Below are 55,578 nucleotides of genomic sequence, written 5' to 3'. Positions count from 1 at the left end.
TACCTCACGGTAGAACCCGGTACTGACGGCTTTCCCTAGAAGGCTTGCCTAACTCGCAGATGAGTAGGGTGATCGCATGTGTCCTGCCGCGCGACTGCGCGACGTCGTGACCGGCATCACCGGCGCCGGCCCCCTCCATACGGCCGCCACCGCGCCGCCCGCCCCCGTCGCGATCGCGTTCGGCGCGTCGGTGCGCGGCGGCCGCCCGGGATCGTTCGTGGAGGGCCGTCTCGAGGCATCGTTGCAGCTCTACCGGTCGGGGCGGGTGCAACAGATCCTCGTGTCCGGCAACGCGGGCGGCACCTCGGGCGACGAGATCGCTGTCATGACGGGCTGGCTGCGCGCGCGGGGCGTGCCCGACGAGGCCGTGCTCACCGACGGAGCGGGCCTCGACACCTTCCTCGCGTGCCTGCACGCGCGCGACGACTTCGGGCTGCGGCGCGTGCTGCTCGTCTCGCAGTTCTTCCACGCCCGACGGGCCGCCGCGCTCGCCCGGCATCTCGGGCTCGACGCGGACGCGGTGCGCGCCGAGTGCGGCTGCACCCGCCGGGCGTGGGTGCGCAACCTGGCCCGGGAGTACGCGCTGTCCCGGCCCAAGGCCGCCCTGGACATCGCGCGCCGCCGCTGACGGCGCCGATCAGGCGCGCGGCTTTCAGGACCGGCGGGTGTCGACCCACTCCAGGTACGCGCTGCCGGCCACCTTGTCCAATCGGTAGGCACCGGCGTAGGTGTAGGCGCCGACGTAGCCGCGGCCGTGTCCGTAGCGCAGGGTGCTGTCGGCGTACCCCTCCAGCGCGAGCACGTCCTCGGCCCCGTCGCGCACCGTCCACCGGAAGTGGACGGGCACCGTCATGACGCGCCCCCGGTCGTCGGTCACTTCGCGGGACTCGAGGACGTCGAGCCGCACGTCGTCGTACACCTCGGCGGGCCGCCCGAGGGTCCGGACGTGGGCCAGGCGGCAGGCGATGCGGCCGCGGGCGCGGACGTCGGTGAGCAGGATCTGGGTGGATTCGTCGAGGTCGATGATCTGGTAGGTGAAGAAGTCGATCGGCAGCTTGAGCGGCCCGGGGACGGGTCGGCGGGTGAGCGCCTGATGAGTGCGCATCCGCGCGTACTCGAAGGTGCCCAGGCCCTCGACGGGGTGCCCGTCGACGGTGCCGGTGTAGGGAGCGGCCAGGCTCAGGTGGTCGTAGATCGGGGTCTTGACGAAGTAGGAGGCCTGGTCGGTGACCTCGAGTTCGAGGTCGACGTCGAACCCGGGGTAGCGGCCGCGCACCGTGACGCGGGGCAGGTCCACGCCGATCTCGAGCTCGTCGCCCCAGCGCAGGCTGGAGCCGTCCTCGGCGAAGTCGCAGTCGGCGGACAGGTCGTACGCGCGGTAGAAGTGCTGGTCGCCGTAGGCGGTGGAGGAGAGCACGGTGGTGGTGTCGCGCGCGTCCGCGGCGGCCAGGTGGTCCTGGTCGAACAGCTCGGCGCCGGGCGCCCCGATGAGGGTCATGGTGTTGACGTACCGATAGGGCGCGGGCAGATCGGGCACGAACACCCCGAAGTGCGTGGTGGACCAAGCGCGGGAGGTGGGGTGCGGCCGCAGGATGCCGGGCAGGTCGAAGGGCCGGCGGGACGCCTCGATCCGGCTGTCGATGAGGGGGAGTGCGCCGTCGACCACGGCGCGGGACAGCAGGGTGGAAACGATGGTGCTCAAGGGTTCTCCGTTTCGGTGGGGTCCTGCGGCGCCTGGACGGACCAGGCGGCGAGGACGCGGTCCGCTGCGGCCGAGACCTCGGCGGCGGACAGGTGGGGGTTGAGTCGCCAGAACTGCATGTTCGCGGAAACCATGGATTCCCAGACCAGCACGGCGACGGTGATGTCAGTGGGGGCGGTGAGGCCGGCGGCGCGCATCACGCCGGCGACCTCGGTAGCGGCCTGCTCGCGCAGCCTCCGGCGCTCGGCGCGGGCCACGTCGCGGCCGGCGCCCTCCGGGACGGACCGGTCGTAGAGCAGGGCCCAGTACCCGGTCCGCCCTTCCAGCGCGGTGAAGATGGAGGTGAGGACGGCGCTGGCGGCGCGGCTGAAGAGCGACATCCCCGGCCGCTCGGCCGGCGCGGTGTCGAAGGCGGCACGGACGGCGTCGAACACGATGGGGCCGGCCTGCTGCACGCACGCGACGTAGAGCTTGTCCTTGGAGCCGAAGTAGGCCAGCACCAGCGCTTTCGAGACATCCGCGCGAGCCGCGATGGCCGTGACCTGCGCGGCGGCGTAGCCCACGTCGCCGAACTCGGCGGCGGCGGCTTCGAGGATCGCGGCGGTCCGCACCTCGCGGGGTACGCCGCGCGTCCCGGACCGGGCCTGCCCCGTTCGCGGGGCCCGGTCCGCGGTCATCGTCGTCCCTCGTTCACGGGCTCCATCTTCGAGTGCGGTCACGGGGCGGTCAAACGGTTCCCGCGAGCCCGACGGTGCCGGACGGTGCCGGGAGCGGCGGTCGCACGTCGTAGTCGCGGGCGTCGAAGGTCGCGGTCCGGCGCCGGTACTCGCGTACCAGTCCGGGCCAGTTCGACACCACGCGACCGGCTTCGGTGCGGTACCAACTGTCGCAGCGGGACCATACGCCGCCCTCGAGCCGCGCCTGGAGGCCGTCGTCGTAGGCGGTCTCGACCTCGGGGCGCACGGTGGCGGCGGCACCGTCGGGCACGGCGTCGACCGCCTGGCGGATGTACCCGGCCTGGCATTCGAGCATCGCGACGATGGAGCCCGAGCCGAGGTTGGTGTTGGGCCCGTACATGAGGAACATGTTGGGGAAACGGGGAACGCTCATGCCCAGGTAGGCGCGCGGGCCGTCGGTCCACGCCTCACTGAGCACGGCGCCGCCCGTGCCCCGGACCTCGACGTGGTCCAGGAAACCGCCGGCGGCGAAGCCGGTGCCGTGGACGATGACGTCGGCGTGGCGACGCCGCCCGTCGTCGGTGGTGATGGCGGCGGTGTCGACGGCGGCGATCATTCCGGTGACCACGTGCACATCTGGCCGGCGCAGTGCGGGGATGTACGTGTTGGAGAACAGGACCCGCTTGCATCCGAGGTCGTGGTCCGGCTTGATCGTCGCGAAGAGGCCGGCGTCGCGCGCCTGCAGGCGCATGAACCCGAGGGAGAACCGCTCCACGGCCTCCCGGGCGCGGGGCGCGTCATGCAGCGCGGCGGTGAACCCCTCGGTGATGCCCTGCCAGAGTCGGCGCTGTGCCCGCAGCACGACGGGCGCGCGGCGGGCGAGGACGGCGTGGGCGCGGGTGAGCCGGAAGTCCGGTCGGGGCAGCAGGTGCGGTGCCGAGCGCTGGTAGACGGTGACGGAGGCGGCCCGGCCGGCGATCTTCGGCACGATCTGGATGCTGCTGGCGCCGGTGCCGATGACGGCGACGTGTTTGCCGGTGACGTCGACGGTGTGATCCCACTGCGCGGAGTGGAACTGTTCGCCCGCGAAGGACTCCCCGCCCGGGAGGTCGGCGAGCACCGGCGTCGAGAGTTGGCCGACTGCGGGCACGAGGAAGTCGGAGGTGACCGACGTTCCGTCGTCGAGGGTGGTGATCCACCGGTTGTCCGTCTCGTCGAACTCCGCGCGGCGGACGTCGGCGCCGAAGCGGATCCGGCGGTACACCCCGAACCGGTCCGCGTTGTCGCGCAGGTAGTCCAGGATCTCCGCCTGCCCGGCGTACACGCGGGACCAGTGCGGGCTCGGGGCGTAGGAGAAGGAGTAGTAGGCGGACGGGACGTCGCACGCGGCGCCGGGGTAGGTGTTCTCGCGCCAGACGCCGCCCACTTCGGGGCCGCGCTCGAGCACGGTGACGTCGTGGCCCGCGCGGATCAGTTCGATCGCCGCGGCGACGCCGGAGAACCCGGCGCCGATCACGATGACGGAGGACATGGAGGTCGCCTTTCCGTTGGGTTAAGTGACTCGAAGGTCATATTAGAGTCGGATTGACCGCTAGGTCAATTGGCTCCCACTTGCGGTCCGGGGGCAAGGTGGGTCGACTTGCGGGCTAACAGTGTTAGCCATATGGTATGGCTAACATTGTTAGCTAAGGAGGCGTCATGCGGCGGATCGTCGGAACGACTGTGGTGGCATTGCTGTTCGGCGTGGGCGTGGTGGCCTTGTACGGGGAGCGCATCGAGGAACGATCCATCGACATTGAGGCACCGCCCGGCGTGGTGTGGAGCGTGCTCGTCGACTTCGCCGCCTATCCCGAGTGGAATCCGTTCATCCGCTACGCAGTCGCCCCGTCGGGCCTTGCGGTGGGACAGCGGCTCGACGTGCGGATCGCGAACCACGGCAGCGAGACCGGCTTCCGACCCGAAGTGCTTGCCGCGACGCCGAAGCGTGAGTTGCGGTGGCTCGGACGCGTCGTGGCTCCCGGGATCCTTGACGGGGAGCACGCTTTCGAGGTGGAGGAGACTCGGGCCGGAACGAGAGTGACGCAGCGTGAACACTTCCGGGGCGTCCTCGTCCCGGTGGCCGGTTCCGCGCTCGACGTGGGTGACGCGTTCGACGCGATGAATCGTGCACTGCGTGAGCGCGTCCTCGCTACCATCGCTCGGTGACTGAGAGTCCCGACCCGCTACACCGACTCACGCCGCGTGCGCGAGAGATCATCGCCGCCGCCCGAGCCATGCTGGAGCGCGACGGCTGGGAGGCGATCACCATGCGGGCCCTTGCGGACGAAGTCGGTATGAGGGCACCGTCGCTCTACAAGCACTTCGCCGGCAAGGACGCGGTGAAGTCGGCGCTGGTCGCCGTCGCCCTCGCCGAATCCGGTGCGGCCCTGCGTCCGGTGACCACCGTGGCGGCGCTGCTCACCGCGTACCGGCACACGGCTCGCTCGAATCCCAACCTGTACCGGCTCGCCACGGGCGGGCCGCTGGACCGCAGTGCACTTCCGGAAGGACTCGAGGACTGGGCAGGAGCGCCGTTCTTCGAGGCAACCGGTGATGCGCACGCGGCGCAGGCGCTCTGGGCGGCGGCACACGGGATGGCGGTTCTGGAGATCGACGGCAGATTCCCCACGGGTGCGGCTCCGGAGGCGACGTGGGTCGACTTGGCGGCCCGCTGGGACTGAGCCTCCGAATCGCGGTCACTGACCCGCGGTATTCCGGGGGTCAGTGACCGGAAATCCGTTAGCGGGCGGGGGACTGCCGCGCGTAGAGTGTCCGACGTGAACCGAGGAGGAGTGTCCGGCGCCCTGCGCCACGGCAGATGACCACGCCCCGCAGCCGATCCGTCTGGACCGGCTGTGCAGCTCTGTCTTCACACACTCCGTACCCCGCCGCGAACGGCGGGTCCCGAATCAGGACGGTTCATCATGCATGCTTTGACTCAGAACGAGATCGTTTCCGCGTTCCGCGGGGCCACCAAGAGCGAGGTCAAGCGGGTCACGTTCCCGCAGGACTTCGCCGAGACGGACTTCGACAGGCTCGAGTTCTACGGGTGGCACGATCGCAAGATCCCGCACCGCGCCTATGTCGCCGTGCCGACCGACGACGGACTGGTGAGCATCCTGCTCTCCCGTGCTGAGACCAAGCCCAAGGCGAAGGCCATGTGCACCTGGTGTCGCGACGTCGACATCACCAGCCAGGCCGTGCTGTACACGGTGCGACGGGGCGGCTCGGCCGGGCGCAAGGGGGACACGATCGGTGTCCTGGTGTGCGAGGACTTCCGCTGTTCCGCGAACGCGCGGAAGCTGCCGCCGGCCTTCCACAAGGGCACCGACGTGGACGCCATCCGCGAGCAGAACCTCGACGACCTCCGGTGGCGGGTCGGCGCCTTCGTCGCCCAGGTGCTCAGCACCGAGGATTGACCGCCGGCGGCCGCCGGGCGCGCGGGCGCCCGGCGGTCAACCGTGGTTCGGGTTGTTCGTCGTCGGGATCGCGATGTGGATCGGCCGGAATTCGCCGAGGTAGACCAGCTCCAGCGTGTTCGCCAACTGATCGAACTGGTGATAGATCTCCGGCGGCATCGCGGTCTGTGTGAGGACGCCCTCGCGGATGGCGACGTAGGTGGGCCAACCCGCCGCCAGCAGCGCCTGCAGGACCGGCTGAGGAGGAAGCTGCATCCAGTCGGTCAGTTTGTCGCCCAAGGAGTATCGCGTGAAGGCCTCCAGTGACGGGCGGGAGACGAGCGTCCCGTCGGCGGACCGCCCGAGGTCCATGAGCATGCTCGCGATCTTCACGCCCTCCGGCGTGGGCCCCATGATGGTGTCCAGGTCGCGCTGCGCCTGCAGCTCCGCCTCGTCCCAGGTGGCGGGGATGTACTCGTCGCGGATGCCCAGCATGTGGCCGTTGACCTGCCAGGAGTGCAGCAGGCCGTCGACCTCGTCCTGCGGGAGGTGTACGCCCCAGTTGCGCATGATCCGCATGCCCATAGTGGCCAGGGTGTGCCAGGTGACCATCATGTCGGCCTGGGAGATCGGCGCCTTCTGGTCCGCCGTCTTCCGCCAGTGCGGCGACTGCGGGAGCAGGTGCCGGACGGCGCCGTGGGTGAGGCGCACCTTGACCGCCGTCGTCGCGGCGCGACCGTTCGGTCCGTACGCGCCGACGGCGATCTGGTCGTAGACCAGCCGATAGGTCTTGGCGATGCGGTCCTTCATGTTCGAGCCGCCCACGGACCAGTACACGGCGCGCGATTCGCGGGGGATCACCGACATCATCACGCCGCCCGAGAAGCCGATGATCATCGACAGGTACAGGCTTCGGGTCGTGTAGAAGGCGTCGGCGCCCTTCATCAGCCGCTGGTCCATCCACGGCGGCAGCCGGCGCGCGTGCTCGATGAAGTCGCGCACGTCCTTCGGCAGGCCGTCGGGCAGCGGTTGTGCGTTGAACGTCCAGTCCTCCAGGAGGCGGTTGATCCTCGGGGCGTCGCCGCGTTCGAGCACGTCGGCCATCAGCGGATCGGCCTCGTCGTCCCAGGTGTGCCTCGGGTCGGCGGTGGAGGTGGCGCGGATGCCGGGTTCAGCGGCCGCCCCGCCCGCTCCGAGCGATGAGGCGCCGAGCGCCACGGCGCCGGCTCCCGCCGCGCCGACCCCCGCCGCGCGGAGCGCGTCGCGCCTGCTGATCCCGTTCACTCGCGCTCCCCCTCGTCCACCGCTCGACACGTCGGCGGTCAGGGTATGCGATCAGATGTTGCGATTGCAATCACTACACCGGGAGTGCGCGCCTCGCCCGCCCCCGCCCTTGCCGGTCGGTGGGTGCCGGCGCTAGCTCTTGGCTTGCGGCAGCGTCGCGCCCTTGGGGGAGACCCGCCCGGCCGAGGGCGGCGGCACCATCGGTCCGATGTCTCCGTCGGGCGCGGTGTCGAGATCGAGCATCACCGGCGCGTGGTCGCTCGGGCCCTTGCCCTTGCGGGCCTGCCGGTCGATCCACGCCGCGGCGGTGCGGTCGGCCACCTCGCCGCTCGCGAGGATCAGGTCGATCCGCATGCCGAGGTTCTTGTTGAACATCCCGGCGCGGTAGTCCCAGTAGGAGAACACCTGCTCAGTGGGCCAGTGCTCGCGGACCACGTCGCGCAGGCCGAGGGCCTCGAGGGCGGCGAGGGCCGCACGCTCGGGTCCGGTCACATGCGTGTGGCCGGCGAAGGCCGCCGGATCGAACACGTCCTCGTCCGTGGGGGCGATGTTCATGTCCCCGCACACCAGCTGCGGCACGGTGTCCGCCTCCACCTGCGCGCGCAGCGCGTCCAGCCAGGCGAGCTTGTAATCGTAGTGATCGGACGCGACCTCCCGGCCGTTCGGCGTGTAGAGGGAGTGCACGCGGATCCCGTTGCACACGGCGGAGATCGCGCGGCCCTCGGTGACGCCGTCGAAGTCCGGCGCGCCGGGGATGCCGACCACCACGTCCTCGAGGCCCACCTTGGACAGCACGGCCGAGCCGTTCCACTGCGGCTGCCCCGCGGTCGCGAACTCGTAGCCGCGTTCGGTGAGGTCCGGCCCGATCAGCGTGGCGAAGGCGTCGTCGGTGAGCTTGAGTTCCTGCAGGCACACCACGTCGGGCTGCCGGGAGTCCAGCCATTCGAGCAGGCGGCCGTGCCGCTGTTTCACCGAGTTCACATTCCACGTGGCGACGCGCATGCCTCCACCGTATCGGTGGGCACCGACGAGTCCTGCGGAGCGGTTCGGCAAGGATGGGGGTATGGATTCGAGGGAGAGGTACCTGCGCGCCGCCGTCGCGGCGTCCGCCGTCGTGATCCGCGAGTACTCCACGTCGTTCTCGCTGGCCGCGCGCCTGATGCCGCGCCGGGTCCGCCCGCACATCACGTCCGTCTACGGGCTCGTCCGGGTGGCCGACGAGATCGTCGACGGTGCGTGCCCCACCGATCCGCGGGCGCACCTCGACGCGCTCGAGGCGTCCGTCGAGCGCGCGATGGAGGAGGGGTTCAGCGCCGACCTCGTGGTGCACGCGTTCGCGAACACGGCGCGGGTCACGGGTTTCGGAACCGAGCTCACGCGGCCGTTCTTCGCGTCCATGCGCGCGGACCTCGCCCCGTCGCCGCACACTCCGGAATCGCTCGCGGAGTACATCCACGGGTCCGCGGAGGTCGTGGGGCTGATGTGCCTGCGGGCCTACCTGCTGGACGTGGCCGAGCACGATTACGAGCGGCTCGCCCCCAGCGCGCGGCGGCTCGGCGCGGCCTTCCAGAAGGTCAACTTCCTGCGCGACCTCACGGACGACGAACTGCGCCTGGGGCGCTCGTACCTGCCCGAGCTCACGCAGGCCGCGTTCGACGGTGCGCTCGACGACACCGCCGCCGACCTCGCGGCCGGCCGCGCCGGGATCGCGGAGCTTCCGCGGGACGTGCGGCGCGGCGTCCGCGCCGCCGCGGACCTCTACGAGGAGTTGCTGCGCCGCCTGCGGTCCGCCGGGCTCGACGGTGCGCGTTCCGGCCGCGTCCGCGTCCCCGCCGCGGCGAAGCTCGCCGCCGTCGCCCGCGGACGGCGTACTCGTGGGTAGCCAGCACTGGATGCAGACGTTTCCGCAGGAGGGCTCCTGGGCTAACGCTGTTAAGTCCCGGGGGCGGTGCCGGGCGGGGGCTACTGGGAGGCCGCGCGGGGGAGGTCGGTGGCGGCGTTGCGGTCGAGGAAGTCGGTGAGCAGCTCGTTGAACCGCTCCGCGCACTCGAGTTGCGGCATGTGGCCGACGCCGGGGATGAGGTGGCCCTCGGCGTGCGGCATGAGCATCCGCGCGGCGCTCAGGTGCGACGGGGGCAGGACCCGATCGCGGTCGCCCCACAGCACCAGAGTCGGCCGCGGGGTCTTCGCGATCCGGGCGTGCAACTCGTCGCGCCACGCCTGCTCGATGCCGTGGCGGATGGATCCGAGGAGGTCCGCCGTGCGCCACGCCGTGAGGCCGGCCTCGGTCTCGCGGGCGATGGCGAGGGCGTGGTCGATGCGGGCGCGGGTCGCGAAGGACTTGTCCGCGAAGATCAGTCGCTCCTGCAGGATCGCGCTCGGCCGGCTCGCGGTGGTGGCGAGGATCCTGCCCAGCACCGGGATCCCGAGCACGCGGAGCAGTGGAGTCACCTCCTTGCCGAAGCCCGCGGGGTCCACCAGGGTGATCGCCGCCACCTGGTCGGGGCGCTGCGCCAGCAGTGTCATCGTGACCGCGCCGCCGAGCGAATTACCCACCACGTGAACGGGTCCGGTGATGTTCAGCGCGTCCAGCGTCTCGCCGACGCCGCGCGCCAGCGCGTCCAGCCCGGCACCGTCGGGGTGCGGGGCGGACCATCCGTAGCCGGGCAGATCCGTGGCCACGAGGTGGTACTGCCCTGCGAGGGAATCGAACTGGGGATCCCAGTCCTCCAGGCTCCGGGTGATGCCGTGCAGCAGGAGCACGGTGGGCAGGGACTCGTCGCCGGCGGTGCGCACGCGCGCCCAGCGGCCGTTGACGGTGATCATGCGCTTCGAATCATTCACCGGTGGGCCTCGATCCATTCGTAGGTGGCGTCGGCCAGGGGGCCGGGGTTCTGTGCGACCACCCAGTGGCCGCCGGGGATGGGGACGTGACGCGATTCGGGCGACTTGCTCAGCCCCGCCAGTTGCAGCGGCGGCGTCACGAACAGGTCTGCTTCCGGCGTCAGGACCTGCACGGGGACCGAGGTGGTGGCCTCGGACGGGCGCAGGAACGGGCCGGGCATGTTGGCGCGGTACAGGTTCAGGCCGTTGGTGAAGTCCCGGTCGGCGCGAACGTACCCGTCTGCGGTGCGGCCATCGGTGCCGCGCTTCTCCAGCGTCTCGATGAGCTTCTGGCCCCAGCCGCGGCGGTAGAGGGCCTCCGCGAGTCCCGGGGTGAGGAAGAACGGGATGTAGGTGGAGCCGACCGCCTGGCGCAGCCGCGGGCGGACGTCGCCGAGGCTCCGCGCGCCCTGCAGGTACTCGCCCGCGTGGTTGAGGTTCGGTCCCGACACCGAGGTGTAGCTCGCGGTCTTGTCCGCGATCGCGGGGTCGACCACGGCGTGCCAGCCCTGGATCGATCCCCAGTCGTGACCGAGCAGATGCACGCTACCGCGATCACCGGACTGCTCACGCACCGTGTCGATCACGCGGGAGACGTCGGAGATGAGGCGGTCGAACCGGTACCCGGTCTTGCCCGCGGGAGCCTCGGACTCGCCGGCGCCCCGCACGTCGTAGGAGTACACGTTCGCGCGCCCGGCGAGGGCCGCGGCCACACCGTCCCACACGTGGTGGTTGTCCGGGTAGCCGTGGATGGTCACGACGGTGGGCAGCGCCGGATCGTGCTCGCCGTAACGGAAACCGGCGAGCGTCAGCCCGTCCGAGGTGGTCACGTCGAACCGCGTCTGATCGGTCATGAGGGGCCTTACCTAGAGGTCGATGGTCAGGTGGTCGCCGGCGGCGCGGGACACGCAGGTCAGCATCTGGCCCTGGTCCCGCTCGAACGGCGTGAGCGTCTGATCGCGATGGTCGACGAGGCCGTCGGTCACCGTGACCCGGCAGGTCCCGCAGAAGCCCTGCTTGCACGAGTAGGCGGCGTCGGGCTTGCGCTTGAGGACCGCGGCGAGCAGCGTCTCGTCCGCGGCCACGTCGACGGTGATGTCGGACTCGGACAGCGTTGCGGTGAAGGGCTTCCCGTCCACGACCGGTGGGGCCGAGAACCGCTCGTAGTGCAGCTCCACGTCGTTGCGGCCGATGAGGCCGACGCGCAGCGCCTCCAGCATCGGGACGGGGCCGCACGCGTACAGCGCGACCGGGCCGGGCGCGTCGCCGATGAGTACGTCCGGCGTCGGGATGCCGTGCACGTCGTCGGTGCGGATCTCGATCTTGTCGCCGAACCGCTCGACCTCCTCGATGAACGGGATGGTGTCGGTGGACCGGCCGGTGTACAGCATCGACCAGTCCAGGCCGAGGCGCTCCGCGGCGATGAGCATTGGCAGGATCGGCGTGATGCCGATGCCGCCGGCCACGAAACGCAGGTGCTCCGCCGAGGATCCGTGCCCGGGGACGGCCATGGGCATGCCGTTGCGCGGGCCCTTGACGGTCACCGTCGCACCGACGTGCAGCGTCTCGTGCACCTCGACCGAGCCGCCGCCACCGTCGGGGATGCGGCGCACGGCGATGCGGTAGCTACCGGAGTCCGCGGGGTCGCCGCACAGCGAGTACTCGCGCATCCGGCCCGACGGGAGCAGCAGGTCCAGATGGGCACCCGGGGTCCACCGAGGCAGCGGGGTGTCGTCCGCGGAGACGAAAGTCAGTGCCACGACGTCCTTGTCGTGTGCCACGATCTCGCGCGCGACAACCTTGAGGTCCCGGCTGGTGCTGGGCTCCGCGAGGTTGCGGGGCCGCATCAGGTGGGCGAACGCGGGGATCGTCACGCTGAAGAAGCCGTTGGCGATGCGCAGCAACGGGTCCCGCTTCCACCTGCCGTAGAGATGCGGCGGAACCTGGGTGACGGGCTCGCCCCACGGCCGGAACTTGGACGGATAGCGCTCCGACGGGTCCTCGGTCATCCGTTCGCCGCCCGCGCCGCGGGGGAGGTGGCGAGGTAGGCCACGGCCTGGGCCGTCGACCCGATCGAGGCGGGGTCGAAGCTGGGCTTGAAGTAGATCAGCGTGAACTTGATGACGTCGCGCAGCTTGGGAAGGATGTTCTTGCGAGATCCCTTGAGGTACTCCCACCACAGCCGCGGGTACGAGTAACTGAAGCCGGGGTCCTTGCGCAGCATGTATCCCGACGTCCGGTGCAGCGCGAGGATGAGGAACACCACGCCCACGATCATCGCCCGGCAGCGGTGGAAGTAGCTGGGGTCGAAGTAGTTCGCCACGTCGTGGGCAACGCTGCGATGCTCGACCTCTTCGGCGCCGTGCCAGCGACAGATGTCCGCCATGGTCGGGTCGACGTTGTACTCGTCCCAGGCGTTGTTGAGCGCGAACACGCCGAGGATGGCGGTGTAGTGCTCGACGGCGGCGATGAGCCACAGGCGCTGCACCATGTCGTTGTACTGCGCGCGGTCCGAGCGGTAGGTGCGCGGCGCGAGGATCTTGCGGAACACGTACTCGAACTGGCGGGCGACGGGCTCGGTGTCGATGCCGCAGCGGTCCAGGTACTGGGAGAGCGCCTTGTCGTGCGACTCCGCGTGCATGGCCTCCTGGCCGATGAATCCGCGCATGGTGCGCGCGAGGTTCTCGTCCTTCACATAGGGCAGCGCCTCGGTGTAGACCTCGCAGAACCAGCGCTCGCCCTCCGGCAGCACCGAGTGCAGGATGCTGCTGATGATGTCGCTGGCCACGGGCTCGCCCGGGATCCATTCGAGGGGCACGTCCGACCAGTCGAACGTCACGTTGCGGGCGTGGATCTCGACCTCTGCGGGCTCGTGTTCGTGAGCCTTTGCGCGCGAACTCATCGCTGCCGCTCCTTCCGTTGCGTACTTGACATTGAACACCTCAGTGTCAAGTCGGCGCCACCCCGGGTGAGAGTGTCGGGTTTGAAACCTATCACTTTCCTTCACTGGTGCAGAACCTCTTGTGATCCGCGACTCGGCGCCGTAACCTACAACCAAATGGTTGTAGATTGATGCGAGGGATCGCGGGACGGGGAGCGGTGGAGATGCGCACGGCGGCGGTGGCCGGCGAGGTCCGGCGATGACGGGCGGGACGGTCGTCCATGCGATGCCCCAGGAGCAGGTCGACCGCCTCTTCCACGCCCTCGCGGATGGCACTCGGCGGGACATCCTGACCCGGGTGATCGAGCGCGAGCGCTCGGTCTCCGAGCTCGCCCGCGGGTACGAGATGAGCTTCGCCGCGGTGCAGAAGCACGTCGCGGCGCTGGAGAGGGCGGGGATCGTGAGCAAATCACGGCGCGGGCGCGAGGCGATCGTGCGCGCGGAGATGTCCGCCGTCAGCCGCGGGGCGGAACTGCTGCGCGGCTACGAGGAGCTGTGGCGCGGCAGGGTGGCCCGGATGGACGCGCTGCTGGCCGAGCCGGACGGCCCCACGGCCGACGAACACAGCACCACACGACGCACGACACGACGTACGACAACAGAGGAGTGAGACATGCCCGTGCTCAACACCGGTATCGACCGGGACGCCCTGACATTCACCCTCGAGGCGGAGTTCGCCGCCTCGCCCGCGAAGGTGTGGCAGCTGTGGGAGGACCCGCGGCTCCTGGAGAAGTGGTGGGGCCCTCCCGGGTACCCCGCGACCTTCCACCGCCATGAACTGCGCCCGGGCGGATCCTCGCGGTACTACATGACCACCCCCGAGGGCGAGAAGGCGCACGGCTGGTGGGAGACGGACTCCACCGACGCACCGTCGGCGATCACCTTCCGCGACGGATTCTCCGGGGAGGACGGCGAACCCGTCGACCCCGCGGACTGTTCGACGGCGACGGTCGCGATCGCCGGCGCGGGCGCGCGCACGACGATGAGCGTGACGTCGACCTTCCTGTCCGTGGAGCAGCTGGACCGCGTGATGGAGATGGGGATGGCGGAGGGCATGACCCAGGCGATGAACCAGATCGACGCCCTGCTGTCGCAGGAGTAGTGCGATGGCGACCTACACCTACGACGTGTTCATGACACTCGACGGCTACGGGGCGGGCGACGTCGAGGGGTACTGGGGCAAGCAGGGTCCGGAACTACTCGCGCACCGCGCGCTCCAGTACGAGGCCGATCAGCTCATGGTGTTCGGCGCCCGCACGTACCGGGAGATGGCGGCGATCCTGGCCGAATGGTCCGACCCGGACCTCTGGGTCGCGAGGATGTGTGCGCACCCGCTCGTTGTCCCGTCGAAGACTCTGAATCCGGCTGACGTCAACGCCGTGTGGCCGGACACCAGCGTGGTCGCCGAGGACGCCGTGGAACTGGTGACACGGCTGAAGGCGGAGTCCTCGGTGCCGCTGCGGTCGCACGGGAGCGTCGCGATGAACAGGTCGCTGATGGCGGCGGGCCTCGTCGACGTCCTCCAGGTGACCGTGTTCCCGATGATCACCGGCCGAATCGGTGCGGCCCCGGTGTTCCGGCAGTTCGCGGACTTCGACCTCGAGCTCATCGAGTCCCATGTGCTGGACGGCAGGAGTATCGAGCTCCGCTACCGTCCGACCCCGCTCTGAATCCGGCCGGATTCGCAGCGGTTCCGGCGTCGCCCATCCATCCGCGGCTCTAGCTCAGCCGGCGTCGCGCCCGATCCGCTCCGCGGCGAGGCGGCCGGAGATCAGGGCCGGGGGGACGCCGACGCCCGGGTGCGTCATCGACCCCGCGAGAACGGCGTTGGCGATCCCCGGCACCGCCTGGGGGCGGCGCAGCGGCCCCGTCTGGCCCAGGGTGTGCGCCGCCGCGAACGGGGTGCCCGCGGACATGCCCTGCCGGGACCAGTCGGCGGGTGTGTCCACGCGCAGCACCTCCCCGGCGTCGATGCCGCGGTAGCCCCGCGCCGCCAGCACGCCGAGGAAGTCCCGCACGTAATCGGCGCCGATCGAATCCCAATCGAGCGCAGCGGATTCGAGGTTCGGACAGGGCGCCAGAACGGAGACGGGGCCGGCCTCTCCCGTGCTCACCGACGGCCGGGTGACGAGGAACGACGGATCGCTCATCAGCCGCCCGCGCCCCCTCGTCGCGGTGATCTCGGCGAACGTCCGCTCCCACGCCGCGCCGAAGTCGAGGGTGTGGTGCGCCCGGGTGGGCCACTGCTGCTGCAGGTCCGGATCCGCGTCGAGGTGCACGACCACCGCCGACGGCGAGTGCCGCACGCGGCGCCGCGGCGGGCGTCCACCGAGCGGGGCCAGCAGCCGGTCGGCGACGGGCGAGTCCGCCGTGACCACCACCCCGTCGAACGCCAGCCGCTCCGCACCTGCGGCGGACCGGCACCGCAGGCCCGTGACCCGGCCCCGTCGCCCGTCCAACCCGATGACGTCGTGCCCCAGCAGCACCTCGCCGCCCGCGCGCCGGACCTGCTCGGCCATGACCTCGGCGACCCGACCCATCCCGGCACGCGGGTACCAGACACCGAGCCCCACGTCCATGTGCGAGATCACGGCGTACACGGCGCGGGCGGCGGAGGGAGACACGCCGGCGTAGAGCGCTTGGAAGGTGAGCATCCGCCGCGCCCGCACGTCGTCGACCCGCCGATCCACCTGCCGCTGCATCGAACTCAGTGCTCCGAGCCGGACGATCCGGCCCAGAGCCGCGAGGTCGCGGGGGTTGGCGTAGGAGCCCCACGCCGCGTCGCCCGCGATGAACCGCGGGTAGGCGGCGTCGAACATCGCGCGCTGCCACGTGGCGTGCTCCGGGGTGTCCAGGTCGTCCGGGACGTGCAGCACGCTCGGCTCCGGGTGTCCGGGGAGGGCGGGGAAGCGGCCGGCGTACGCGGGCCGCACCGGAAGCAGGTCCAGGGCCGCCGCCGCGGCGGCGCGGTGGAGGCCGCCGGCGGCGAGGGCGTCGAACGCGAGCTCCGGCATCGTGAGCACGCTGGCGCCGGGGTCCACCGGGTGCTCCCGGCCGTCCGCGCCGCGCACCGTCGCACTACCCGCTCTGCCGCCCGGGCGGCCGTCCCGGTCCACGACGGTCACGCGGTGCCCCGCGCCGATCAGATGCAGCGCCGCCGAGAGGCCCGACAGTCCCGCCCCGATGATCCCGATGTGCACCCGTCGAGTCTAGGAGAGCCTACGAATCCGCCTCATCGCGCGACACCCGGAAGCTCAGCGAGTTCCGGTACGCGACGAAGAACACCACCCAGCCCACCACGACCACCAGGAAGTAGCTGACCAGCCGGTAGATGAAGGTGGCCGAGATCGCCACGCTGAAAGGCATGCCCGCCCAGGTGAGCGCCGTGATCAGCGCGGGCTCCACGAGCCCGAGACCGCCCGGGACGGGGCTGATGCTGTTGACCGCCTTGGACGCCGCGTACGCGACGCACAACGCGGCGAGGCCGGGATGCGCGCCCACCGCGTAACAGGCGAATGCGAGGCACATCACGTCCGCGACCCAATTCAGCAGCGACCACGCGATGGCCGTGGCGGCGGTGCGGCGCGACATCCGCACGGAACCGAGCTGGTCCAGCGTCTCCCGCCACTTGTCGACGCCCTTGTCCTCCTCCTTGCCCCGCATCCGGTTGAGGATGTGCAGCACCCGCGTGCCGACGGCCTCGAAACCGTCGGGCCGCGTGGAGATGTACTGCGCCGCGGCGAAGAACACGATCAGCAGGCCGACGGAGAACACCATCGAGAACGGACTCGTCTTCGCCCCCGCCGCAAGGGTTCCCACGACGCCCAGCACCGCGAGGCCCGCGGACATGAGGAGGCCGCTCATCACGATCTGCCACGCCGCGACCACGTTGGTCGCGCCCCACTGCCTCGTGCGCTGGAACACCAGCGTGGGCGCGAGCACCTGGCCGCCCGGGAAGGACTGCGACACCGAGTTCGACGCGAACTGCAGCCCCAGCGTCTGGACCTGGTTGCAGCGGACGCCGGCCGACTGCAGCAGCACGCGGGACACCTGCGCATAGGAGTCGAACGACACCATCACCGCGAGGACGCAGGCCGCGAACCAGCCCCAGTGCATGTCGCCGAGTTCCCGGAAGGAGGCGCTGAGTCGCGGCCACGCGATCACCGCCTCGACCGCGAGAACGGCTGCGAGGATCGCGAGGAGCAGCGGCCGGAGCCACGGGTACCGGCGCCGGGGTCGCTGGTCGCCGTCGTTCATCGCCGCGAACGTAACACGGGAGTCGGTCGTTACCGGGCATCCCGGCCGTCGAAATCAACATATTGCAATTAATGCATGTGTTGGCTAGCGTGAGTGGCATGAGCGCAGAACACGACCACGACTCCGGCCACTCGGCGCGCTGGGAGATCGGCTTCGCCATCGCCTCCGGCGTCACCTACGCGTCCGGAATGATCGCCGAGTACGCCCTCGGGCAGCCGTCCGTCGCGACGTTCTTCTTCCTCGCGACCTACTTCTTCGGCGGCTGGTTCACCATTCGGTCCGCCGTGAAGTCCACCCTCGCGGGGAAGTTCGAGGTGGACTTCCTCATGCTCGTCGCTGCGATCGGCGCCGCGTCGATCGGTCGCTTCGCCGAGGGCGCCGTGTTGCTGTTCCTGTTCAGCCTCGGCCACGCCCTTGAGGAGTTCGCGCTGGCCAGGGCGTCGAAATCGATCGAAGCCCTGGCCGGGCTCGCGCCGCGCAGCGCGGAGGTGCACATCGGCGGACCGTCGACCCTGGCCGGCGAGTTCGCCGAGCGGCCCATCGATCGGGTCGAGGTCGGCGACCTCGTCCTCATCCGCCCCAACGCGCGGGTGAGCGCCGACGGTGTGGTCGTGGACGGTCGCTCCGCGATCGACCAGAGCGCGGTGACCGGCGAGTCCATGCCGGTGGAGAAGGAGCCCGCCGACGGCCCCCGCCCCCTCGACGAGAACAAGGTGTTCGCCGGCACCGTCAACGGCTCGGGCGCCCTCGTGGTGCGCGCCGTTGCCCGCGCCGAGGACTCCACGCTGAGCAAGGTGGTCGAGCTGGTCGCGTCCACCGACCAGGCGAAATCGCCCACCCAGCGCTTCCTCGACCGGTTCCAGCGGATCTACGTGCCCGCGGTCATCGCCTTCGTGATCGGGGTGTACCTGGTGGGGCAGTTCGTGCTCGGCAAGGAGTTCGCCGACGCCTTCTACCTCGCGATGGCGGTGCTCGTGGCCGCGAGCCCGTGCGCCCTCGCGCTCGCCACCCCGTCGGCCGTACTGGCCGGGGTGGCCCGCGCCGCCCGCGCCGGCGTGCTGGTCAAGGGCGGCGCGCCGCTGGAGACGCTGGGCCGGGTGGAGTCCATCGCGTTCGACAAGACGGGCACCCTGACGTGGGGCGAGCCGCACGTCACGGACACCGTCGCCGCGCCGGATGTGGAGCTCGACGAGCTGCTCTCGACCACCCTCGCCGTCGAGCGGCTCTCGGACCACCCGCTGGCCACCGCCATCGCCGAGGGCGTCGCCGCCCGCACGTCGACCGTCCTCACCGCCACCGACCTGCAGGCCGTCACGGGCCGCGGCGTCCGCGCCCTCATCGACGGAGAGCAGGTGGAGATCGGCAACGAGCGGCTGTTCACCGACGCCGGGATCGTGCCCGACGGTGCCGTGGCCGCCGACATCGAGCGCCTCCAGGCCGGCGGCCGGACTCTCATGATCGTGCGCCGCGCCGGGCAGTTCCTCGGCGTGATCGGCGTGATGGACACACCCCGCCGGGAGGCCGTCGAGGTGCTCGGCCGGCTGCGCGAGTCCGGGGTGAGCGACATCGTCATGATCTCGGGCGACCACCAGCAGGTGGCCGAGGCCGTGGGCCGCGAGGTGGGCGTCGACCGTGCCCTGGGCGGCCTCCTGCCCGAGGACAAGGTGACGGAGATCCGGGGCCTGTCCGGAACGGACGCCCGACGGTGCGCCATGGTCGGCGACGGGGTGAACGACGCGCCCGCGATGGCGCAGGCGGACGTGGGCATCGCGATGGGCGCCGCCGGATCCGCCGTCGCGCTGGATACCGCGGACGTGGCCCTGATGAGCGACGACCTGGGGCGCCTGCCGTTCGCGGTGCGGCTGAGCCGGCGGACCAGCCGGATCATCCGGCAGAACCTGATCGCCGCGCTCGGGATCGTGGTGTTCCTCGTGATCGTGACCTTCCTCGGCATGCCGATGGGCCCGGTCGTGTTCATCCACGAGGGCTCCACGCTGATCGTGGTGGCGAACGCCCTCCGGCTGCTCCGCTTCGACGTGGGCCGCGAGCACGACGGGGTGGAGCACGAGCTGCGCCCGGACAAGGTCGCCGCCGCTGCCTGAGGGGTGCGGAATTCGCCGGTACGCCGCCCGTGGGCGGCGTACCGGCGGCTACGCCCGGACGTCGTCGAGGTTGCGCGCGAGGTAGTCCCACACCTGGTGCTGCGCCTCCGGCGGATAGATGTGCTCGCGCTTGGCGAGCGACTCCTCGGGGCCCGACCAGCTCGGCGATCCGCCGTACCCGAGCGTGGTGAGCTGCTGTTCGCACGCCCGCTCGAGGATCACCGCGGCCACGGTGGCCGTCTCGAGATCGGGCCCCACGGTGACGATCCCGTGGTTCACCAGGAACAGGGCCTGCGCGTCGCCCAGGTCCGCCGCGACCCCGCGGCCCAGATCCCGGGTGAGGATCAGGTCGGCGGTCCGGGTGAAGCGCGGGACGCCTCTCCCGGCGAAGTAGTTCGCCTCGTGGCTCACGGGCAACAGCTCCGCGCCCGCCGCCGCGAGTGCGACCGCGTGCCGGCTGTGCACGTGCACCACGCCGCCCACGTCCGGCCGCGCCGCCATCACCTCGGTGTGGATCGGGAACTCGCTGTGGCGCCGGCCGCCCCCCTCGAGCACCTCGCCCTGGGGGGAGACGAGGTGCACGCGTTCGCGGGTGATCTCCTCCAACCCGTAGGAGGCCTGCTTGAGCCACACCCCGCGGCCGTCGGGGTCCCGGACACTGACGTGTCCCCAGATGAGGTCGCCGGCCCCCGTCGCCGCCATGATGCGGGAGGAGGTGGCCACCGTCTCCCGCGGATCCTTCTCGGTCATCGTGTACTCCGATCGTTCAGTGCGAGTGCGGCGGTCATCGGAACATCACGTTGATGACCTTCTCCTCCGTGTAGCTGAGGAGCTCTTCCAGGCACTCCTCCTTGCCGCCGACGCCCGACCCCTTGACGCCCCCGTACGGGACGTTGGGGAAGTGCGTCGACGAACCGTTGATCCAGGTGTGCCCCGCCTCGAAGTCGCGAGCCACCCGGTGGGCGCGATCCAGGTCGCGCGTCCAGACGCTCGCCGTGAGGCCGTAATCCACCGAGTTCGCGATGGCGACGGCCTCGGCCTCGGTGTCGAAGGGGATCACCGAGAGAACCGGGCCGAACACCTCCTCCCGCGCGATCCGGGACGCCGGATCGACGTCGGCGAAGACGGTGGGGGACACGAAGTACCCGGTGTCGAAACCGTCACCCGCCGGGCGGCCGCCGCCGGTCACCAGGCGCGCCCCCTCCGAACGCGCGACGTCGATGTACGCGAGCGACTTCTCGTACTGGGCGCGGTTGATCATCGTGCCTTGTTCGCTGGCCTCGTCCAGTGGATCGCCGATCCTCCGCGCCTGCACCAGCGCGGCGACGCGCTCCACCACGGCTTCGTAGATCGAGCGCTGCACGAGCAGGCGGGAATTGGAGCCGCAGGACTGCCCCGACCAGGTGAAGTTCATCCCGAACACGGCGCCGGCCGCCGCCGCGTCCACATCGCTGTCCTCGAACACGACCATGGCGTTCTTGCCGCCCAGCTCCAGCGTCACGTGCTTGACGGCGGATTCCGCGGCGGCGCGCTGGATGGCGCGTCCCGTGGGTTCCGATCCGATGAACCCGATGCGGCGGACCGCGCGATGCCGCACCAGCCGGTCGGGGGGCGCGGGGCCGTCGCCCACCACGATGTTGACGACGCCGGGAGGGAACACCTCGGCCGCGAGTTCGGCGAGCCGCAGGGTCGACAGCGGCGCGGCCTCCGGTGGCTTGCCGACCACGGGATTGCCCGCGATCAGCGGCGCCGCCATCCGGCAGGCGAACATGAGCGGGTGGTTGTACGGCCAGATCTTGGCGACCACGCCCACCGGTTCACGGACGGTCAGGTGGAGCGCGTCGGATGCGGGGATCGTCTGTCCCTTCATCTCCAGCGCGAACCCGGCGAACATGCGCATCTGCTGCAGGGCGATCTCGACGTCGAAGCGCGCGTTGCTGATCGGCGAGCCGGCGTCCACGCAGTCGAGGAACGCGAGTTCGTCGGCGTGCGCCTCGACGAGGTCGGCGAAGCGGAGGACCAGGGCGGCCCGCTCGGTGGCGGGTGTCGCGCGCCAGGGTCCGCGTGCCGCCGTCGCGGCGTCCACGGCGGCGTCGACGTCGCTCACCGCGGCGTCCGGGACGCGGGCGATCGGCTCCTCGGTGAACGGATCGAACGTGGTGAAGGTGGCACCGTCGCCGGCGGGGCGGAGCTCGCCACCGATGAGCAATCGCCACGGGCGCTCGGCGAGGTCGGCGATGCGGCTCGCGTGGGCGGCGTGGCCGCCGGGGGTGCGGGTGGTGGTCATCTCGGTTCCTCCTCGGTGAACGGTGCGGCCGGCGCATCGACGGCGGCGGACAGCAGAGCGTGCAGGTCGCGGTCCGTGACGTCGCGACGGTTGTTGGTGCGGAAGGGGTGGCCGCTGCTCGCGGCGACCATGGAATCGAGCTCGTCGGCGCCCATCACGGAGGGGGCGAAGACGGGCCGGAACGCGAGTTCCTCGTACAGCCGGGGGAGCCGGTCGATGAGCTCCGCGGCCTCGGCGGACACCGTGCCGCGGTTGAGTTCCGCGACCCGGGGTAGCAGGACCCCGTTCTGCAGGCCGTGCGCGAGCGGGATCCGTACGGACGACGAGAGTGCGTGCACCAGGCCGAGTCCGCTGTTGCCGCAGGCCAGGTTGGCCGCGGTACTGGCCTCCAGCAGCCGTTGCAGCACGTCGTCGTTCGCGCCGCCGGCGTTGGCGCCGTGACAGCCGGCCACGGCGGCGGGCAGGGTGTCCAGGATGTCCCGAGCCGCGCGGACCCCGAGGGCCTCGGTGAACACCGTCGCCCCTCGCGCCCAGAGGGATTCGAGCGCGTGCGTGAGCGCGTCCAGGCCCGCGTACAGCATCGGCGTGCGCGGCAGCCCGCGGAGCACGGCGGCATCGAGGACGGCGGTGCGGGGTTCGCACCCCGGGCCGCGGACGATGATCTCCCGCTCGCGGCCGGGTTCGTGCAGGACGAGTGCGTTCGACACCTCGCTTCCGCTGCCCGCGGTCGTGGGCACCGCGACGGTCGGCGCCGCCGGATGCGGAACCCGTCCGGCACCTTCGTATTCGAGGATCGGGCCGTTGTTGGCCAGCAGGATCGCGACCGCCTTCGCGGCGCCGAGGCCCGAGCCGCCGCCGACGGCGAGCACGCTGCGGCACGACGCCTCGCGGGCGGTCGCGGCCGCCGCCTCGACGGCCGCGACGTCCGGATCGGGGGCGACGAGAACCGTCGCGCCGATGCGGTCGGACGGGACGGTGCGCAGGATCTCGGAGAGCACGCCCACGTCGGCCAGGCCGGCGTCGGCGACCACGGCGGCCGGGCCCGGGAGGGTCGCCAGTTCGGCACCGAGCCGTCCGAGCGATCCGGTGCCCGCGACGATCCGGGTCGGGGCGCAGAATATTCCGACGGACATCCCCGCCCCTACCGCAGTTCGATCGTCTGGACGTCGGGCGCGCCGATCCGGGCGACCGCGGTGTCCAGCAGTGTGCCGCACCCGGGACACGCGTACTCGCGGAGCTCGAGTCCTCGGTGCAGTCGGATGTACCGCCCGTGCGCGCCGGGTTCGACGGTGCGCCTCGTGGTCCCGGCGAGCCAGTCGGCCGCGCCGCCGAGTCCGTGCCCGCAGCGGCAACGGATCGCGCCGCCATCCGCGCGGACCATCGCCGGCCCGATCTCCTGGCCCGCGGGTTCGGCGGGCGATCGCTCGGCGCCGCTGGAACGCGCGGTCCGGATCCGTTCGCGCCGTGCGGAGGTCGCGGCCTCGTCGATTCCGTCGTCGGCGAGCACGACGCCGTACAGCTCCGCCGCCGCCTCTGCGCTGACGTAGCCGTGCGCCACGTCCGTTGCCACCGACCGCGGGTCGCGGGTGGTCGGATCGCCGTAGCCCCCGCCGCCCTGGAAGCTGTACGCGAGCGTGTCGCCCTGCCGCAGCTCCAGGAATCCGGGTTTGGCGCCCAGCACCCGGACGTCGTCCCGCTCGGCGAGGTCGTCGACCGAGGAGACCCGGCCGACGGGGGTCGCACCGTCGGAGGGCAGGAGCTGGTTCCTGTTGCAGGAGCCCTCCAGTCCGCCGAAAAGGCCGACGCTGTTGGGGACCTCGACGCCGTGCCCCACGATCATCGCGGTGAGGGCGTCGGTGTCGTGCGGGGTGATGCCGAGGCCCACGGTGCAGCCGCCCCGGTACCGCCCGGCGCCACCGGTGTCGGTGAGGACGGACCGGTACAGGAACAGGATCGGACCGTTCGCCTCGTGGCTCTCGACGTTCGTGATCGCCGGCCGCGGGACGCAGAAGTCCCCGGATCCGTTGAGGCCGTCGTGGTCCCGGTAGGCGCCCCCGCCGCCGGCCGTCGAGTCGAGGAGGAAGTTCCCGTACTGGCCTCCGTCGCGGTCCAGGCCGTTGAGGACGAGCGCCGTCATCGATCCCTTCGTCACCGCGGCCGCGTCGGCGGCGGTGAGGGGCGAGGTCGAGGCGAGCCGGGACAGCGCCGCGAGTGCGACGTTCTGTACGACCCAGATCGCGGAGATGGTGGCGGACGACACCGGGGCGGGCCAGGTCGCGTTGCAGATGACGCCCTCGGGTGCGGTGATGGTCAAGGGGCGGAACAGACCCTCGTTCCAACTGATCCGGGGAGCGAGGGTGGGGAGAAGTGCGGTGAACACGCCCGCGACGAGCCCTGACCGGGTGCAGTTGACGAATCCGGGGGCCTGGGGATCGGTTCCGGTGAAGTCGAAGTCGAGGGTGTCGCCCTCCTTGGTGACCGTGAGGCGGAACTCGTAGAGCTCGTCGGTGTGCCCGTCGTGTTCGAGGTAGTCCACGGCCCGGAAGACCCCGTCGGGCAGCTGCCGCAGGCGATCCCGGAGTTGTTCCTCGGCGTGGTCGATCTCGAGGTGCATGACGGTGAGGACCACGTCGAGGCCGTACCGCTCGAAGAGCTCGCCCAGCCGACGCGCGGCCACCTGGTTCGCGGCGATCATCGCCTTGAGGTCGAGGCCGACCGCCATCGGCATCCGGGTCATGCCCATGACCATGTCCCAGAGGTCGCCGCGGATCTCGTGGTTCTCCACGATCTTCACGCCGGACAGCAGCATGGCCTCCTGCTGGATCTCGGTGGCGCCGAAGGCCCAGCTGCCGAAGTTCAGGCCGCCCACGTCGATCTGGTGCGCGCACGCGCCGACCCAGGCGACGCGCTCGCCGTCGTGGAAGACGGGCGCGACGATCGACACGTCCTGTTGGTGCAGGGCGCCCTTGTAGGGGTTGTTGAGGATGAACATGTCGCCCTCGGCGATGCCGGGGTTCTCCGACCGGTCCGAGATGATGTTGCGCACTACGCTCGCCATCGATCCGGAGTGGAACAGGACCTGCGGACCCATCGTGACGATGGAGCCGTCCGCGAGGTAGGTGCCGACGTTGAAGTCCGTCGCGTCGGTGACGACGGGAGATCCGGAGACCGACTTCAGGGTGATCGCCTGCTCCTCGGTGATCGCCGAGAGCCGGTTGCGGATGACCTCGAAGCTGATGGGATCGACGCCGGCGGGGGCCGCGGTGAGGGTGTCTGTGCTCATGATTGTCTCCTGGTTCCCGCTCACGCGGTGATGATGAGGTTGCCGAAGTCGTCGATGCCCACCCGCTGGCCGTGGCCGGTGTAGACGGTGGTCGTGGGGTGCTCGACCACGGCGGGGCCGGGGATCTGGTGGCCGGGTTCGAGCGCCTGCCACTGCACGACGGCGGCGTCCATCCATTCGGCCGCCGCGGGGTCGTAGATCCGGCGCGAACGGGGCTCGTGCGCGGTCACGGCGGAGGTCTCGCGGAATGCCGGCTTCGGTGTGCGGCCGATTCCGCTGACCCGGAAGGTGGTCAGTTCGATGCCCGCTTCGCGGAAACCGGCGCCCTTGCCGTAGGTGTCCTCGTACGCCTCCTCGAAGCGTTCGATGACGGTGCGCACCAGGGCGGCATCGACCGTCCCCGTGTCGACGGGGGTGATCAGTTCGTGGGTCTGGCTCCGGTACCGGACGTCGACCGACCGCTCGATCACCATGTCGTCGGCGGTGACGCCGTCCCGTGCGAGTTGCGAGCGGGTCGACTCCTCGAGTTCGACGAAGATCCGGTCCACCACGGCGGCGTCGACGTCGGTCCAGGGAGTGGGGTTCCCGGGGGTGGTCTTGGCCAGGTACGACCGCTCCGCGCTGTGGTAGATGTCCGCCGCGAGCGCCCCGTACGCGGAGTGGGCCATGGACGTGGCGGGCACCACGATCCGCTCCACACCGAGGTCGGCCCCGAATCCCGCGCAGTGCATCGGTCCGGCGCCGCCGTAGGCGTAGAGGACGAAGTCACGCGGGTCCAGGCCGCGGCCCACCGACAACTCACGCAGGGTGTCGGCCATGCGCGAGTCCACGATGTGCCGGATGCCCGCGGCGGCCTCGACCACCGAGAGCCCGAGCGGTTCGGCGATCTGCCGGGCGATGGCCTCCTCCGCGGCTGCCTTGTCCAGCCGCATGCGGCCGCCGAGGAAGGTGTCGGGATCGATGACCCCGAGCACCACGTCGGCGTCGGTCACCGTCGCCCGGGTCCCGCCGCGCCGGTAGCAGACCGGGCCCGGGAAGGCGCCAGCGCTCGCCGGGCCGACGCGCAGCTCGCCGGCGACGACCTCCGCGATCGACCCGCCGCCCGCACCGATGGCCGTGATGCTCACCATGGGGGCGGCGACGTGGTACTGGGCGACCTCGGTGACCGCGGCGACCACCGGGCGGCCGTCGACGATGAGCCCGACGTCGAAGCTGGTGCCGCCCATGTCCGACGTGATCACGTTGCGGTGCCCCAGCTGCTCGGCCAGGTGCTGGCTGCCGAGTACGCCGCCGGTGGGGCCGCTCGCCAGCAGGAGGACGGCGCGCTCGGCGGCGTCGCGGGCGCTCATCACGCCGCCGATGCTGTTGAGGACGCTGAACCGACCCGTCATGCCGGCCTCGACGAGCTTGCGCTCCATCCGCTCCAGGTAGCGCTGCACGCTGGGGCCGAGGTAGCTGTTGAGGACGGTGGTCGACGTGCGCTCGTATTCGCCGAGAACGGGATTGACTTCGCTCGACATGCTGACGTACACCTCGTCGCCGGCGATCTCGCGGACGATCTCGGAGATCCGGCGTTCGTGCGCCGGATTGCGGAAGGACCACAGGAGGGCGATGGCGTAGGCGGTCACGCCGTCCGCCGTCAGTTCCTCCACCGCGGTCCGCACGGCGGTCTCGTCGAGCTCGATCACCACGTCGCCGGCCTGGTCGACGCGCTCGAGGACCTCCTTGATCCGGCTGCGGGGGACCAGCGGGTCCGGGTAGCGGCGCCTGCTGAACTCGCCGAGCTGTTCCACGGGGGTCCCTGCGGTGAAGCCCATCAGGCGCTGGAGCAGCAGCGTGTCGCCGAAGCCCTTCGTGGTGATGAGCCCCGTCCGCGCGCCGCGGCGTTCGATGAGGGCGTTCGTGGCCTGCGTGGTGCCGTGCCCGAAGCTGACGACCTTCGCCAGCATCTCCGACAGGGACTCGCCGCGCTCGTCGGCGATGAGCGTCAGCGCCGCGAACACGCCGTCCTCGAGGGCGTCGGGAGTGGTGGGGGCCTTGTTCGTGAGCACAGCGCCGGCCTGGTCCATCACCACCACATCGGTGAAGGTGCCGCCGGTGTCCACGCCTACGTAGAGTCCTTGTTCCATGGTGTGCCTTTCTCGCCGTCGAGCAGGCGAAGGAGGTGCACCGAGGTGGACTATCGAATTCTCCTGTGTAGCAGGCGATCCGATTGAGTCGGACGGGTCGGTGCGGTGCTGTTCTGCTCGTGGCTCCGACGCTACTGTGATCTGGGCAACACTCGGCCTACGATTCTGGTATGCGGAACCGGCCGGCCTACGGACAGAGCTCTGTCGACAATGCGCTCCTGCTGTTGCACATCCTGCGCGATCAGGGGGTGGTCACGGTGAGCCAGGCGGCCGAACTGCTGGGGGTGGCGAGGTCCACCGCGCACCGCCTGTTGGCGATGCTGGTGTACCGGGACTTCGCCGTCGAGAACGAGGACCACAAGTATCTTCCGGGGCCGTCGCTGTTCGTCGCGGCGGTGGAGAACCGCCCGACCGGCGAGTACAACCGTCACCTGCGGCCTGTCATGACGTCGATCTGCGCGGACACCGGCGAGACGGTCCAGCTGGCCGTGCGCACGGGGCGATGGGTGCGGTTCATCGCGACTGTGGAATCGAATCAGGCGATCCGCGTGGGGGACCGGAGAGGCGTGGCGCTGCCCGCGCGGCTGACGGCCACGGGCCGGGCGATGTTGGCGGAGCTCGCTCCCGCCCACCTGCGCCGTCTCTACCAGGGGCAGGGCAACGACGCGGAGGCCGGCCTCGCCGACGCCCAGTGGCAGCGGCTCCTCCGCGACGTGGACGCGACGCGCCACCGCGGATTCGCGGTGAACGACGAGGACACCGAATCGGACCTGGTGGCGGTCGGCATCGGCGTGCGCGACGCGGAGGGACGGATCGGTGCGGCGCTCTCGGTCGCGGGACCGAAGACACGACTGGGGGACAGGCGCATTCGAGAATTGGGCGGCTACCTCCTGGGGCGCGCCCACGCGCTGAGGCTCCCGGCCGTGCGGGATCCGGAGGCGCCTTAGCGGCGCGGCCTACAGCCAGCGCGGGGGCGTCCCGGGGGCGGGGGAGACGAGCCCCACGGCGCCACGCCCCGCCGCCCACCGCGTCACGGCCGCGAGGTCGCCCTCGACCACGACGGGGGCGCCGTGGGATCGGGACGGATCGACGGGAAGCGGATCACGGCCGGCGATGTGCAGAACGTACTCGCCCCCGTCGCCGGCGCCGCGCCACTTCGAGACGACGTCGCCCAGGAGGCCGTCCAGGACGACCGGGGGGATGTCGCCGAACCGCGCGCCGGCGCCGAGATCGACCGCGTGCACCCAGACCTCGCGGGTCCGCATCCACACCGTCTCGGCGGCCGCGACGTCCCGCCCCTGCGCCGTCCGCACCGGCGCCGCCCACACGGCTCCGGTGGCGTTCCGCCACCGCTCGTCGAGCCGTGCGACGGTGTGGTCGTAGAGATTCCGGAGCGCCGCGGGATTCAGCGAAGAGCCCGCTTCGATCTCCTCGTTCCTGGCCGACGGCGACGAGTACATCGGGGTCTCGACGCCGGTTCGCGCCCAGTCCATCACGCGGCAGAGAGCGGCGGCGTTGTAGGCGACGTGGGCCACCAGGTGTCGACGGCTCCACCCCGCCAGGCCCGACGGGAGCAGTAGGTCGTCGTCGGTGAGGTCGCTGAGCGCGCGGGCGAAGTGCGCGGTGCCGCGCCGGCACCACGTGAGCCGCTCATCGAGGGGCAGATCGCGGAATGCGTTGGCGAACATCAGCGGACGATCGTGCGATTGCGGACGGTGCCGAGGCCCTCGATGCCGACCTCCACCGTCTCCCCGTCGCGGATGTACCGCGCGGGCTTACGCGCGTGTCCCACCCCGCCGGTGGTTCCGGTGATGATCACGTCGCCGGGCTGCAGGGTGACGATGTGCGAGATGTACTCGACGAGCTGCGCGGGCCCGAAGACCAGGTCGTCCGTGGTGGCCGACTGCATGACCTCACCCTCGAGCCGCGTCTCGATGCGGGTTCCCAACCGGTAATCGGTATCCATGAACGGGCCGAATCCCGATGTGCGGTCGAAGGTCTTGCCCTGGTCCCACTGCAGGGTCCGGTACTGGTAGTCGCGCATGGTGTAGTCGTTGATGACCGAGTACCCCGCGATGTGATCCGTCGCGGCCGCCGCGTCCACCCGGGTGGCGCGCGCGCCGACGATCACGGCCAGCTCCGCCTCCCAATCGAGTTCCGAGGCTGCGTACTCCGGGACGATCACATCGTCGTACGGCCCGGTCAACGCCTCGGCGAACTTCGCGAACAGTGTGGGGTACTGCGGGAGATCGCGCCCCATCTCCCGGATGTGCGTGCGGTAGTTCAGGCCCACGCAGACGATCTTGCCGGGACGCGGGACGACGGGGGCGAAATCCGCACGGTCCAGGTCGATGCGAGGGCCGTCGGCCGACGCCGCGAGCGTCCGCCAGTCGGGCTGCGCCAGGAGATCGGAGAGATCGGTGTGACCGGGGATCGTCGTCGCGGTCCCGTCGTCGTCGGCGCGGACGGCGGTCGTGCCGCCGGCGATACGGAGTGTGGCCAAGCGCATTGTCATGCTCCTTCGGGGAAGTGGGTCCGGGCGAAGTGGAGGCGTTCGACGATCGGTGCGTCGGAGAAGGCGAACAGGTCGAGGCCGTCCGCCGATTGCAGGGACCACCGGGTCCACGACGGCACGACGACGAGATCCCCCGTGGTGATCGTTCGTTCGACGCCGTTCAAGGCGACGGTGCCGGATCCCTCGAAGACCTGGAAAACGGTCGAGCCGACGTCCCGGCGGGGCCGGGTGGACGTTCCACCGCGGAGCCGGTGGAACTCCGCCCGGATGGTGGGCAGAACGTCCCCGCCGGTGGTGGGGTTCGTGTAGCGCACGGCGGCGTGGCCGGGCTCGCTCGTCGCGGCGAAGCCCTCGTCCTCCAGTGCGAGCTGGTCGGCGAGCGCCGCGTCGGTGTGGGCCCACCGGTAGCAGGCGAGGGGCGAGCTGGTCGTCGTGTGCATGCCCACCAGTGGCCGCAACCCGGGGTGCGCCCACAGACGCTCCGAGCGGGACACGTCGGGCGTTCCGTCGTCGGTCACGCCGTCCGCACCGAACTCGAAGAAGCCGGTGTCCGTGTAGTGCACGAAAGGGATGTCCAGCCCGTCGATCCACGCCATCGGGCGGTCGGAGTCGTTGTGGTGCCCGTGGAACGCCCACCCGGGTGTGAGCAGAAGATCCCCGCGGCGCATCGCCACCGGGTCGCCGTTGACCACGGTCCACACGCCTTCGCCCTCCACCACGAACCGGAACGCGTTCTGCGCGTGCCGGTGTTCGGGTGCGGTCTCCTTCGGTCCCAGGTACTGCACGGCGGCCCACAGTGTGGGGGTGACGTACGGGGCGCCACCCAGGCCGGGGTTGGCCAACGCGATGGCCCGCCGTTCGCCGCCGCGACCGACCGGCACCAGGTCGCCGGCCCGCTCCGCCATCGGTAGCAGATCCGACCACCGCCAGACGTGCGGGACTGCGCGCGGCGACGGGGCCGCCGGCATCAGGTCACCCAGTTGCGTCCACAACGGGTTCAGGTGCGCCGCTGCGAAATCCGCGTACAGGCGTTCCAATTCGGGATCGCCGGTGGGCTCTGCGGTCACGGTTCCTCCTCGCGTCGTGTGTCCGGTGTCACAACCGTAGGAATCGTGGGCGGCGTGTGGGGGCCGGGTTCTGCACAGCAGAACCCGGACGCCGGGAGTGGGTGGTGCGGGTCACAGTCGAGTCGTTGCACGAAAGACGACTGAGGGAGCCGAGCATGGCGGACAAGGTGATCGTGGCGGGCGGCGGCATCGGCGGCGTGGCCGCGGCGCTCGCTCTGAGCAGGCGGGGGGTGGACGTGACGGTGTTGGAGTCGGCGCCCGCGTTCGGCGAGGTGGGGGCCGGTCTCCAGATCGGGCCGCACGGCTCGCGCATCCTTCGGGAGTGGGGTGTGTTCGACCGCGTCGTCGCCCAGGGGGTGCTGCCGAAGAACCTGGTGTTCCGGGATGCCCTGACCGCGGAGGAGCTCACCCGGCTCGACCTCGGCGCCGGTTTCCAGCGGAGGTACGGCGGCGTCTACTTCGTGGTGCACCGTTCGGATCTGCATGCCGCGCTGGTGGATGCGGCGCGCGCCGCCGGCGCCGAACTCCGCACCGACAGCGCCGTCGCCGACGTGGTGACCGAGGGGGCCGGCGTGCGGGTCACCCTCGCGAGCGGGGAGGAGCTGCGCGGCGATGTCGCGCTCGGAATGGACGGCCTGAAGTCCACGCTGCGCGCGAAGCTCTCGCAGGACCGGCCCGTCGGATCCGGCTACGCGGCCTACCGCGGTACGTTCCCCGTGGAACAGGTCCCGCACGCCGAAGACATCGAGGACGCCATCGGATACATCGGACCGGGTTGCCATTTCATCCAGTACCCGCTGCGGGGCGGCGCGATGCTCAATCAGGTCGCCGTCTTCCGGTCGCCCGGCCACGGGCGGGGCGAAACCGAGTGGGGCGGACCGTCGGAGCTCGAAGGTGCGTTCGCGCACTGCCACCCCACGGTGCGGGCCGCCACCGACTACCTGTGGAAGGACAGGTGGTGGCCGATGTACGACCGCGAGCCCATCGAGAACTGGGTGGACGGCAGGATGATCCTCCTCGGCGACGCGGCGCATCCGCCCCTGCAGTACCTCGCGTCCGGGGCCGTGATGGCGCTCGAGGACGCCCGGTGCATCGCCGACCACGTGCCGGGGCCGAGCGCCGGTTGGGAGGACGCCCTGGCCGCCGTGAACGCGGTGCGGGCGCCCCGCTGCAACCGGATCATGTCGACGGGCCGCATGTGGGGCGAGCTGTGGCATCTCGACGGTGCCGGGCGGGAGGCCCGCAACGAGTTGTTCCGGAAGATCCGGGGTGAGGACGCCTACAAGTACACCGATTGGCTGTGGGCTCCCGCCGACGTCGCCGGCCCGATCGGCGCCTGACGGCCGGCCCGGCCTCCGGGGCGCGGCGTACCGTCGGGCCCGCTGACCTGCACCGACAAGACTTGAGTGGGGATCGCTCAACTTTTTCCGGGAATCGGGAACAAGATCCCGGTGCCGTCCGTTGGACATCACGTAGGACTTGAGCGCCCACCGCTCAATGGGGTAGAACGGAAGAGTTCGTCCCTTGAGCCAGGGGCGCTGAAGTCTTGTCAGCAGGAAGCAACCATCGGCCGAGAAGCGGCCGGATACATAGGAGGCAAGTATGGGACGTGCAGTAGGCATCGACCTCGGCACCACCAACTCGTGCGTCGCTGTCCTCGAGGGCGGCGACCCGGTCGTGATCGCCAATGCCGAGGGCTCGCGGACCACCCCGTCGGTGGTCGCCTTCGCACGCAACGGTGAGGTCCTGGTGGGGCAGCCCGCCAAGAACCAGGCCGTCACCAACGTCGATCGCACCATCCGGTCGGTCAAGCGCCACATCGGCAGCAGCGACTGGAACGTCGAGATCGACGACAAGAAGTACACCCCGCAGGAGATCAGCGCCCGCACGCTGATGAAGCTCAAGCGCGACGCCGAGGCGTACCTCGGTGAGGACGTGACCGACGCGGTCATCACCGTTCCCGCCTACTTCAACGACGCGCAGCGGCAGGCCACCAAGGAGGCTGGCCAGATCGCGGGCCTGAACGTGCTCCGCATCGTCAACGAGCCCACCGCCGCCGCGCTCGCGTACGGCCTGGACAAGGGCGAGAAGGAGCAGACCATCCTGGTCTTCGACCTCGGTGGCGGCACGTTCGACGTCTCGCTGCTGGAGATCGGCGACGGTGTCGTCGAGGTCCGCGCCACGTCGGGCGACAACAACCTCGGCGGCGACGACTGGGATCAGCGCATCGTCGACTGGCTGGTCGAGAAGTTCAAGAGCCAGCACGGCATCGACCTGACCAAGGACAAGATGGCCATGCAGCGCCTGCGCGAGGCCGCGGAGAAGGCGAAGATCGAGCTGAGCTCGGGCCAGAGCACGTCGATCAACCTGCCGTACATCACGGTGGACGCCGACAAGAACCCGCTGTTCCTCGACGAGAACCTGTCGCGCAGCGAGTTCCAGAAGATCACCAGCGATCTGCTCGAGCGCACCCGCACCCCGTTCCAGGCCGTCATCAAGGACGCCGGGATCGCGGTCGGCGACATCGATCACGTGGTGCTCGTGGGTGGTTCCACCCGTATGCCCGCCGTGACCGAGCTCGTCAAGGAGCTCACCGGCGGCAAGGAGCCCAACAAGGGCGTCAACCCCGACGAGGTCGTCGCCGTGGGCGCCGGCCTGCAGGGCGGCGTGCTGCGCGGCGAGGTCAAGGACGTGCTGCTGCTCGACGTGACCCCGCTGAGCCTGGGCATCGAGACCAAGGGCGGCGTGATGACCAAGCTCATCGAGCGCAACACCACGATCCCCACCAAGCGGTCCGAGACCTTCACCACGGCCGACGACAACCAGCCGTCCGTGCAGATCCAGGTCTTCCAGGGCGAGCGCGAGATCGCGGCGCACAACAAGCTGCTCGGCAGCTTCGAGCTGACCGGCATCGCGCCGGCGCCGCGCGGCGTGCCGCAGATCGAGGTCACCTTCGACATCGACGCCAACGGCATCGTGCACGTGACCGCGAAGGACAAGGGCACCGGCAAGGAGAACACCATCAAGATCTCCGACGGCAGCGGTCTGTCGCAGGAGGAGATCGACCGGATGATCAAGGACGCCGAGGCGCACGCCTCGGAGGACAAGACCCGGCGCGAGGAGGCGGAGACCCGCAACCAGGCCGAGTCGCTGGTCAACCAGACCGAGAAGTTCCTGTCCGAGAACGCCGACAAGGTCCCGGCCGAGAACAAGGAGAAGGTCGAGTCCGCCATCAAGGAGGCGAACGAGGCCCTCGCGGGCACCGACGTCGCCGCCGTGAAGGCCGCGGTCGAGAAGCTGTCGGCCGAGTCCCAGGCCCTCGGGCAGGCGCTGTACGCGCAGGCCGGCGAGGAGCAGGCGCAGGGCGCCGAGGAGTCGGCCCAGGGCGATGACGGTGTCGTCGACGCCGAGGTCGTGGACGAGGACCCGAAGGACGCGAAGTAATGACGGCCCCCGAGAATCCGGTGGATCCGGAAGAGGTGAACACGGAGTCCGAGGGGGTCGACGCAGGAACGGACACGGTCGCGGCGGAGGAGTCCGCCGCGGCCGCGGCCGAACCGGCAGACGCCGCCGAGGCACCGTCGGACCAGGTCTCCGAGCTGACCGCCGATCTGCAGCGCGTCTCCGCCGAGTACGCCAACTACCGCAAGCGCACCGCGCGCGATGTGGTGGACGCCCGCGCCGCGGGCAAGGCCTCGGTGGTGACGGACCTGCTGGTGGTGCTCGACGATCTGGACCGGGCGCGCAGCCACGGCGATCTCGAATCGGGTCCGCTGAAGTCCGTGTCCGACAAGCTCGACGGCGTGCTCGCGGGCCTGGGCCTCACGGCCTTCGGCGCCGAGGGCGACGCTTTCGACCCGTCGATCCACGAGGCCGTGCAGCACGAGGGCGACGGTGCCGACCCGGTTCTGGGAGCGGTGCTGCGCCAGGGATACCAGATCGATGGCAAGGTGATCCGCAACGCGATGGTCGCGGTGGTGGATCGCCCCGCCGGCCAGGAGGGCGACGCAGCCGCGGCGGCCGAGACCGATTCCACCGTCGGTTCCGCCGACAGTGACAAGTCCTAGAAGGAGGTGATGCCCAGTGGCTCAGAGGGAATGGGTTGAACAGGACTTCTACAAGGAGCTGGGCGTCAGCTCCGATGCCGGCGCGGACGAGATCAAGAAGGCGTACCGCAAGCTGGCCCGTGAGCTCCACCCCGATGCCAACCCCGGCAACACACAGGCGGAGGAGCGGTTCAAGCGGGTCTCCGAGGCCCACGCGGTCCTGTCGGATCCGGCCAAGCGCAAGGAGTACGACGAGACGCGCCGCCTGTTCGGCGGCGCGGGTCGGTTCGGCACCGGCGGTGGCGGATTCGGGACCGGCGGCTTCGGCAACGCGGCCGGCGGCTCGGGCGGGTTCTCGTTCTCCGACATCTTCGACGGCGCGGCGAGCGGCGGCGGGGGCGGCTTCGGGGACATCTTCGAGGGCCTGTTCAATCGGGCGGGGGCGGGAGCAGGTCCCGGCCCCGGCCCGCAGCCGTCGCGGCCGCGCCGCGGCAACGATCTCGAATCGGAGATCACGCTCGGCTTCCGCGACGCGACGCTCGGTGTGACCACGCCGATCACGCTCACGTCGCCGTCGCCGTGCACCACCTGCCACGGGTCCGGCGCCAAGCCGGGCACCAGCCCGCGCGTCTGCCAGACGTGCAACGGCTCGGGCCTGGTGAGCCGGAACCAGGGGGCGTTCAGCTTCTCGGAGCCGTGCCCGGACTGCCGCGGCAGCGGATCCGTGATCGACGATCCCTGCACCGACTGCCAGGGGACCGGCGTCACGGTGCGCACCCGCACCGTGAACGTGAAGATCCCGCCCGGGGTGTCCGACGGCCAGCGCATCCGGTTGGCCGGCCAGGGGCAGGCGGGGATGCGCGGCGCACCGTCGGGCGACCTGTTCGTCACCGTGCACGTGGGCGGGGACGACGTCTTCTCCCGTAACGGCGACGACCTGCTGGTGACCCTGCCGGTCAGCTTCTCCGAGTTGGCACTGGGCGCCACCGTCACCGTCCCCACGCTGGGACAGCCCGTGGGCGTGAAGATCCCGGCGGGCACCACCGACGGCCGCACCCTGCGGGTGCGGGGCCGGGGCGTGCCCAAACGGTCCGGCGGCCACGGCGACCTGCTCGTCAAGGTGCAGGTGACCGTGCCCGGTTCGCTCGACGAGCGGGCGCAGGAGGCGCTGCGCACCTACGCCGAGGCGGAGCGGGCCGGCGGCTTCGATCCGCGGAGCGGTTGGGCGGGTGCGTGATGAACGGAAAGCCGGAACTCCCTGAGGATCCGGACGCCCACGTCTTCATGATCTCGGTGGCCGCCCAGTTGGCCGGGATGCACGCGCAGACCCTCCGCACGTACGACCGTCTCGGGCTCGTGAAGCCCGAGCGGTCGGCGGGCGGGGGGCGGCGCTACTCCACCCGGGACGTCGATCTGCTGCGCGAGGTGCAGCGCCTCTCCCAGGACGAGGGCGTCAACCTCGCCGGCATCAAGCGGATCATCGACCTGACCAATCAGGTGGACGCGTTGCAGCACAGGGTCGAGGAGCTGACCGCCGCGCTGGAACAGGCGTCGCACCGCACGGGCGCCGAGCTGGTGCACGTGCCGAAATCCAGTGCGCTGGTGGTGTGGCAGCCGCGACCGCGGCGCCGCGACTGATCCCGAGCGAATCCGCCCTGCGTCAGATCGGGTCGTGCAGAACGTCGTACGGATCGGCACCCCGCGCGGCCGCGGCGGCGGAGGCGGCCCTCACCAGCCCGCGCGGCCCCGCGACCAGGACGCGGTGCCCCTGCAGGTCCAGGCGCGACATCGCGTCGACCAGTGAGCCGTGCCGCAGCGGCAGCGTCCGCCATCCGTGCGAGGGCGTCTTGAGCCACCACGGATCGCGGCGCGAGTCCGTCACCTGCGTCACCCGCAGCCAGGGATTCGTCGCCGCCAGCGGCGCAAGGGATTCCGAATCGTAGAGCAACCCCGGCGAGCGCGCCCCCACCAGGAGGTGCACGTCGGGGTTGTCGGCTCTCGCGGCCATGGCCAGGAGGATCGACTTCATCGGCGCCAGGCCGGTGCCGCCGGCGATCATCGTGACCGGCTGCTCGCCGTCGGCCCGCATGATGCCGTGCACCTGGCCGAACAGCCACCGGTCACCCGGCCGGGTATCGGCGTGGATCGCGCTGGACAGATCCCCGCCCGGTACGGACCGGATGTGGAACTCCATCTGCCCCTGCGTGTTCGGCGGCATCGCGATCGAGAACGGCCGCCACTGCCGCGGCACCTGCGGGATCTGCGTCTCCACGTACTGGCCGGGCCGGAACAGGAGCGGCTCCTCTGCCACCAGCCGCACGACGGTGAGCCCGGGGTGCGGCCGCAGCGTGTCCACCACCTCCGCCGAGCGGCGGGCGGGGGTCGGGTCCGAGTGCGCGCCGCCGCGCATCACGCCGGTCATCAGCCGGACCGCCTGCTCCACGACCGCGGCGTCCTCCTCGTCGAGCCCGCCGTGCGATGCGTACGTCGCGTGCACCTGCGCGATGAGCGCCGTCGCCATGGTCTCGTAGTTCGCCTCGGTGAGCCCGTACTTGCGGTGATCCCGGCCCAGCTGGGCGAGGAACTCCACCAGCTCGTCCTGCTGCCCGGGTTCGGGGATCGAGGTGAACACGTGGTCGAGTACCCGGAAGAACACCGCGCGGTGGTCGGTCATGCTGGCCGGGAACAGCTCGCGCAGCGAGGGATCCATCCCGAAGAGCCGGGCGAACAGCTGCTTGGTGAACTCGTCGGAGAGCGGGCGCAGGTCCCGCGCGATCTGCGCGAGTCCGTGCCGCGAATGCGAGCCCACGTCCCTCTGCTCCTGATCCCTCGACGACGTTCACTGACCGAACCATCGTACCTGCGGGTTTGTCCTGCGACGACGATCCGACGGGGAGTGCCGGGGGAGGGTGACGTGCCCAACAGAATGGGTGTCCCGCGCTGCGGATCACGGCGGGCATCGAGTAGCGTTCACCGCGTGAACGGCCCGCGGCGAGCCGCGGGCATGGACCGGCGCGTGCAGCGCGCCGGCAAGCATGCTCGAAGAGAGGGTTCTGCCGTCATGGTCGCACTGCGTCGCTGCCACCTGCGTCGTCTCGGGTACGGAGTCGCGCTCGGCGCCGGGATCGCCCTGGCCCCGTTCGCCGTCTCCGCCGCATCGGCTGATCCCGGACAGGAACCGCCGGCGCCCGCCGCGGCGCACCCCCGCGCGCACCAGCCCCTCCAGCAGACCGTCGTGCCGCGGGACGCCGCCGCGCAGCGTCAGGTGCGCGTTCGCACCGTCGTGCCGCAGCGCCCCGTTCCCGCGCCGGCTCCCCGGCGCGCCACGACTCCCGCTGCGTCCGCGGTGCCCGCGGCGTCGCAGGCACAGCTCTCGCAGACACAGCGCGTCCCGCAGGTCCAGCGCGTCCCGCAGGTGCAGCGTGCGGTGCCGAAGCAGCGGATTACCGTTCCCGCGCAGCGCTCCACCGCCGTTGCGCAGGCGGAACGGGTCCAGGTGCAGGCGAAGGCGGCCAAGGCCGGCGCCGCGCCCCGCGCCGAGTCCGTCGCCGAGCGGCGCTCGGTCGTGGTGATCGGCGCGTCCGTCTCCGCGGGGGAGCAGGTCTCCTCCTCGATGGCCTACCCGCGCAGGCTCGGCGGCGAGACCGGCCGCCCGGTGTACGTGAGCGCGAAGAAGGGCGCCGGCTACGGCGACGGCTCGATCGCGCGCCTCGCCGCGCAGGCCGACATCCCGTCCCGCAACCCGGCGCTCGTCGTGCTGCAGGCCGGATCGAACGACGTGGGCGCCCCCACCGCCAAGGTCGCGAGCCAGGTGCGACAGGTCGTCCGGTCCGTGCGCAGCCAGGCCCCGGGCGCGAAGATCGCCCTGGTCACGGTGTTCCCGTCGGTGCACAGCGGCCCCGCCGCCGAGCGCACCGACGCGGCGATCATCGGCGCGGCACGGTCCGTGGACCCCTCGATCGCCGTGATCTCGCCGCTCGCCGAGGGCTGGGACTACCGCTCCACGGACGACGGCCACCCCGCCTCGGCCGCACACAAGCGGATCGCCGACCGCGTCGCGTCCCTGGCCTGAGCGGCGGAATGACGGCGCGCGCACCGCGCGTCGCGCACCGTCGGGCGCGTTCGATCGCTTAGATTCCTCCTCGAGGAGGAATCGCCATGACCGCATCGCGTGATCGTCGTGCCCCGCTTCGTGTCCGGACCGGGGTCGCCCTGGCCGCCGTGCTCGCCGCGGCCCCGCTCGTCCCCGCGGCCTCCTCGGCCGAGCCGGGCCTGCAGGCCGCCGACGCGCGTCCGGTGGTCGTGATCGGCGCCTCCATCTCGACGGGGCGCGCGGTGTCGGGGTACGTCGCCTATCCGCGGATGATCAGCGCGATCGCCGGGCGCTCGGTGTACCTCAGCGCGCGGGGCGGTGCGGGCTACCACGACGGTTCCATCGCGGGCCTCACGCAGGCCGCGGACCTGGCGGAGCGGAACCCCGCGCTGGTGGTGGTGCAGGCGGGCTCGAACGACGTGGGCGCGCCGTCGGCCACCGTCGCCGCGAAGGTCCAGCAGGTGGTGACGACGGTGCGCCGGCAGGCCCCGGGCGCCAAGGTCGCGCTCATCACGGTGTTCCCGTCGGTCAAGGGCAGCGGCCCGGACGCCCGAGCCACCGAGTCCACCATCGTGGGCGCCGCGCGGTCGGTGGATTCGACGGTGTCGGTCATCTCGCCCCTCAGCGAGGGCTGGGTCTACCAGTCCAGCAGCGACGGCCACCCCGACTCGCTGACCCACCAGAAGCTCGCGGAGCGCGTCGCCGCCCTCGCCTCCTGAACCGCCGCACCGCGCACGTCGGCCCTCACTTCAGGACCGCGGCGCTGGTGTGGTGCGCGTCACGGCCCCATCGACAGTTGAGCGGAACAGACTCAACCCGGCGTGCGTTGAACTCGACATAAGCGCATACTTGAGCGTTGAGGGCTCAGGTGCGCTCCAGACGTTCGAGACGACCAGGAGGCTAGTTCAGTTGGATTCGTTCAACCCCACCACCAAGACGCAGGCCGCGCTGACGTCGGCTCTGCAGGCGGCGTCCTCGGCGGGTAACCCGGAGATCTCTCCGGCGCACCTGCTCGTGGCGCTGCTCGACCAGACCGACGGGATCGCCGCGCCGCTGCTCAAGGCGGTGGGCGTGGACCCCGTCATCGTGCGCAACCGCGCGCAGGACCTCGTCGACCGCAAGCCCAGTGCCAGCGGCTCGACCACCACCCCGCAGCTGAGCCGCGAGTCCATCGCGTCCGTCAGCGCGGCGCAGAAGCTGGCCACCGAGATGGGCGACCAGTACGTCTCCACCGAGCACGTGCTCTACGGGCTCGCGGAGGCCGGCGGCGACGCCGCGCAGGTGCTCGCGAACGCGGGCGCCACCCCGCAGGAGATCCGTGAGGCGTTCACGGCCGTGCGCGGTAGCGCGAAGGTCACCTCGCAGGACCCCGAGGGCCAGTACCAGGCTCTGGAGAAGTACTCGACCGATCTCACCGCACGGGCTCGCGAGGGCAAGCTGGACCCGGTCATCGGGCGCGACAACGAGATCCGCCGCGTGGTCCAGGTGCTCAGCCGCCGCACCAAGAACAACCCCGTGCTGATCGGCGAGCCCGGAGTCGGCAAGACCGCCATCGTCGAGGGGCTCGCGCAGCGCGTGGTCACGGGCGACGTGCCCGAGTCCCTGCGCGGCAAGACGGTGATCTCGCTGGACCTCGGCGCGATGGTCGCGGGCGCGAAGTACCGCGGCGAGTTCGAGGAGCGGCTCAAGGCCGTGCTCGACGAGATCAAGAACTCGGCCGGGCAGATCATCACCTTCATCGACGAGCTGCACACCATCGTCGGCGCCGGCGCGACCGGCGAGTCGGCGATGGACGCGGGCAACATGATCAAGCCGATGCTGGCCCGCGGCGAGCTGCGGCTGGTGGGCGCCACGACGCTCGACGAGTACCGCCAGTACATCGAGAAGGACGCCGCGCTCGAGCGCCGCTTCCAACAGGTGCTGGTGGGCGAGCCGAGCGTGGAGGACACGATCGGCATCCTGCGCGGGCTCAAGGAGCGGTACGAGGTGCACCACGGCGTGCGCATCACCGATTCCGCGCTGGTCTCCGCCGCGTCGCTGTCGGACCGCTACATCACGTCGCGCTTCCTGCCGGACAAGGCGATCGACCTCGTCGACGAGGCCGCGTCCCGCCTGCGGATGGAGATCGACTCCCGCCCGGAGGAGATCGACGCGGCGGAGCGGATCGTGCGCCGCCTCGAGATCGAGGAGATGGCCCTGTCCAAGGAGTCCGACGAGGCCTCCAAGGAGCGGCTGGAGAAGCTGCGCGGCGAGCTCGCCGACCACAAGGAGAAGCTGGCGCAGCTGAATTCGCGCTGGCAGAACGAGAAGGGCGCCATCGATTCGGTGCGCACCCTCAAGGAGCAGCTGGAGAACCTCAAGGGCGAGTCGGAGCGCGCCGAGCGCGACGGCGATCTCGGCCGCGCCGCGGAGCTGCGCTACGGCCAGATCCCCGCGCTGGAGAAGGAACTCGACGAGGCCGTCGCCCGGTCCGGTGCCGCCTCCGACGGCGACGTGATGCTCAAGGAGGAGGTCGGCCCGGACGACGTGGCCGACGTGGTCTCCGCCTGGACCGGCATCCCCGCCGGGCGCATGCTCGAGGGCGAGACCGCCAAGTTGCTGCGCATGGAGTCCGAGATCGGCAAGCGCGTGATCGGCCAGGAGGCCGCCGTCGAGGCCGTGTCGGACGCCGTCCGCCGCACCCGCGCGGGTGTCTCCGACCCGAATCGGCCCACCGGCTCGTTCCTGTTCCTCGGGCCCACCGGCGTGGGCAAGACGGAGCTGGCGAAGGGGCTCGCGGAGTTCCTGTTCGACGACGAGCACGCGATGGTGCGGATCGACATGTCCGAGTACGGCGAGAAGCATTCCGTCGCACGGCTCGTCGGCGCGCCCCCCGGGTACGTCGGATACGACGCCGGCGGCCAGCTCACCGAGGCCGTACGGCGCCGCCCCTACACGGTGGTGCTGTTCGACGAGGTCGAGAAGGCGCACCCGGACGTGTTCGACGTGCTGCTGCAGGTGCTCGACGAGGGCCGCCTCACCGACGGCCAGGGCCGGACCGTGGACTTCCGCAACACGATCCTGATCCTCACCAGCAACCTCGGCGCCGGCGGCGACAAGGACCAGGTGATGGCCGCCGTGCGCGCGAAGTTCAAGCCGGAGTTCATCAACCGGCTCGACGACGTGCTGATCTTCGACTCGCTGAGCTCCGATCAGCTGACCGGGATCGTGGACATCCAGCTGGACCAGCTGCGCAAGCGGCTCTCGCAGCGCAGGCTCGACCTGCAGGTGTCCGACGGTGCCAAGGCCTGGCTCGCCGAGCGCGGCTTCGACCCGCTCTACGGCGCCCGGCCGCTGCGCCGCCTGGTGCAGCAGGCCATCGGCGACCAGCTCGCCAAGTCGCTGCTCGCGGGCGATGTCCGCGACGGCGACGGCGTCGAGGTCGACGTCAGCGAGGACGGCGACCGGCTGATCATCAGCTGACCCACCCGCGGGAGGCGGGCGCGACCACTCGGTCGCGCCCGCCTCTGCGCGTGTCGCGGGGTCGCTATTCGGCGGGTGGCGCCGTCAGCAGTCCGGCGTGGAAGTCGGCGACCAGGGCGTCGACGGTGCCGCGGGCGTCGTACCGGTTCGTGCCGATCACCCCCGTCGGGCCGCGTTTGCACCACCCCGCCGCGTACACGCCGGGGAGGGCGGCACCGTCGGGCCCGAGGACCCGCCCGTCGGCGTTCGGTATGGTGCCGGCGGCCTCGTCGTAGGGCACGCCCGGCACCGACGTGCCGCGCAGCCCGATCGACGGCAGCACCAGGCCGCAGTCCAGGCTCGTCGGCGCGCCGTGGTCGTCGAAGGCGACCGACAGCGCACCGTCGGAGGCGGTGATGGCGGTGGGCGTCGTGCCGAACCGGAGTACCACCCTGCGGTCGTCCGGAGCGGCGTCCGGGGCCGGAAGGGTCTGCAGCAGAGCCAGTTTCTGCTCGCGGTAGAACCGGGCCTGCGGGTCGGCGGGTTCGTCGGCGGCCTCCTCGAGGTCGCCCGGTAGGGCGACGACCGGCACGGTCCTGGCCAGTCCCACCAGCTCCGGGGTCGTGAACGCGGCGTGCCCCGGGCCCCGCCGGGCCAGGATCACGACCTCCCGCACCTGCGAATCCCGCAGCGCGGCCAGGGCGTCCTCGGTCATATCGGTGCCGGCGAACACCTCGGGGTCGGCGGTGAGGACCCGGGCGACGTCGAGCGCGACGTTGCCGTTGCCCAGCACCACGACCCGCTCGTGGGACAGGTCCACGGAGAGCCCGGCGAAATCGGGGTGGCCGTTGTACCAGGCCACGAAGTCCGCGGCGGCCGTGACGCCCGCCAGGTCGGCCCCCGGAAGCCCCAGATCCCGGCCGTGCAGCGAGCCCACCGCGTACACCACCGCGTGATGCGTGCGGGACAACTCGGCAGCCGACACGTCCTCGCCGATCCGCACGCCCAGGTGCGTGGTCACGCCCGAATGCGTGCGCGACTGCGCGAACTGCTCCTGCACCTTCTTCGTGTCGGCGTGGTCGGGCGCCACGCCGAAGCGCACGAGTCCGCCGGTCTCGGGGAGCCGCTCGTAGACGTCGATCGTGGCGCGGACGTCGATGCGGTGCTGCAGTTCGCTCACCACGTAGTGCCCCGCGGCCCCGGCGCCCACGACGGCGACGCGCAGCGTTTCGGCGTCGGACGCGGGCCGCTTGCGGCGCGCCCGCGGGTCGGCGAACGGATGATCGCGGTCCGCGGACGAGCCCACCGCCTCGTAGTAGTCCGCGTTCATCGTCTCGAACGGGGCCATCTCCGCGGTCAGCTCGTAGTCCGTGGTGATCGCGGAGACGGGGCACGCGTCGATGCAGGCGCCGCAGTCGATGCACACGTCCGGATCGATGTAGAGCATCTCCGCGGTGGCGTACTCCGGCTCGTCCGGCGTGGGGTGGATGCAGTCGACCGGGCACTCGGGGACGCACGACGCGTCGTTGCAGCAGTTCTGGACGATCACGTGGGGCATGCCTTCGATACTGGGCCGTGGGCCGCGCGCGGGCAAGGGATCGCGGTACGTGTCAGGCTGAGACCATGACGATCACGCCGCACACGCTGCGCACGGAACGGCACACCACCGCCTACCTCGCCGCCGGTCCCGAGGACGGCCCGCTCCTGGTGTTCTGCCACGGCTGGCCGGAGCTGTCGCACAGCTGGCGGCACCAGCTGACCGCGCTCGGCGCGCTCGGATTCCGTTGCGTGGCACCGGACATGCGCGGCTACGGGAACTCCACGGTGTACGCGGACAAGGCCGCCTATCGTCGCGAGGAGGCCGTGCGGGACATGCTGGAGCTGCTCGCCGGGCTCGGCCGCGGATCGGCGGTGTGGATCGGCCACGACTGGGGTTCGCCCGTCGTGTGGAACATCGCCACCCACCACCCCGAGGTGGTCGACGCCGTCGCCTCCCTCAACGTTCCCCACTTCCCGTCGAGCGGTCCGAGCACCGTCGAGCTGATCGACCGCGATGTCTACCCGGCGGACGAGTTCCCGTACGGCCAGTGGGACTACCAGGTGCACTACCTCAAGGCGTTCGACGAGGTCACCGCCTATTTCGAGAGCGATGTGGCCGGGCTGATCGCGGCGCTGTTCCGCAGCGGCGCACCGTCGCACCTCGACGGGCCCGCGCCGACCGCCCTGATCTCCCGCAACGGCGGCTGGTTCGGCGGTGGCCCGGTTCCCACGATGGCGCCCGACCCGGCCGTGCTCACCGCGGAGGACCACGCGATCTACACGGCCGCGTTCCAGCGGAACGGGATGGCGGGGCCGAACTCCTGGTACGTCAACGGGGTCGCCGACGCGGAGTACGCGGATCGCGAACTGGACGGGGGACGGATCGGCGTGCCTGCGCTGTTCCTGCACGGCCGGTACGACGCGACCCTGGAGACCGTGCGCTCGCGCCTCGCCGAGCCGATGCGTGCGGCGTGCGCGGACCTCACCGAGGTCGTGGTGGAATCCGGGCACTGGATGGCGGAGGAGCGGCCGGCCGATGTCAACGCGGCGCTGGTGCGCTGGCTCGCGACCCGCGTGCCGGACCGCTGGCCGGGGCCCGCGGAGGCCCGCGCGGCGGGCTGAGCGCGCCTACGCTGGGGACATGACTGCAGCCACCGTCGGCGACGTCGCCGACGCCAAGTACGTGCTCCTGACCACCTACCGCAAGGACGGCACCCCCGTCGCCTCCCCGCTGTGGGCCGTCCGCGACGGCGACGACCTCGTGATGTGGACCGTGGGCGACTCCTGGAAGGTGAAGCGGCTCAAGCGGAACCCGTCGGTCCTGGTGCAGGCGTGCGACGCCCGCGGCAGGACGGTGAAGGGCCCGGAAGTGGCCGGCGTCGCCGAGGTGTCTGACGGGGCCGAGGCCGCCGCGCTGATCGGCCGGAAGTACGGGCTCATCGGCAGGCTCACGGTGTTCGGGTCGAAGGTCCGACGGGGCGCCGGCGCCACCGTCGGCGTCCGGGTGCGCGCGGCCTGATCCCGGCCTCAGGGCAGGGCGAGGCCCGCGAGGGCCAGCACCGCGACGCAGCCCGCCAGGGCCGCCGCGCCCGCCGGCCCGGTACGGGCGCGCCCGAGTCGCAGCGCCAGGACCGTGCCGACCGCCGCGACGGGGACCGCCACCCCGGCCAGGACCGGGTGGTGGGGCAGCAGGGCCCGGCCCACGAGTGCGGCCGTCAGTACCAGGGCGACGACGGTGCGCACCCGGGCCAGGCGCGTGCGCTCGCCCGCGAGCGACGGGCCCTGCGGCGCGGTCACGTGAGGGCGATCGCCAGGGCCAACACGATCCCGGCGGCCACGATCACCGCGGAGAGCGCCACCGTCGCGGGCGAACCGCGCAGCTCGCGCCGGGTGCGCAGCGCCCCCTCGACGGCCAGCCAGCGGCGGAACGCGTACCCGGCGAGACCGGCCGCGACCAGCAGTAGCGTCACCACGAGCGGCGTCCGCACGGCTTCGGGCACGACGTGCGGCGCGAACGCCTCCAGCCCGACGGCGGCGGCGACGAGCCCGAGGGCGGTGCGGATCCAGGCGAGGAAGGTGCGTTCATTCGCCAAAGTGAACCGCGCATCCGGCGCTTCGCCATCGGTAAGCGCGCGCGGCGGCCAGAGACGTCCCACGGCCGCAACGCTAGTCGGGGTCATAGAGATTCGCCCGCTTCGCTCACAGGTGCATCTCAGACACGGCGCCTAGGTTCGCCGAGGATGCCCGTGTGAGGGGGCACCATGGAACGAGAGACGAGGAGGTGCGTCGGCGTGGACGAACACGTGCGCTCCCGCAGCCCCTGGCTCGTCACGATCCTGTGCCTGCTCGGGATCGGCGTCGTGGGCGCGGGGCTGGCCTACAGCATCCACATCTCGTCCGAGCTGGGGGATTCGCGCCGCACCTCGCCGGTCGGCAAATCGGCCGGGGTTCCGGTGAACGACCAGCGCACGGGCGTGCCCATCACGCCGGGGCGCGAGGTGATCGGCGCCATCACCACGGTGGACAGGGGCGCGATCACCGTGCGTTCCGCGCCCGACGGCGGCACCGTCGTCCTGCGGACCGGGCCGGCCACGCAGGTGACCACGACGCACGGCAGCACACTGTCCGATCTCGAGGTCGGCGACGTGGTGATCATCCAGGTGAGCGCCGACGGCGGATCGGCCCAGGCGATCTACGCGGGGCAGATATCGATCGCCGGAACACCGTCAGGCGGGTGAAAGTGCCGATCGACCGGCTAGTGTAGGTGGCGATGTCGTACGTAGTGTTCATAGTCCTCGCAGTGGTGTTCGCGGCGCTGGCCGCCGCGCTCATCGTCTACGAGCGCAACCACGCGCCCAACGTCCAAGCCGAGCGCGCCGAGTGGGCGAAGAGCCGCGAGTTCGTTTACAAGCCCGCGGACCCGTCGCTGCGCGAGGAGTTCCACCGCGGCGGGATGGCGATCCCGGGCGATCCGGCGGTGGTCGACGTGGCGCACGGCACCTACTTCGGTGCCAGCGCCTACATCTTCGACCTGCAGGACACGGTCACGATCGCGGCGGTGCAGCGCGGCGCCTCCTCGGGGGCGCTGCTCGACCTGCGCAACGAGCACGCGGACCCGCCGATCGAGCCCGGCATGGAGCCGTTGGGCGCACTCGGCCGCCGCGTCCTCTACACCAACAACGCCGAGGTGGCCCGCCGCGTCGCGGACCGCCGCATGATCACGTTCGCCGAGCAGGTGCCCGCCTACATCGAGACCCTCTGGAACGAGGGCACTTGGACGCTGGCCGCGATGCCCAGCACCGACGACCCCGAGGACCTCGACGAGTCGCTTGAGGCCGTCCGCCGCTTCGGCGACCTGCTGCGCGTGCTCCCGCCGGAGGGCCACGCGCGCGTCATCACGTCGGGCGGCCCCCGCGATCCGGGCCAGCCGCTGCCCAGCCGCAGCCAGGAGACCCGACGGTGACGCTCCCCGCCCTCGACGCGGCCGCCAAGGTCCGCCTCGCGGAGCTGGTGCGCGAGCTCGCCGTCGTCCACGGCAGGGTGACCCTCTCCAGCGGCCGGGAGGCCGACTACTACGTGGACCTGCGCCGCGCGACGCTGCACCACGAGGCATCGCCGCTCATCGGCCGGCTGCTGCGGGAGCTCACCGCGGACTGGGACTACGCCGCCGTCGGCGGCCTGACCCTGGGCGCCGACCCCGTCGCCACGTCGGTCATGCACGCGGCCGGGCGGCCGATCGACGCGTTCGTCGTCCGCAAGGCCGCGAAGGCGCACGGCATGCAGCGCCAGGTGGAGGGACCCAGCGTGGTGGGCGCGCGCGTCCTCGTGGTCGAGGACACCACCACCACCGGCAACTCGCCCCTCACCGCCGTCCGCGCCCTGCGCGAGATCGGCGCCGAGGTGGTGGGCGTCGCCACCGTCGTGGACCGCGCCACCGGCGCGGCCGACGTCATCGCCGCCGAGGGCCTCGAGTACCGCTCGGTGCTCGGCCTCGCCGACCTGGGGCTGTGACCGGCCCCGAATCCGAACCCGGCCCCACCGAGTGGGTCACGGGCCTACCGGGGCCGCACTCCGTGGGCGTCGGTCCCTGGTCCGAGGAGCGCGACGGTCCGCCGCCGCCGGACCCCCGGTACGACCCCGAACTGCTGGAGCACGGCGACCGCCGCAACGTGGTCGACCAGTACCGGTACTGGACCCGGGAGGCGATCGTCGCCGACCTCGACGCCCGCCGGCATCCGTTCGAGGTGGCGATCGAGAACCTGGGGCACGACGCCAACATCGGCACGGTGGTGCGCACCGCCAACGCCTTCGGCGCCCGTGCGGTGCACATCGTGGGCCGGCGACGCTGGAATCGGCGGGGCGCCATGGTCACCGACCGCTACCAGCACCTCGAACACCACCCGGACACCGACGCCCTCGCAGCCTGGTGCGCGGAGCGCGGGCTCCCCATCGTCGCCGTCGACAACCTGGCGGGATCGGTGCCGCTGGAGCGCGCCTCGCTGCCTCGGCGGTGCCTGCTGCTGTTCGGCCAGGAGGGCCCGGGCGTCTCCGGCGGCGCCCGCGGCATCGCGGATTCGACGGTGTCCATCGCCCAGTTCGGCTCCACCCGCTCCATCAACGTGGGCGTCGCCGCCGGTATCGCCATGCACGCGTGGATCCGCGAGCACGCGGACCTCGACGCGGCGTGGTGAGCGCGGCCGCGTCGCGAAAATGACTCCACCGGGGCACTCGCGGCCACTATGGTCGCGGCCCGCCTCCTGAGCGCATTTTCGCGACGGAATCACGGCCGAACCCGGGGCGCGGAACCCGGCTCCGCGTGGTGAGATGGAGGGTATGACGACGGTCGACTGGAACCAGCGCGCGGCACAGGCGCAGGCCGCGGTCGAGGCGCGCCACATCCGCTCGGTCTGGGGGATCCCCACCACCGGCCTCGGCCTCCCCGCGTACCCGCCGACCCGCCGGGACCGGCTGCTGTTCAGCTGGAACTACTGGTGGCAGGCGCATCTGCTGGACACCGCGGTCGACGCCTACCTGCGGGACGGCTCGCCGCAGAACCGGCGCCTCGTGTTCCGCCTGGCCCGCGGGCACCGCGTGCGGAACCTGCTGCGCGTCACCAACTCCTACTACGACGATATGGCGTGGATGGGGCTGGCGCTCGAGCGCGCGCAGCGGCACGCGGGCGTCGACGCGGGCCGCAGGCTGCGGGTGCTCACCGGGCGCTTCCTCGACGCCTGGGTACCCGAGGCCGGCGGCGGGATCCCGTGGCGCACCACCGGTCTGTTCCTCAACGCACCGGCGAACGGGCCGGCGGGGATCTTCCTCGCGCGGATGGGTGAGTTCGACCGCGCGGAGGAGACCGCGGACTGGCTCCACCGCAGGCTGCTCGATCCGCAGAACGGCCTCATCGACGACGGCATCGACGGCGACCCGGCGAACCCCGAGGCGGGGAAGCGGCACCCGGAGAAGTACACGTACAACCAGGGCGTGACCATCGGCCTGGACACGGAACTGTCCCAGGATGATTCGCCGCGGCATGCGCAGCGGGTGGGCCGCCTGATCGCCGCGGTCGATCAGCACATGACCGAGCGGCACGTGGTGGCCGGCGGCACCGGCGGCGACGGTGGCCTGTTCAACGGGATCCTCGTGCGCTACCTCGCGCTCGCGGCCGCGCAGCTGCGCGGCGGGCCCGGTACGGACGACGTGCGCCGGTCCGCGGAGGACATCGTGGTCGCCTCCGCCGAGGCCGCGTGGCGGGGCAGCCGCGAGATCGACGGGCACGTGTTGTTCAGCGCGGACTGGACCCGCGACGCGCAGATCCCGGTCTCCGGCGGCGCGGCGGCCTACTTCACCGGCGGCACAGTGCGTTCCAGCGAGATACCGGAGCGCGACCTCTCGGTGCAGATCAGCGGCTGGATGACGATGGAGGCCGCCGCCGCCCTCGCCCGCCGCTGACGGTCGGTCGTGGCTGAGCGCGCCTGCGGCCTCAGGTCTCGCGGAGCGATCGGATCACCAGCTCGAGTCCCGTGAGCAGTTGACGCTGCTGGTCGGCGGTGAGTTTCTCGGCGGCCGTGGCCTCCATGGCGTCGACCGCCGCGGCGGCGTCGCGCAGGAGGGCGGTGCCTTCGGGGGTGAGTGCGGTGGGCAATTCCCTGCCGGAGGTGGCAGTCTCGGCGCGCACGACGAGGCCGCGGCGCTGCAGGGCCTGCAGCATGGTGTTCATCGACTGGCGCGTCACGAACGCCTCCCGTGCGAGCTGTGCGTTCGACGCCTCGGGGGAGCGGCCGATCAGTTCCAGTGCCGCGTACTGCGCGGCGGACAGTCCGTAGGGCCGGAGCTCCTCCTCCATGCGGATCCGGACCGCCACTTGGGCCTCCTTGATCCGGTACCCGATCCGAGCGTGGTGATCCGCCTCTTGCGTCATGTCAGTATTCTGACATACGCTCAGATATGTCAGAAAGCTGACATGAGAGGAGTTCGATCATGAGCACAGTCACCGGTCCCGATTTCCTCGCGCTCCAGGTGCGCGACCTCGACCGTTCCGCAGAGTTCTACGAGACGGCGCTGGGGCTGCAGCGGGCGCCCCAGTCGCCGCCCGGCGCCGTCGTGTTCGCCACGCTGCCCATCCCCTTCGCCGTGCGCGAGCCGCTCCCCGGCGTGGATCTCGCCGCGGCATCGCCGCGCCCCGGGATCGGAGTGGCACTATGGATGAACTGCGAGGACGCGCAGCCACTGCACGACCATCTGGTTGCGGCGGGCGTACCGATCGCCGCGCCACCCGCCCCCGGCCCGTTCGGGACGGCGTTCACGTTCCTCGATCCCGACGGCTACGCGATCACCGTGCATGACGGAGCGTGACCGGCGCGCGTGCGGGCCGCGCCGCAACCGGACCCGCTCCTCGCGCAGAGATCGTCGAGCGGTATCCGGGGCGGGCGGCGGTCAGTCCTCGCTGAGTGCGCCGGCCGCCATGCGCCACCGGCGGGTGGCGCGCACGGTGTCGAGCATCCGGCGGTCGTGGGTCACGAGGATCACCGTGCCGTCGAAGGATTCGACGGCCTGCTCCAGCTGCTCGATGGCCGGCAGGTCCAGGTGGTTGGTGGGCTCGTCGAGCACCAGGAGGTTCACCCCGCGGGCCTGCAGCAACGCGAGGGCCGCGCGGGTGCGCTCGCCCGGCGAGAGCGAGGAGGCGGGCCGCAGCACGTGATGCCCGCGCAGCCCGAACTTCGCGAGCAGCGTGCGGACGTCGGCGGGCGGGGTGTCCGGCACCTCCGCGCAGAACGCGTCCAGGAGCGCACCGTCGCCGAGGAATCGTCCACGCGCCTGGTCGATCTCGCCGATCGCGACGCCGGAACCGAGTGTCGCGGTTCCGGCCGACGGCGCGCGCCGTCCCAGCAACAGCGACAGCAGCGTCGACTTGCCGGCCCCGTTGGGGCCCGTCAGGAGGATCCGGTCGCCGTACTCGACCGACACGGACACGGGCCCGACGGTGAACCCCGGGTGGGCCACCGTCGCGCCGGACAGCGTCGCCACCACGCTGCCGCTGCGCGGCGCCGCGGCGATCGACATCCGGAGCTCCCATTCCTTGCGCGGCTCCTCGACCACCTCCAGCCGCTCGATCGCCCGCTCCGTCTGCCGCGCCTTCGACGCCTGCTTCTCCGTGGACTCGAGCCGCGCCTTCCGGCCCGCCTTGTCGGGATCGGCGCCGGACTTCATCTTGCGGCGCGCGTTGCGCACGCCGTGCTCCATCCAGTTCCGCTGCATCTGCGCACGGTCCTGGAGGTCGGAGAGCCTGCCCGCGTACTGCTCGTACTCCTCGCGTGCGTGCCGCCGGGCCACGTCCCGCTCCACCAGGTACGCCTCGTAACCGCCGCCGTACACGCCGATCTGCTGCTGCGCGAGGTCGAGCTCCACCACCGTGGTCACGGTGCGCGCCAGAAACTCCCGGTCGTGCGAGACCACCACGATCGCCGTCGCCGCCTCGGCCACGAACCGCTCCAGCAGCTCCAGGCCGGCCAGATCGAGGTCGTTCGTCGGCTCGTCGAGCAGCAGCACGTCGTACCGGGAGGCGAGCACCGCGGCGAGCCCGGCGCGGGCCGCCTGCCCGCCGGAGAGCCCCGTCATCGCCGCGCCCGCGTCGGGGAGCCCCACCTCGTCCAGGATCGCCGCGAGCCGCTGTTCCAGGTCGGCGCCGCCCAGCGCGAGCCACCGGTCCAGGGCGGGCGTGTACCGATCGTCCGACGGGTCGGTCGCGAGTGCCTCCGCCGCGGCGTCCATCGCCGCCTCGGCCTCGGCGACGCCGGTGCGCCGCGCCACGAACCCCGCCACGGTCTCGCCGGGCAGGCGCTCGGGTTCCTGCGCCAGGTACCCGACGGTGGCGTCGGCTGGGGCGAGGTCGACGGTGCCGGTCACGTCGGGCCCGCCGTCCGCACCGACGCCGGCGAGGAGCTTGAGCAGGGTGGACTTGCCCGCGCCGTTCGCGCCGACCAGCCCCACCACGTCGCCCGGCGAGATCACCAGGTCGAGCCCGGAGAACAGGGGGCGGTCGGCGTAGGCGACGGCGAGGCCGCGGGTCTGCAGGACGGTCATCCGGGCGCCGTCAGTCGTCGAGGTCGACGGTCACGTCGGGCCGGGCCATCTCGCGCCGGTACCCGACGATCCCGAGGATCGTGCCGGCCACGAGGAACACGATCATGCCCTTGAGCGCCCACTCCAGGATCCACTTGTAGTCCTCGAGCGCGGACGAGCCGTAGTACCCGACGAGCAGCAGGAACGGCGCCCAGATCAGCGAGCCCAGCACCGAGGCGACGGTGAAGCTGCGCTTGTTCATCCCCGCCGCGCCCGCGACCAGCGGGCACAGGGTGCGGACCCACGGGATCCAGCGGGCGATCAGCACGGAGAAGAAGCCGTGCCTGTCCATCAGCTCCTTGACCCGGTGCAGGTTGTGCGCGTTGAGGTACCGGCCGTCCTTCTTGGCGAGCACGTGGTCGCCCATCTTGTAGCCGATGGCGTAGCCCACGCTGTTGCCGGCGATGGCGGCGAGGAACGCCGCGAGGGCGAGTCCCCAGACGGAGTAGGAGCTGTGGCCGGTGGTGGCCATGGCGAGGCCCGCGGTCAGGAGGAGCGAGTCACCGGGGAGGAACAGTCCGATGATGAACGCGCACTCGCAGAAGACGAATCCGGCGACGACGAGCCAGATCATCACGGGCCCTGCGCTCTGGACGAATTCGAGCACAGGCAGAGCTTAAGCGCTGGCGGAGGAGTCAGCGCGCCGATCGGCGAGGTACTTCTTCACGACGCCCCACACGATGGGCAGCACCGACACCAGCACGATGGCGATGAAGATCTTGTCGATGTTGTCGCGGACCCAGTCGATCTTGCCGAGCCACACTCCCAGCAGCAGGATGCCGTCGCCCCAGATGACGGCGCCGATCGCGTTCCAGATGACGAACTTGGCGTAGTGCATCTTCGCGGCGCCGGCGGCGATCGGGGCGAAGGTGCGCACGAAGGGGACGAAGCGGGCGAGGATCAGCGTGGCGGGGCCGTACTTCTCGAAGAACTCGTGCGATTCGTCGAGGTACTTGGTCTTGAGGAAGCGGGCGTCGGGAGAGAAGAACTTCTCGCCGCCGAACCGGCCGATGAAGTAGCCCACCTGCGAGCCGAGGATCGCGGCGATCGGCACGCCGATCAGCAGCACCGGCAGCGACATGGCCGAACCCGTGTAGGTGGCCTCGCCGACGGCGGCGCCCGTCCCGGCGGCGGTGAGCAGGCCCGCGACGAACAGCAGCGAATCGCCGGGGAGTACGGGGAACAGCACACCCGACTCGATGAACACGACCAGCAGCAGACCCACCAGGGCGATCGGGCCGAACGCGTTCAGCACCGCGACGGGGTCGGTGATGTCGGACGGCGAGAAGGCCTGCATGGTGGTCGAGGCGGCCAGAGTCAGGTCGTTGTAGTGCACCCGACCAGAGTACCGGCTCTATTTGAGCAGTTCGTCGATGTAACACCAGCGCCAGGCCTCGCCGTGCTCGAAGCTCCGGATCACCGGGTGGCTGGTCGCCTCGAAGTGGGCGGTCGCGTGCTTGCCGTCGGAGGAATCGCAGCAGCCGACGTGTCCGCAGGTCAGGCACATCCGCAGCCGTACCGGGTTCTCCCCCGATTCCAGGCACTCCAGGCAGGTCTCGCTGAGCGGTACGGGGTCGGCGAACGAATCCGCCACACGGAGATGGTCACACTCGTCTCCCGACCACGGCACGGTGAGCAGTTCGGCCACCGCGACGCGTTCGCTGCGGCTCGCCGAGACGGTGAGCATGGCCTCCTCCACGTCGAGCGACGAGAGCACCTGCTCCAGCACCTCGTGGTCGCCCTGCCCGCTGTCGCGGAGCCTGAGCACCTCCTCGCGCTCCGCCGCGATCATCTGCAGCCGCACCTCGCGGACCTGTGCGGCGGGCGTGTCCCGCGAATCCGGTCCGAGTCGCTCCCAGAACGAACGCTCGCGGCTGACCGCCCGCTCCCGGACCCCGTCGAGCAGCGGCTGCGGCACGGTGTTCTCCGGGCTGGCCTCGATCTCGTCGAGCCGCTCCAGGCCGGCCGTGATGGCGGACCGCATGACCACGGCCTGCTGCAGGGCGTCGGTGCGCGCGTTGGGCCCGCGCACGTGCAACGCCTTGGCGAGTGCGGGCAGCGTCGACCCCTGGATCAGCAGGCTGCCGGCCACCACGAACATCGCCGCGAACACGAGCACCTCGCGGTCCGGGAAGTCCGTCGGGAGGATGAACGCGGCCGCCAGCGTGACGACGCCGCGCATGCCCGCCCAGGACAGCACCGTCGTTTCGCCGGCGCTGAGGCGCTCGTTCTCCGCGTCCACCCGGATCGAGAGGAGGGCCGACGGTGCGCACCACACCATCCGCGCCAGGATCACGGTCGCCATCACGGCGGCGCAGGTGACGAGGATCGTGGGCCAGCCGATGGGCGACGCGGCCGCGCCCTCGAAGATCGTCCGCATCTGTAGGCCGATGAGCAGGAAGACCGCGTTCTCCAGGAGGAACTGGACGGTGTTCCAGTTGATCCGCGCGGACATGCGGCCGACCGCCGTCTGGTCGGTGGGCGCACGGTAGGCCACGATGAGTCCGGTCACGACGACGGCGACGACGCCCGAGCCGTGGATGTGCTCGGCCGGGAGGTACGCGGCCCACGGGCTGATCAGGGTGATGCCGGTGGTGAGCGTCGGGTCGGTCACGCGGCGCAGCACGAACCGCAGCAGCACGGCGACGATCACGCCCACCGCCACGCCACCCACGGCGCTGAGCGCGAACGACCCGGCCACCTGCCAGAACCCGACGGTGCCGGCGACCGCGGCGATCGCCGTCCGCAGCAGCACGATGGACGTCGCGTCGTTGAACAGCGATTCGCCCTCGAGCAGCGTCGTGACGTTCCGGGGCAGGCCGATCCTGCGGCCGACGGCGGTCGCGGCCACGGCGTCGGGTGGGCCCACGATGGCGCCGAGCGCGAGCCCGGCGGCGAACGGGATGTCGAGCAGCCACGAGGTGACGACGCCGACGGTGGCCGCGGTGAACAGCACCAGCCCCACCGACAGCATGCCGATGGGCCGGAGGTTCGCCTTGAAGTCCACCAGCGAGGCCTTGCTCGCCGCCGCGTACAGCAGCGGAGGCAGGAGTCCGAGCAGCACCACGTCGGGGTGCAGCGGCACCGCGGGCATGGCCGGGACGAACGAGGCGCCGATGCCGACGACCGTCAGGACGAGGGGCGCGGCGAGGCCGAACCGATCGCACAGGGCGCTGACCACCAGGACGGTGGCAACCAGGGCGACAAGCCCAACCGCGAGCTCCATGGCGATAGTCTGGCACTGGCAACGCAGACACGCTCAGGAGGCTCATA

54 protein-coding genes are annotated in these 55,578 nt (G+C 71.2%); 26 read left to right on the top strand and 28 right to left on the bottom strand.

The features are described from left to right. The first annotated feature begins 76 nt into the window (after positions 1–76). Positions 77–628: a vancomycin high temperature exclusion protein gene (locus tag BN39_RS04425; RefSeq protein WP_019201152.1), complete on the top strand. Its 552-nt coding sequence runs from the start codon at positions 77–79 to the stop codon at positions 626–628. A gap of 24 nt (positions 629–652) precedes the next feature. Here BN39_RS04425 and BN39_RS04420 read toward each other — a convergent pair whose 3' ends face one another. Genes BN39_RS04420 through BN39_RS04410 form a run of 3 tightly spaced genes read right to left on the bottom strand, consistent with a single transcriptional unit; the run spans position 653 to position 3,910 of the window. After that, complete coding sequence (locus tag BN39_RS04420) at positions 653–1,702, bottom strand: DUF6670 family protein (protein ID WP_019201151.1); 1,050 nt, start codon at positions 1,700–1,702, stop codon at positions 653–655. Next, the gene (locus BN39_RS04415; RefSeq protein ID WP_019201150.1) at positions 1,699–2,379 is read right to left on the bottom strand and encodes a TetR/AcrR family transcriptional regulator; all 681 of its coding nucleotides are present in this window, start codon (positions 2,377–2,379) and stop codon (positions 1,699–1,701) included. The genes BN39_RS04420 and BN39_RS04415 overlap by 4 nt, the downstream gene beginning before the upstream one ends. 49 nt (positions 2,380–2,428) lie before the next feature. Beyond that, positions 2,429–3,910: an NAD(P)/FAD-dependent oxidoreductase gene (locus tag BN39_RS04410; RefSeq protein WP_019201149.1), complete on the bottom strand. Its 1,482-nt coding sequence runs from the start codon at positions 3,908–3,910 to the stop codon at positions 2,429–2,431. A 167-nt stretch (positions 3,911–4,077) separates the two neighbouring features. Here BN39_RS04410 and BN39_RS04405 point away from each other — a divergent pair, with 167 nt between their 5' ends. The 3 genes from BN39_RS04405 (at position 4,078) to BN39_RS04395 (ending at position 5,837) form a co-directional block, all read left to right on the top strand. Further along, positions 4,078–4,584 (top strand): SRPBCC domain-containing protein, encoded by a 507-nt coding sequence (locus tag BN39_RS04405; protein ID WP_019201148.1) that lies wholly within the window; start codon positions 4,078–4,080, stop codon positions 4,582–4,584. Further along, positions 4,581–5,099 carry a TetR/AcrR family transcriptional regulator gene (locus BN39_RS04400; protein WP_040765861.1) on the top strand — a complete coding sequence of 173 codons (519 nt, stop codon included), beginning with the start codon at positions 4,581–4,583 and terminating at the stop codon, positions 5,097–5,099. Before BN39_RS04405 ends, BN39_RS04400 begins: the two co-directional genes overlap by 4 nt. A 243-nt stretch (positions 5,100–5,342) precedes the next feature. After that, positions 5,343–5,837 carry an FBP domain-containing protein gene (locus BN39_RS04395; RefSeq protein WP_040765859.1) on the top strand — a complete coding sequence of 165 codons (495 nt, stop codon included), beginning with the start codon at positions 5,343–5,345 and terminating at the stop codon, positions 5,835–5,837. Positions 5,838–5,873: 36 nt separating this feature from the next. On the opposite strand, the gene BN39_RS04390 is transcribed toward BN39_RS04395, so the two are convergent. Then, positions 5,874–7,100, bottom strand: a complete 1,227-nt coding sequence (locus tag BN39_RS04390) for an oxygenase MpaB family protein (RefSeq protein WP_019201145.1) — start codon at positions 7,098–7,100, stop codon at positions 5,874–5,876. A gap of 132 nt (positions 7,101–7,232) precedes the next feature. After that, positions 7,233–8,102, bottom strand: coding sequence for an exodeoxyribonuclease III (locus tag BN39_RS04385; RefSeq protein WP_019201144.1), 870 nt, complete (start codon positions 8,100–8,102; stop codon positions 7,233–7,235). A 61-nt stretch (positions 8,103–8,163) separates the two neighbouring features. Here BN39_RS04385 and BN39_RS04380 point away from each other — a divergent pair, with 61 nt between their 5' ends. Next, on the top strand, positions 8,164–8,982 hold the full coding sequence (locus tag BN39_RS04380; RefSeq protein WP_019201143.1) for a squalene/phytoene synthase family protein: 819 nt from the start codon (positions 8,164–8,166) through the stop codon (positions 8,980–8,982). 80 nt (positions 8,983–9,062) lie between these two features. On the opposite strand, the gene BN39_RS04375 is transcribed toward BN39_RS04380, so the two are convergent. The 4 genes from BN39_RS04375 to BN39_RS04360 are packed head-to-tail and all read right to left on the bottom strand — an operon-like array spanning position 9,063 to position 12,885. Further along, the gene (locus tag BN39_RS04375) at positions 9,063–9,926 is read right to left on the bottom strand and encodes an alpha/beta fold hydrolase (RefSeq protein WP_040766560.1); all 864 of its coding nucleotides are present in this window, start codon (positions 9,924–9,926) and stop codon (positions 9,063–9,065) included. A gap of 14 nt (positions 9,927–9,940) precedes the next feature. Then, positions 9,941–10,837 carry an alpha/beta fold hydrolase gene (locus BN39_RS04370; protein WP_019201141.1) on the bottom strand — a complete coding sequence of 299 codons (897 nt, stop codon included), beginning with the start codon at positions 10,835–10,837 and terminating at the stop codon, positions 9,941–9,943. A 12-nt stretch (positions 10,838–10,849) separates the two neighbouring features. Next, the gene (locus tag BN39_RS04365) at positions 10,850–11,992 is read right to left on the bottom strand and encodes a PDR/VanB family oxidoreductase (protein WP_019201140.1); all 1,143 of its coding nucleotides are present in this window, start codon (positions 11,990–11,992) and stop codon (positions 10,850–10,852) included. Then, positions 11,989–12,885: a metal-dependent hydrolase gene (locus BN39_RS04360; protein ID WP_019201139.1), complete on the bottom strand. Its 897-nt coding sequence runs from the start codon at positions 12,883–12,885 to the stop codon at positions 11,989–11,991. The genes BN39_RS04365 and BN39_RS04360 overlap by 4 nt, the downstream gene beginning before the upstream one ends. 265 nt (positions 12,886–13,150) lie before the next feature. Here BN39_RS04360 and BN39_RS04355 point away from each other — a divergent pair, with 265 nt between their 5' ends. From BN39_RS04355 to BN39_RS04345, 3 genes are read left to right on the top strand one after another with little or no spacing between them, the layout of a single operon-like run. Continuing rightward, the gene (locus BN39_RS04355; RefSeq protein ID WP_040766559.1) at positions 13,151–13,534 is read left to right on the top strand and encodes a metalloregulator ArsR/SmtB family transcription factor; all 384 of its coding nucleotides are present in this window, start codon (positions 13,151–13,153) and stop codon (positions 13,532–13,534) included. A gap of 3 nt (positions 13,535–13,537) precedes the next feature. After that, positions 13,538–14,026, top strand: a complete 489-nt coding sequence (locus tag BN39_RS04350) for an SRPBCC domain-containing protein (protein WP_019201137.1) — start codon at positions 13,538–13,540, stop codon at positions 14,024–14,026. A 4-nt stretch (positions 14,027–14,030) separates the two neighbouring features. Next, positions 14,031–14,594 (top strand): dihydrofolate reductase family protein, encoded by a 564-nt coding sequence (locus BN39_RS04345; protein ID WP_019201136.1) that lies wholly within the window; start codon positions 14,031–14,033, stop codon positions 14,592–14,594. Positions 14,595–14,648: 54 nt separating this feature from the next. On the opposite strand, the gene crtI is transcribed toward BN39_RS04345, so the two are convergent. Beyond that, on the bottom strand, positions 14,649–16,124 hold the full coding sequence (gene crtI / locus BN39_RS04340) for a phytoene desaturase family protein (protein WP_019201135.1): 1,476 nt from the start codon (positions 16,122–16,124) through the stop codon (positions 14,649–14,651). A gap of 19 nt (positions 16,125–16,143) precedes the next feature. Continuing rightward, positions 16,144–17,181 carry a lysylphosphatidylglycerol synthase transmembrane domain-containing protein gene (locus BN39_RS04335; protein ID WP_019201134.1) on the bottom strand — a complete coding sequence of 346 codons (1,038 nt, stop codon included), beginning with the start codon at positions 17,179–17,181 and terminating at the stop codon, positions 16,144–16,146. 98 nt (positions 17,182–17,279) lie between these two features. On the opposite strand from BN39_RS04335, the gene BN39_RS04330 reads away from it, so the two are divergent. Continuing rightward, entirely contained in the window at positions 17,280–19,283 is a 2,004-nt protein-coding gene (locus tag BN39_RS04330) for a heavy metal translocating P-type ATPase (protein ID WP_019201133.1), read from the top strand. Positions 19,284–19,331: 48 nt separating this feature from the next. Here the strand turns inward: BN39_RS04330 and BN39_RS04325 are convergent, their stop codons facing one another. From BN39_RS04325 to BN39_RS04305, 5 genes are read right to left on the bottom strand one after another with little or no spacing between them, the layout of a single operon-like run. Further along, a complete protein-coding gene (locus tag BN39_RS04325; protein ID WP_019201132.1) occupies positions 19,332–20,033 on the bottom strand; it encodes a class II aldolase/adducin family protein in 702 nt (233 codons plus the stop codon). 34 nt (positions 20,034–20,067) lie between these two features. Beyond that, positions 20,068–21,570, bottom strand: a complete 1,503-nt coding sequence (locus BN39_RS04320) for an aldehyde dehydrogenase family protein (protein ID WP_019201131.1) — start codon at positions 21,568–21,570, stop codon at positions 20,068–20,070. Further along, complete coding sequence (locus BN39_RS04315) at positions 21,567–22,703, bottom strand: iron-containing alcohol dehydrogenase family protein (RefSeq protein ID WP_019201130.1); 1,137 nt, start codon at positions 22,701–22,703, stop codon at positions 21,567–21,569. Before BN39_RS04315 ends, BN39_RS04320 begins: the two co-directional genes overlap by 4 nt. An 8-nt stretch (positions 22,704–22,711) precedes the next feature. Beyond that, positions 22,712–24,853 carry a hydantoinase B/oxoprolinase family protein gene (locus BN39_RS04310; RefSeq protein WP_019201129.1) on the bottom strand — a complete coding sequence of 714 codons (2,142 nt, stop codon included), beginning with the start codon at positions 24,851–24,853 and terminating at the stop codon, positions 22,712–22,714. Between the two features lie 20 nt (positions 24,854–24,873). Beyond that, entirely contained in the window at positions 24,874–26,982 is a 2,109-nt protein-coding gene (locus tag BN39_RS04305) for a hydantoinase/oxoprolinase family protein (RefSeq protein ID WP_040765856.1), read from the bottom strand. A gap of 170 nt (positions 26,983–27,152) precedes the next feature. On the opposite strand from BN39_RS04305, the gene BN39_RS04300 reads away from it, so the two are divergent. Continuing rightward, positions 27,153–27,929, top strand: coding sequence for an IclR family transcriptional regulator (locus tag BN39_RS04300; protein WP_019201127.1), 777 nt, complete (start codon positions 27,153–27,155; stop codon positions 27,927–27,929). Positions 27,930–27,938: 9 nt separating this feature from the next. Here the strand turns inward: BN39_RS04300 and BN39_RS04295 are convergent, their stop codons facing one another. Genes BN39_RS04295 through BN39_RS04285 form a run of 3 tightly spaced genes read right to left on the bottom strand, consistent with a single transcriptional unit; the run spans position 27,939 to position 30,564 of the window. Continuing rightward, positions 27,939–28,670, bottom strand: a complete 732-nt coding sequence (locus BN39_RS04295; protein ID WP_019201126.1) for a maleylpyruvate isomerase family mycothiol-dependent enzyme — start codon at positions 28,668–28,670, stop codon at positions 27,939–27,941. After that, positions 28,670–29,491 carry a fumarylacetoacetate hydrolase family protein gene (locus BN39_RS04290; RefSeq protein WP_019201125.1) on the bottom strand — a complete coding sequence of 274 codons (822 nt, stop codon included), beginning with the start codon at positions 29,489–29,491 and terminating at the stop codon, positions 28,670–28,672. The genes BN39_RS04295 and BN39_RS04290 overlap by 1 nt, the downstream gene beginning before the upstream one ends. Positions 29,492–29,493: 2 nt before the next feature. Continuing rightward, positions 29,494–30,564: a cupin domain-containing protein gene (locus tag BN39_RS04285; protein ID WP_019201124.1), complete on the bottom strand. Its 1,071-nt coding sequence runs from the start codon at positions 30,562–30,564 to the stop codon at positions 29,494–29,496. A 155-nt stretch (positions 30,565–30,719) separates the two neighbouring features. Here BN39_RS04285 and BN39_RS04280 point away from each other — a divergent pair, with 155 nt between their 5' ends. The 5 genes from BN39_RS04280 (at position 30,720) to BN39_RS04260 (ending at position 36,248) form a co-directional block, all read left to right on the top strand. Further along, on the top strand, positions 30,720–31,904 hold the full coding sequence (locus BN39_RS04280) for an FAD-dependent monooxygenase (RefSeq protein ID WP_019201123.1): 1,185 nt from the start codon (positions 30,720–30,722) through the stop codon (positions 31,902–31,904). Between the two features lie 262 nt (positions 31,905–32,166). Beyond that, on the top strand, positions 32,167–34,008 hold the full coding sequence (gene dnaK / locus BN39_RS04275; RefSeq protein ID WP_019201122.1) for a molecular chaperone DnaK: 1,842 nt from the start codon (positions 32,167–32,169) through the stop codon (positions 34,006–34,008). Next, positions 34,008–34,631 (top strand): nucleotide exchange factor GrpE, encoded by a 624-nt coding sequence (grpE, locus tag BN39_RS04270; RefSeq protein ID WP_019201121.1) that lies wholly within the window; start codon positions 34,008–34,010, stop codon positions 34,629–34,631. The genes dnaK and grpE overlap by 1 nt, the downstream gene beginning before the upstream one ends. A 16-nt stretch (positions 34,632–34,647) precedes the next feature. Continuing rightward, entirely contained in the window at positions 34,648–35,847 is a 1,200-nt protein-coding gene (dnaJ, locus tag BN39_RS04265; RefSeq protein ID WP_019201120.1) for a molecular chaperone DnaJ, read from the top strand. Beyond that, the gene (locus tag BN39_RS04260) at positions 35,847–36,248 is read left to right on the top strand and encodes a heat shock protein transcriptional repressor HspR (RefSeq protein ID WP_019201119.1); all 402 of its coding nucleotides are present in this window, start codon (positions 35,847–35,849) and stop codon (positions 36,246–36,248) included. Before dnaJ ends, BN39_RS04260 begins: the two co-directional genes overlap by 1 nt. 22 nt (positions 36,249–36,270) lie before the next feature. On the opposite strand, the gene BN39_RS04255 is transcribed toward BN39_RS04260, so the two are convergent. Then, positions 36,271–37,419 carry an FAD-binding oxidoreductase gene (locus BN39_RS04255; protein ID WP_019201118.1) on the bottom strand — a complete coding sequence of 383 codons (1,149 nt, stop codon included), beginning with the start codon at positions 37,417–37,419 and terminating at the stop codon, positions 36,271–36,273. 252 nt (positions 37,420–37,671) lie between these two features. On the opposite strand from BN39_RS04255, the gene BN39_RS04250 reads away from it, so the two are divergent. The 3 genes from BN39_RS04250 (at position 37,672) to clpB (ending at position 42,165) form a co-directional block, all read left to right on the top strand. Beyond that, positions 37,672–38,682 carry an SGNH/GDSL hydrolase family protein gene (locus BN39_RS04250; RefSeq protein ID WP_020693896.1) on the top strand — a complete coding sequence of 337 codons (1,011 nt, stop codon included), beginning with the start codon at positions 37,672–37,674 and terminating at the stop codon, positions 38,680–38,682. Positions 38,683–38,768: 86 nt separating this feature from the next. Beyond that, a complete protein-coding gene (locus tag BN39_RS04245) occupies positions 38,769–39,422 on the top strand; it encodes an SGNH/GDSL hydrolase family protein (protein WP_019201117.1) in 654 nt (217 codons plus the stop codon). 190 nt (positions 39,423–39,612) lie between these two features. After that, positions 39,613–42,165 (top strand): ATP-dependent chaperone ClpB, encoded by a 2,553-nt coding sequence (gene clpB, locus BN39_RS04240; RefSeq protein WP_019201116.1) that lies wholly within the window; start codon positions 39,613–39,615, stop codon positions 42,163–42,165. Between the two features lie 64 nt (positions 42,166–42,229). On the opposite strand, the gene BN39_RS04235 is transcribed toward clpB, so the two are convergent. Beyond that, on the bottom strand, positions 42,230–43,702 hold the full coding sequence (locus tag BN39_RS04235; RefSeq protein WP_019201115.1) for an FAD-dependent oxidoreductase: 1,473 nt from the start codon (positions 43,700–43,702) through the stop codon (positions 42,230–42,232). A gap of 65 nt (positions 43,703–43,767) precedes the next feature. Between BN39_RS04235 and BN39_RS04230 the strand changes: the two genes are divergently transcribed. Further along, positions 43,768–44,805 carry an alpha/beta fold hydrolase gene (locus BN39_RS04230; RefSeq protein ID WP_019201114.1) on the top strand — a complete coding sequence of 346 codons (1,038 nt, stop codon included), beginning with the start codon at positions 43,768–43,770 and terminating at the stop codon, positions 44,803–44,805. A gap of 19 nt (positions 44,806–44,824) precedes the next feature. After that, positions 44,825–45,202, top strand: a complete 378-nt coding sequence (locus tag BN39_RS04225) for a PPOX class F420-dependent oxidoreductase (protein WP_019201113.1) — start codon at positions 44,825–44,827, stop codon at positions 45,200–45,202. Between the two features lie 8 nt (positions 45,203–45,210). Here the strand turns inward: BN39_RS04225 and BN39_RS04220 are convergent, their stop codons facing one another. After that, complete coding sequence (locus BN39_RS04220) at positions 45,211–45,480, bottom strand: hypothetical protein (protein WP_019201112.1); 270 nt, start codon at positions 45,478–45,480, stop codon at positions 45,211–45,213. After that, on the bottom strand, positions 45,477–45,776 hold the full coding sequence (locus BN39_RS04215) for a DUF202 domain-containing protein (protein WP_019201111.1): 300 nt from the start codon (positions 45,774–45,776) through the stop codon (positions 45,477–45,479). Before BN39_RS04215 ends, BN39_RS04220 begins: the two co-directional genes overlap by 4 nt. Before the next feature lie 198 nt (positions 45,777–45,974). Between BN39_RS04215 and BN39_RS04210 the strand changes: the two genes are divergently transcribed. From BN39_RS04210 to BN39_RS04190, 5 genes are all read left to right on the top strand, one after another. Then, complete coding sequence (locus tag BN39_RS04210) at positions 45,975–46,421, top strand: hypothetical protein (protein WP_019201110.1); 447 nt, start codon at positions 45,975–45,977, stop codon at positions 46,419–46,421. Between the two features lie 32 nt (positions 46,422–46,453). After that, the gene (locus tag BN39_RS04205; RefSeq protein WP_148281410.1) at positions 46,454–47,146 is read left to right on the top strand and encodes a hypothetical protein; all 693 of its coding nucleotides are present in this window, start codon (positions 46,454–46,456) and stop codon (positions 47,144–47,146) included. Continuing rightward, on the top strand, positions 47,143–47,694 hold the full coding sequence (gene pyrE, locus BN39_RS04200) for an orotate phosphoribosyltransferase (RefSeq protein WP_019201108.1): 552 nt from the start codon (positions 47,143–47,145) through the stop codon (positions 47,692–47,694). Before BN39_RS04205 ends, pyrE begins: the two co-directional genes overlap by 4 nt. Continuing rightward, positions 47,691–48,374 (top strand): TrmH family RNA methyltransferase, encoded by a 684-nt coding sequence (locus BN39_RS04195; RefSeq protein ID WP_019201107.1) that lies wholly within the window; start codon positions 47,691–47,693, stop codon positions 48,372–48,374. Before pyrE ends, BN39_RS04195 begins: the two co-directional genes overlap by 4 nt. 142 nt (positions 48,375–48,516) lie before the next feature. Then, the gene (locus tag BN39_RS04190) at positions 48,517–49,635 is read left to right on the top strand and encodes a glycoside hydrolase family 76 protein (protein ID WP_019201106.1); all 1,119 of its coding nucleotides are present in this window, start codon (positions 48,517–48,519) and stop codon (positions 49,633–49,635) included. Between the two features lie 31 nt (positions 49,636–49,666). Here the strand turns inward: BN39_RS04190 and BN39_RS04185 are convergent, their stop codons facing one another. Beyond that, entirely contained in the window at positions 49,667–50,104 is a 438-nt protein-coding gene (locus BN39_RS04185) for a MarR family winged helix-turn-helix transcriptional regulator (RefSeq protein ID WP_040765847.1), read from the bottom strand. Positions 50,105–50,163: 59 nt separating this feature from the next. Here BN39_RS04185 and BN39_RS04180 point away from each other — a divergent pair, with 59 nt between their 5' ends. Then, complete coding sequence (locus tag BN39_RS04180) at positions 50,164–50,538, top strand: VOC family protein (protein WP_019201104.1); 375 nt, start codon at positions 50,164–50,166, stop codon at positions 50,536–50,538. 81 nt (positions 50,539–50,619) lie between these two features. Here BN39_RS04180 and BN39_RS04175 read toward each other — a convergent pair whose 3' ends face one another. Genes BN39_RS04175 through BN39_RS04160 form a run of 4 tightly spaced genes read right to left on the bottom strand, consistent with a single transcriptional unit; the run spans position 50,620 to position 55,531 of the window. Then, positions 50,620–52,266 (bottom strand): ABC-F family ATP-binding cassette domain-containing protein, encoded by a 1,647-nt coding sequence (locus tag BN39_RS04175; protein WP_019201103.1) that lies wholly within the window; start codon positions 52,264–52,266, stop codon positions 50,620–50,622. Positions 52,267–52,276: 10 nt separating this feature from the next. Next, on the bottom strand, positions 52,277–52,912 hold the full coding sequence (locus tag BN39_RS04170; protein ID WP_040765845.1) for a DedA family protein: 636 nt from the start codon (positions 52,910–52,912) through the stop codon (positions 52,277–52,279). Positions 52,913–52,921: 9 nt separating this feature from the next. Beyond that, entirely contained in the window at positions 52,922–53,641 is a 720-nt protein-coding gene (locus tag BN39_RS04165; protein ID WP_019201101.1) for a DedA family protein, read from the bottom strand. 18 nt (positions 53,642–53,659) lie between these two features. After that, complete coding sequence (locus BN39_RS04160) at positions 53,660–55,531, bottom strand: Na+/H+ antiporter (RefSeq protein ID WP_019201100.1); 1,872 nt, start codon at positions 55,529–55,531, stop codon at positions 53,660–53,662. Positions 55,532–55,578: the final 47 nt, after the last annotated feature.

This window comes from Tsukamurella sp. 1534 (genome assembly GCF_000312385.1).
Lineage (GTDB): Bacteria > Actinomycetota > Actinomycetes > Mycobacteriales > Mycobacteriaceae > Tsukamurella.
The sequence above is the reverse complement of the archived record's forward strand: the minus strand, read 5'-3'. Positions and strand labels throughout refer to the sequence as shown.

What these genes read in the sequence shown, in the direction of transcription:
- BN39_RS04235 (WP_019201115.1), bottom strand. Translation starts at nt 43,702, where the DNA reads ATGCCCCACGTGATCGTCCAGAACTGCTGCAACGACGCGTCGTGCGTC.
- BN39_RS04380 (WP_019201143.1), top strand. Translation starts at nt 8,164, where the DNA reads ATGGATTCGAGGGAGAGGTACCTGCGCGCCGCCGTCGCGGCGTCCGCC.
- BN39_RS04185 (WP_040765847.1), bottom strand. Translation starts at nt 50,104, where the DNA reads ATGACGCAAGAGGCGGATCACCACGCTCGGATCGGGTACCGGATCAAG.
- BN39_RS04350 (WP_019201137.1), top strand. Translation starts at nt 13,538, where the DNA reads ATGCCCGTGCTCAACACCGGTATCGACCGGGACGCCCTGACATTCACC.
- BN39_RS04290 (WP_019201125.1), bottom strand. Translation starts at nt 29,491, where the DNA reads ATGCGCTTGGCCACACTCCGTATCGCCGGCGGCACGACCGCCGTCCGC.
- BN39_RS04425 (WP_019201152.1), top strand. Translation starts at nt 77, where the DNA reads ATGTGTCCTGCCGCGCGACTGCGCGACGTCGTGACCGGCATCACCGGC.
- BN39_RS04160 (WP_019201100.1), bottom strand. Translation starts at nt 55,531, where the DNA reads ATGGAGCTCGCGGTTGGGCTTGTCGCCCTGGTTGCCACCGTCCTGGTG.
- BN39_RS04245 (WP_019201117.1), top strand. Translation starts at nt 38,769, where the DNA reads ATGACCGCATCGCGTGATCGTCGTGCCCCGCTTCGTGTCCGGACCGGG.
- BN39_RS04370 (WP_019201141.1), bottom strand. Translation starts at nt 10,837, where the DNA reads ATGACCGATCAGACGCGGTTCGACGTGACCACCTCGGACGGGCTGACG.
- BN39_RS04280 (WP_019201123.1), top strand. Translation starts at nt 30,720, where the DNA reads ATGGCGGACAAGGTGATCGTGGCGGGCGGCGGCATCGGCGGCGTGGCC.
- BN39_RS04225 (WP_019201113.1), top strand. Translation starts at nt 44,825, where the DNA reads ATGACTGCAGCCACCGTCGGCGACGTCGCCGACGCCAAGTACGTGCTC.
- BN39_RS04365 (WP_019201140.1), bottom strand. Translation starts at nt 11,992, where the DNA reads ATGACCGAGGACCCGTCGGAGCGCTATCCGTCCAAGTTCCGGCCGTGG.
- BN39_RS04415 (WP_019201150.1), bottom strand. Translation starts at nt 2,379, where the DNA reads ATGACCGCGGACCGGGCCCCGCGAACGGGGCAGGCCCGGTCCGGGACG.
- BN39_RS04180 (WP_019201104.1), top strand. Translation starts at nt 50,164, where the DNA reads ATGAGCACAGTCACCGGTCCCGATTTCCTCGCGCTCCAGGTGCGCGAC.
- BN39_RS04360 (WP_019201139.1), bottom strand. Translation starts at nt 12,885, where the DNA reads ATGAGTTCGCGCGCAAAGGCTCACGAACACGAGCCCGCAGAGGTCGAG.
- BN39_RS04320 (WP_019201131.1), bottom strand. Translation starts at nt 21,570, where the DNA reads ATGACCACCACCCGCACCCCCGGCGGCCACGCCGCCCACGCGAGCCGC.
- BN39_RS04295 (WP_019201126.1), bottom strand. Translation starts at nt 28,670, where the DNA reads ATGTTCGCCAACGCATTCCGCGATCTGCCCCTCGATGAGCGGCTCACG.
- BN39_RS04175 (WP_019201103.1), bottom strand. Translation starts at nt 52,266, where the DNA reads ATGACCGTCCTGCAGACCCGCGGCCTCGCCGTCGCCTACGCCGACCGC.
- BN39_RS04375 (WP_040766560.1), bottom strand. Translation starts at nt 9,926, where the DNA reads ATGATCACCGTCAACGGCCGCTGGGCGCGCGTGCGCACCGCCGGCGAC.
- BN39_RS04190 (WP_019201106.1), top strand. Translation starts at nt 48,517, where the DNA reads ATGACGACGGTCGACTGGAACCAGCGCGCGGCACAGGCGCAGGCCGCG.
- BN39_RS04395 (WP_040765859.1), top strand. Translation starts at nt 5,343, where the DNA reads ATGCATGCTTTGACTCAGAACGAGATCGTTTCCGCGTTCCGCGGGGCC.
- BN39_RS04305 (WP_040765856.1), bottom strand. Translation starts at nt 26,982, where the DNA reads ATGGAACAAGGACTCTACGTAGGCGTGGACACCGGCGGCACCTTCACC.
- BN39_RS04230 (WP_019201114.1), top strand. Translation starts at nt 43,768, where the DNA reads ATGACGATCACGCCGCACACGCTGCGCACGGAACGGCACACCACCGCC.
- BN39_RS04330 (WP_019201133.1), top strand. Translation starts at nt 17,280, where the DNA reads ATGAGCGCAGAACACGACCACGACTCCGGCCACTCGGCGCGCTGGGAG.
- BN39_RS04385 (WP_019201144.1), bottom strand. Translation starts at nt 8,102, where the DNA reads ATGCGCGTCGCCACGTGGAATGTGAACTCGGTGAAACAGCGGCACGGC.
- BN39_RS04335 (WP_019201134.1), bottom strand. Translation starts at nt 17,181, where the DNA reads ATGAACGACGGCGACCAGCGACCCCGGCGCCGGTACCCGTGGCTCCGG.
- BN39_RS04410 (WP_019201149.1), bottom strand. Translation starts at nt 3,910, where the DNA reads ATGTCCTCCGTCATCGTGATCGGCGCCGGGTTCTCCGGCGTCGCCGCG.
- BN39_RS04250 (WP_020693896.1), top strand. Translation starts at nt 37,672, where the DNA reads ATGGTCGCACTGCGTCGCTGCCACCTGCGTCGTCTCGGGTACGGAGTC.
- BN39_RS04355 (WP_040766559.1), top strand. Translation starts at nt 13,151, where the DNA reads ATGCCCCAGGAGCAGGTCGACCGCCTCTTCCACGCCCTCGCGGATGGC.
- BN39_RS04325 (WP_019201132.1), bottom strand. Translation starts at nt 20,033, where the DNA reads ATGACCGAGAAGGATCCGCGGGAGACGGTGGCCACCTCCTCCCGCATC.
- BN39_RS04300 (WP_019201127.1), top strand. Translation starts at nt 27,153, where the DNA reads ATGCGGAACCGGCCGGCCTACGGACAGAGCTCTGTCGACAATGCGCTC.
- grpE (WP_019201121.1), top strand. Translation starts at nt 34,008, where the DNA reads ATGACGGCCCCCGAGAATCCGGTGGATCCGGAAGAGGTGAACACGGAG.
- BN39_RS04310 (WP_019201129.1), bottom strand. Translation starts at nt 24,853, where the DNA reads ATGAGCACAGACACCCTCACCGCGGCCCCCGCCGGCGTCGATCCCATC.
- BN39_RS04345 (WP_019201136.1), top strand. Translation starts at nt 14,031, where the DNA reads ATGGCGACCTACACCTACGACGTGTTCATGACACTCGACGGCTACGGG.
- BN39_RS04405 (WP_019201148.1), top strand. Translation starts at nt 4,078, where the DNA reads ATGCGGCGGATCGTCGGAACGACTGTGGTGGCATTGCTGTTCGGCGTG.
- BN39_RS04260 (WP_019201119.1), top strand. Translation starts at nt 35,847, where the DNA reads ATGAACGGAAAGCCGGAACTCCCTGAGGATCCGGACGCCCACGTCTTC.
- dnaK (WP_019201122.1), top strand. Translation starts at nt 32,167, where the DNA reads ATGGGACGTGCAGTAGGCATCGACCTCGGCACCACCAACTCGTGCGTC.
- BN39_RS04205 (WP_148281410.1), top strand. Translation starts at nt 46,454, where the DNA reads ATGTCGTACGTAGTGTTCATAGTCCTCGCAGTGGTGTTCGCGGCGCTG.
- BN39_RS04315 (WP_019201130.1), bottom strand. Translation starts at nt 22,703, where the DNA reads ATGTCCGTCGGAATATTCTGCGCCCCGACCCGGATCGTCGCGGGCACC.